This is a genomic window from Sphingomonas lutea (genome assembly GCF_014396785.1).
In the GTDB taxonomy this organism is placed as follows: domain Bacteria; phylum Pseudomonadota; class Alphaproteobacteria; order Sphingomonadales; family Sphingomonadaceae; genus Sphingomicrobium; species Sphingomicrobium luteum.
Window position 1 is genome coordinate 2,119,765 of sequence record NZ_CP060718.1, and the last position, 56,281, is coordinate 2,176,045.

Genomic DNA, 56,281 nt, shown 5'->3' on the forward strand with positions numbered 1-56,281 from the left:
ACCTCAAATGAGCGAGCCCGCCCGTCGGTCCGTCCGATCCTTGTTCACTAGGCGGATTTCGCTTGTCAATCTGTTAAATGGATGAAAAGCATAGATCTTTAATGGGTGGGTGGGGGCCCGTGTGCTCAATCTGCATTCTTTTGATGGATACCTTGCGTTCAAGGAGGATGAGAGCCGTAAGGCCGGCCGGGCGCTTGCCGACGACTATCGAAATGCCTCGCCCTTCCCCCACGTCGTAATCGACGACTTTCTGGACGCCGACGTCCTGCGCGCAGTGGCAAGCGCATACCCTTCGACCGTGGATCGGAAGCATTTCGACCGGGAACAGGAACGACTGAAGTACCAATTCCATGCTGACGAGGCGGAAAGCGGCATCGTCCGCAACCTCCTAGCTGAGTTGAATGGACGAGCTTTCCTCGGTTTTCTTGAAGAGATGACCGGCATCAGGGGCCTCATCTCTGATCCGTACCTAGTTGGCGGGGGACTTCATCTGACCCGCCGAGGCGGACACCTAGGAGTGCATGCAGACTTCAACGTCCATGAGCCGATGAAGGTGGAGCGCCGGCTTAATCTCCTCATCTACCTCAACGACGATTGGGATCAGGCGTACGGTGGCGCGCTGGAACTGTGGGATCGCGCAATGCAGCGTTGCGAAAAAAAGGTCGATCCCGTCTTAGGCAGAGCCGTCATATTCAGCACCAACCTAGACAGCTATCATGGCCATCCCGATCCCCTAGACTGTCCGCCGGAGCGCGATCGGCGTTCAATTGCAACTTACTATTATACAGCCCTCCCAGTGCAACCCGATGAGGTGCGAAAGCGGACGACCACCTTCCAAGTCCGACCTGGAACAAAGGATCGAGTTGATTGGAAGGTGAAATTCGATCATGTAATCTCCGACTGGGTACCGCCGCGGCTGCAGCGATACGGACGTAGGCTGAACCCGTTCCGATGATTTACGTCCGCGGGGTGTCACAAAAACGCTGCGCAACGCCTCACCACGCTATCGCCGCGGGGGCGGGATCGAAAGATCGTGAGACATTAAGAGCGCACATTGTGCTTCGCGGCGTGGCTTCTTTACTTGTCGTGTTCTACCACCTGAAGTTCGGCGCCAATCAAAGGCTGCACTTTGAAACCGTTACCTCCTTCTTTGATCGTGGATACCTCTGGGTGGATTTCTTTTTTATACTTAGCGGCTTTGTCATGAGTCATGTTTACGTCGTTAACGAAAGGGCGCTGACGCGAGCAGATTTGCGGTCGTATTTCGCTGCCAGAATCGCTAGGATTGTTCCACTCCATATCTTTTTACTTCTTGCGCTTCTCGTCTTCTTTATGATGAAGTCAGTGGCACAAGGCGCGGTCGACGAACATCTGCAACCGCCTGGCTTAGGTAGTTTGTTGCTAACTGTTCCGCTCTTGCATTTGTGGCCCATCGTGGACTCGATGCCAAGATGGAACATACCTAGCTGGTCTATCAGTGCAGAGATGCATGCTTACCTGCTATTTCCGGCGATCGTCTGGTGCTTGTCTAAGGCCGCAGCTTTAACCAATTTTGCAATTTTGACCGCAGCTTGTGCATTTTACCTTTTGATAGGCTTTCAGGCGGGGAGCCTGGATCTTACAAGCGGAACTGCGCTCTTGAGGTGTTTCGCGGGCTTCTTGCTTGGCATTCTATGCTTCAACTACCGGAGGTATTTAGCCGCACTAGATTCCTTACAGCTATCCTTGGTGCAAGTCGGAGCCGCGATGGCACTCTGCCTTGTACTCGCGTTCGAGGTCCCAGATGTTCTCTTTATTCCGCCGGCATTGCTTCTAGTCGCAGCAACTGCGACGGATAGGGGTGCGGTTTGTTCCTTGCTGATCGGACGTGCAGGAATGCGCTTAGGCGACCTGTCATACGGCATCTATCTCGTCCACGTGCCCATCCTTACGGTAGCTGCGCTGATCTGGCCAAAGATTCTCAATATTGCAGGGCTCTCAGATCCTTCAATTATCCGGTCATTGTGGATAACGCTGATTATCGCCGCAGTTTTGGTGACTGCCGAAGTTCTAAACCGCTACATTGAACTTCCCGCTCGGCGAGCCGTCCGTGCCCAACTATCTGGACACCACCGAGTTTTGCGAGCAGCGCCAGGTTCTTAGTCCTTGAATTCGCCTCTGCCGGATCGGCTCAGTGTCGGGTTTTTTGGTCTTGGTTGTACTTGGTGGTTAGCGAGATCAGCGCTCGATAGCGCGGCGAGTCCTTCTGATTGATATGCTCCAGCGCGGACCAACTGCCCCACTTGGACGGTTTCCCAATGATCCCAAAATTCATGAATAGGGAGCCGCCGGCGCGTCTGAAGGCTTCTGCATTCGCTAGTTCAAGATTGTAGATCTCTGGACGCCGCTGCAGTGCGATCAGGAAGTTAGTGTAATCCTCATTTTGGTGCTGGCTCGGCGGCGTTCGCTCCCCGAAACCGCTCTCGTAGGTAACGAGTTCGAGGCCATATTCTCGCGCGCGCTTAGCGTGGTATTCGTACAACGGAGCGTTGTTTTGCTCGATTGATTTTCGAAGTGCGAGAAGGGCTCTTTGAAAGCCACCGTCTGGGTCACGCTGCCATTGCAGTACTGCGGCGACCTGTTTGTCATCACTTAGGCCTGCTCCGTAATATCCGGTGACTGCATACTCGTCGAAAAAGTCGGCTCCTCGACGATGCTGGCCATTCTTGTCCAGCCAGCGCGGCGTTTCGAGACCGAGTTTTTCCAGCCCCTTGTATGCGAACTGCGTACTGTAAACGATGCGAACCCGACCCGGAGGCCCCTGACCACGGGCGGGCTCTCGGAAGACAGCGTTCCAGATCTCCCCGACCTGTGCCGAACGCTTCCCGTACCATTCCATCCAGTTCGCGTCCTTGCCATCCTCAGATTCCGCGCGGTACTTCGCGTAGTGAGCTTGCGGGAACGCCCAGTTCCAAACCTCGTTCGAGAGCTCGACGTGTATGTTCAGTTTCGGATCTAGATGTTCTCGAACGTATTTAGCGAAGTTTCTTACGTAATCGTCAGTGGCATTCACCGGCATGTTGAACCAGCCGTCTGCTTTTGTCGTATTCAATAATTGAACCATAATCTCGACCGGCACGCCGCTAGTCCAGCGCGCGTCTCCCGGGAGTGGCCGGCTGGACCAGCCCAGTTCCCCTGCGGCATTGGCATTCCAGCCTTGACCACTTGACCATTTAGCCCTGCTTCCGTCAGCACGGAAGAGTGAGTTGGTGACCATCCAATCCATGAATCGGATCGTTCGAAAGGGCGCTATCCGTTCGACAAACGCGGGATTGAAAACTGAGCCACGCTCGTATTCGGGAAAGAGATCCTCCCGTATGACCCTGATGTTCCGAAGAAAATCCCCGCGGCCGTGAGGGTCTGTCTGGGTGATCATCAACTGGACCCAGCCTTCAGCGTCGGTCTCAACGATGAGCTGACGGGGCTTTGAGCCTTTCAGGGTTCGCATACCCTGACTGTCCATGCCTTTGAGCCTGCCGCTGCCGTCATAGCCCACGACGTAGCGAGTATGCGGCGTATCAGCGCCGCCCGCCTCCCGTAGCACAACCAGGCCGATATTCCGTGACGCCCCGTCACGGCCGCGCGGTATGGTGATCGGCCACCCGGACTCGTCTAGGGCGACCTTTTCCTCAGTGTTCCATCGATAAGGAGCTTGGACGAACCAGTCGCCCGAGGACTTCATGAGGTCGACGAAGGGTAAAGCGCTGCTCCAATACGCCACTCCATCTAGGTTCGTGCCGATTCGAAACGGCGTGGACGGATTCGGCGAGTCCGGTTCACCCCCGATGGCCGCCCCCGTAAGTTTACGCCCCGGAACTGACGTCCAGGCCAGGCCCAGTGATACTGAAAGCGTCAACACTGCGGCAGCAGTAGTCCAGATCGGCACAGACTCTCGAAGGCGACCCAAAGAAGCGCTCCTAAAAACCTTGCAATCCTTATCGAAGTTGCGGCAGATTTACACGCGATTGCCGCTTAGGCAGCAAACGGCTGCTGCTGCGACATGCAGCATGTGGTGACGGGTGGCGGGCGAGGGTACTATCGGTATGAGTTTAGTTCGCCCTGTGATCCTGTCAGGTGGCGCGGGGACGCGCCTGTGGCCCATCTCTCGATTGGCTTTTCCAAAGCAGCTCCTACCCATTGCGGCTGACCAGACCATGCTGCAAGCCACAGTTTCACGGGTTGTCGGCGCCCAGTTCAGTGCCCCGATAATTGTAGCAGACGAGGAACATCGTTTCTTCGTCAAGGATCAACTGGAGGGTCTCGGTGTCGCACCGGCAGCAATTCTGCTGGAGCCCGAGGGTCGGAACACCGCGGCGGCCATTGGCTTGGCGGCCGCCTGGGTGAGAAGCCAAGCACATGACGACGACTTGCTCTTGGTTCTCCCATCGGACCACGTTATCCGTGATGTCGCATCCTTTTGGGCAGGTGTTTCTGCCGCAGTACCGGCTGCGATGACGGGAGGGCTTGTTACGTTTGGAATAAGACCCGACCGTCCACACACCGGCTACGGATACGTGGAAGCTGGGCAAGTCTCCGAACACGAGGGTGTTCAGCACGTCCGTAGATTTGTGGAGAAGCCGAGCGTCGAAGCTGCCGAGGCATACCTGGCAAGCGGCAAGTTCTATTGGAATAGTGGAATGTTCCTCTTTCGAGGTCGGTCCATCTTAGACGAGCTCAGCGAGCACGAACCTCGTGTTTGGAAAGCAGTGGACGACGCGAGTGAAGGCTTCCAAAGAGATGGTGACTTCGTGAGGCCGCTGAGTAGCCCTTTTTGTTCTTCACCTAGTACTTCCATAGACTTCGCGGTGATGGAGCGGACCGCGAATAGCTTTGTCGTGCCGGTCGACTTCGGATGGTCCGACGTTGGCTCGTGGGACTCATTGTGGGAAATCTCATCAAAGGATGGTAACGGTAATGTGGTTCACGGTACCGTTTTGCCGTTAGATAGCCGTGACTGCCTCGTGCGCTCGGAACATGGTAAACTTGTCGTGACGATTGGCCTACGGCGGATCGGTGTGGTCGCTACGAGAGACGCAATCCTCGTGACCGATTTGGATCGCTCTCAGAATGTCAAGGAAGCGGTCGACATTCTACGCGAGCGAGACGACGCGGTCGCTGTAAGCGCTTCGGAGGTATTCCGACCTTGGGGGTCCTACCAAACCATCGACTACGGCGAGCGCTTTCAGACCAAGCGGCTCGTCGTGAAGCCCGGAGCCTCGCTATCTCTGCAGAAGCATCATCACCGCTCAGAACACTGGGTCGTTGTCAAAGGTACAGCGGAGGTCACGGTCGGAGACGATGTAAGCCTTCTTCAAGAGAATGAATCGACCTACATACCGGCAGGTACGCTTCACCGCCTGGCCAACCCCGGAAAAGTGCCACTGCACCTGATCGAAGTTCAGTGCGGTCCGTATTTAGGGGAAGACGACATTATCCGCATAGATGACGCCTATGGGAGAGGCACCTCTTCGTGCACGAAGGAGGGATGACCGGTCGCTTTCGCTAACCCAGCCTTTTCGCAAAGAATAGTATGTTTCCCATGGCGAGTGTCGGTGACCTCACATGTCGGAACCAAGCGATGTTAGTTGCATGGACGAGCTTTTTCAACGATCTACTTGGCAGACGGGTATGTATTTCGGTGAGCTGACCAGCTATACGATTTTCTAGCGTCAGACCCAGCTCATTACATCTTTTTTCTAGAGCTTTCATGTCCGTTTTTCGGATGAGTAGCCGGCCGTTCGATGAGCTTTGCCACTCTTCTATGCCGAATTGCCGCCTGTTGCGGACGCGGTCTTTCTTGCCGAACAAGCGCCTGGCCAAATTTATAGCTGGCTCCACAAACATCACTTCAAGCGAGCGGTGATTGTTTTCTGCAATAACTAACTTCCCCCGGGCTTGAGAACCCGTGCAGCCTCCGAAAGTGCCGCCTCGATGTCGGGGACGTGCATAAGCACACCCCAGATCAGTACGTGATCGAAAGAAGCATTAGAAAAAGGAAGGCTGGTGGCATCACCCCTCTCCAGTGATACTCGTCCCTCAAGGCCCGCTTTGGTGATGGTTCTGCGAGCTTCGCTCAGCGCAGTTGTTGAAAAATCGACTGCCGTAATACGAAGATCGCTCTTCGCTAGACGACTCGTATGGAAGCAATAACCACAACCAAGATCTAATAAATGCTTGTCTCGGGTATCTCCCAATTGCTCCACGATATTTTGGAAAGCCTCATCGTAAAATCTGTTCAGATCTTCGCTGAGATAATCTTGGAGCCACTGATCGTGAATATCCTCTTGCTCCAGACGGCGTTTGCTTTCGGTCGATTGTTTCATCGCCCCCTCATTTGATACGGTGCCAGCGGTGAGCCGCCAGGCCGCGTAACCGATGGGTGGCAGACATCTCGTCGATCATCAACGGGAAGGAGCCGCGCCGAAGTAGTTACTCTCGCGTGTGGACACTCAGCCGGCGCAGAAAGGCCTTTATCTCACGGCACCTTCAGGACGCAGGTATACTTTCTTAGTTCATCGAAGAAGGCATCGACCTCAGTGATGGCGTTCTGCAGGTAGTCGGGTGACAGATGTTCGTAGTTTCTCGCAGTGGTCCCAATCCTAGAATGACCCGCGAATATCTGTCGTTGCTCCGACGGAACACCGCGCTCGGCAAGCCACGTTAGTATCGTGTGGCGCAGGGTCTTGGGCGTCGCCCCCGACACTCCCGCTTCGGCGCACGCCGCGTTCCAGCACCTCTTAATGGATTTAGTCTCCCTTTCGAAGAACTCCGGCTGGATATCGCCCGCGACGGCTAGTGGGACTCGATACCTAATGAGTTTGCCCTCGATGCCCAGCACCCACGGCCGCACGGACTTCGCCATAGGGACGATCACGCGGCGCTTGCGCACATGAATTCGACCTGGTCCGCTGGGGTCGATGAGATTACGTTCTAGGTCAATGTTGGTGTGATCAAGCTCAAGGACGGCCTGAGGTCGTCCGGCGGTGCCGAGCATTATCACGATAAAGCGGATCAGATGCTCACGGTCCTGCCGCCCCGCGCAGACACCCATGATCGCGGCGATTTCCTTCGGCGAAAGAACGCGATCCCGGGGTGAGGCTCGGGTGTGTGCGGGGACATCTGCTACGAAGGGCGGGGCTTTGGCGATGCGCTGGCACTTCCACGCCCAGGTTAAGGCGCCGCGCAGCGCCGCCAAGTCCCGGCTCACAGTGTGGCCGCTCGCTCCAGATGCAAACCGCCACTCGCGAAAGCGTGCCTGAAGCTCAGGTGTCAGATCTCGGATCTTGACCTTGCTACCGAGCCGGCCCGCCAAGCGCTCATCGGCAAAAAACTTGCGAAGATGATCGGCCGAGTAGTGATATCGCTCAGGCGCAGCCAAGAGCGACACATGATATTTCAGCCACTCCGATATGAGCTCCTCCACGCCGACCGCTTGAATGTTGTTGTCAGTGGCACGGTTGAACTGGAGCTCGTCAGAGAATAGCAGAAGAACCTCGTCGGGCTCTAAAGTGACCGAAAGTCCGGAGCGTGCGGCGACGCGAAGTTTGTCCAGGAGCTCGCAGAAGGGATCGATACCGCGCACCGTCAGAAGCAACGGCCTTGCCGATCGCGCCTGTGACGCACTGGCGTCGATCTTCGTGCCTCAAACGCCTGGCTGCCGCAGCAGCTAGCCTCCCTTCCGTTTCGAGTTGGCGGCGCCTTTTGTCGCAAAGTCCGCGAGGCCGCGCTGGATGAGGTATCTGAGGGCGTCGGTCCGCGTAACTTCGAGCAAGGGCGTTTGGTCCTGAAGATCCGCGGCACACTCGTCGACCGCGTCCAGGATGTGCCGCGGGAGGCGAAGCGACACTGCCTGCATGGTCTGATCTTTACGAGGACGTACCACATTGACTCCCGTTATTGTATACGATAAATGACATCGTCTGCAACAGCTACGATAACGCCTCGTAAGCGACAAAACTGTCAGAGACCGATTATCGCATGCTTAGCCCGTGTGAAGCCACGTGGAAGATGACGGTGTCGAAGCGCGACCTGATCGACGCCGTCGGTACGGCGCTCCGGCGCTCGACCCTCAGGAGAAATGGGAGGCAGGCTGAACGGGAGATCGTCTTCGCCGCGTGGGCCGGCGGATTGTCCGTGCGGTCCAGCAACGCGGCGATGGACATTGCCGCGACGGGCACTTGGAGATCGCCAATTGCAACGAGCGGTGCGGCAGTTCGCCGGCTCGCACCCGCCCTCCAGGGCGTCGAGGTCACCCTCAGCTATTGCGAAGGGCAGCTCGCGTTCAACACGACGCGACTGAGTGCCCGCGAACTCTAGCGTGACGGATCGTCCCTTGCCGGATGACCGTCCGTTGCCGGATCATCGTCCTCGGCCCAACCTTCGGCCCAATCTTCGTCCGTCGGCCGGTCGATCGACTCGTCAAACGTGCGCCTTAGCCGCGGAGGCAGTTTATTATTCCATTTCTGGATTACCTTGAGCTGCCGCCGGCGCAGCTGCCGACGCATCTCCGGTGACGCATACCAAAGGCTCTTCGGATCCTCAAAGCGCGCGATATGCGCGTCTAGAAGACGGACAAGCTCGTCCATTGCAGCTTTCTGTTCTTTGGTCGTCGGACCAACGATCTGAACATCCCCCGAGACGGGATCGATCAGGATATCGTCGGGGTGCGGCAATGGCACAGGCAAGCCCTGACGGATCAGTCGTTCATACTCGAATTCCCACTTGTCCTTGTACGCTAAAGCCGCTTCCATCAACCCTCGCTTCTCATCAGCCTCTTTCTTCTGCGCGGCGGTAACGACCTGCTGGGTCAGCTTGACGTAGAATTTGTCTCCTTTCAGTGCGCCGTCCACGATCAGACGCGCCAAGGTTTCCTGAACGGTGAGGTACATAAGGGTGTCACCCTCTCCCACAGCAACTAATCGCCTGCTTTCGGCAAGAATCTCTTCTTCGAAACTTCGCAGCACAGTGGTCTTGTGATTGATTGATCCACGCGGACGCCCTCGCGGATTGCCGGACTCCCCCTTTTTGAACTGGTGCTGCTTTGGCGGCTTGCAGTAGCCGACCTTCGGAAGCTCCTCGTTCGTATCCGCAGGCTCTGGAGGAGGCGCCGGCTCTTGCTCCGAACGAGGCAGGCCGTCGGTCACCGCTTGCTCAAGTTTTGGAAAATCGGACATATCCCTCGGACTTACGATCTAGACGGTGGCCCGAGGCTGATTGGCCGAGTCACGATTCAACATTTTTCGAGGGGTGGCACAAGCGGAACTTTCCAGCTGAGTTGTTGCCGCAGGCACAGCGTAGCGAGGGAATCCTTGAGTTCGCTCCGTGCCAATGTTTCGGGCTGTTCGAGATCCCGGCTTTCCCTGTTATGACGCTTGCGACCGGTACGCCGCCAAACGCCAAAATGGGGGCTCCTGCGCCAGTAAGCGGGTGAAGACTCCCAGCGACCCGGGCGCAGCAAATTCCCTGTAAATGATCAGCGAACTGGGAATTTGTTCCGGCGGATGTGGGGGAAACCGCGCGATTGCGCGTTGGAAATGGCCCGGCTAAGGAGCCGCTTCGCCGGTGCGGGGCTGTAGCTCAGATGGGAGAGCGCTGCAATCGCACTGCAGAGGTCAGGGGTTCGATTCCCCTCAGCTCCACCAGCCCGGCGCGCAGATTGTCCGGGGGACAATCGAGCATCGGGCTCGGCGCAGGCAGTCTGCGGGACTGCCTGTCACGGCACTCGGCTTTGCTAGCTTTCGCCTTGTCGTATCGACCCCTTTCAGGGGCGGTGCACAGGAACGGCCATTGGCGCTGTTCGTTTTGCAAACAGTACCGCCGACCCCCTTCCCGGCGGCCTGTAAGCATGGAGGACTGGCATGGCCTACGACCGTTATGATCCCCGCAACGAACGTTCCCGATGGCGCGACGATGATCGCGGTGAGCGCAATTGGCGCAGCGATCGCGAACGCAGCGATTCCGGCCGCGAGGAACGCGGCTTTTTCGAGCGCGCCGGCGATGAGATCGCCTCGTGGTTCGGCGATGACGATTCCGGCGGCCGCCGCCAGCATCGCGATGAGCGTCCGCGCGGCCGGTTCATCGGGCGCGACGACGATCATCGCAGCCGCTCGTCCTGGAGCGACAACAATTGGGACCGCGGCAATTCGGATCGTGACGACCGCAGCGAGATGCCCAGTGGCTGGGGGTCGCGCGGACGCGAAAGCAGCCGCGACTCCGCTCCGCGCAGCCGTCAGGACTATCGCCCGATCACCGGCGATTACGGGCGTTCGGAGCAATATTTCGCGGCCGGCGGAATGTCTCGCGGCGGGCAGGATCGCTGGGCAGCCAGGACCGCTCGCCCAGCCGCGGCGACTTCGATCCCCATTATGCAAGCTGGCGCGACCGCCACGTCAGCGAACTCGACCGCGACTATGAGGATTATCGCCGCGAGAACCAAAAGAGGTTCGAGGACGAGTTCACCGGCTGGCGCCAGCAGCGCCAGGCAAAGCGCGGCCTGCTGAGCCAGATCCGCGAGCATATGGAAGTGCTTGGCAACGACAATGACCATGTCGGCACCGTCGACCGCGTCGCAGGTGACCGGATCATCCTCACCAAGTCCGACCCCGAAAGCGGCGGCACGCATCATTCTCTGATGTGCACGGACGTTGAATCGATCGACGGTGACAAGGTGATGCTCGGCTGCTCGGCCGAAGATGCCAAGAAGCGCTGGCGCGACGAAAACCGCGACCGTGCATTGTTCGAACGTGAGGACCAGGGCGAAGCCGGTCCCCACATGCTCGACCGGAGTTTCGAGGGCACTTACCGCTAAGCTGCTCTTGAACCCCTAGCTCCCGACCAGCGGGAGCAACCCAGGCCCGGCTGCGTCGTCCCCTTCGCAGCCGGGCCTTTCTTGTGCGGGGAGGCGCGCCTATGCGGCGTGGAAAGGAGACGAGCATGGCCCGCGCCTGGCATCTGATGAACCGCCCCCAGGGCGTTCCGATCGACACCGACTTTGCGCTGAAGGACATCGCTCTCCCCGATCTCGCCGACGGCATGGTGCGCGTTCGCAATCAATGGCTTTCCGTCGACCCGTACATGCGCAGCCGAATGAACGACGTGAAAAGCTACGTTCCCAGCTTCCAGCTTGGCGAGCCGATGACCGGCGGCGCGATCGGCGAAGTGGTCGAGAGCCGTGACCCGACGCTTCGGGCCGGCGACACCGTGCTGCACATGGCCGGATGGCGCGATGAAGTGGTCGAGCCCGCCGCCAATTTCCACAAGCTGCCCGACATTCCAGGGATCGCGCCGCAAACCTTCCTCGGAAACCTCGGCCTGACTGGCGGGACGGCCTATTTCGGCTTGCTCGACGTGGCCGCGGCGAACGCGGGCGATATCGTGTTCGTGTCAGCTGCCGCGGGTGCGGTCGGATCGGCAGTCGTGCAAATCGCCAAGGCCAAGGACATGACCGTAATCGGCTCGGCCGGGGGCGGCGCAAAATGCGACTTCGTCCGTTCGCTCGGCGCGGATGAAGTGATCGACTACAAGGCGGGCCCGGTCGTGAAGTCCTTGATGGCTGCGGCGCCCAAGGGAATCGACGTCTATTTCGACAATGTCGGCGGCGACCATCTCGACGCCGCGCTAGCCACTGCCCGGCAGAACGCGCGCTTCGCCATCTGCGGCATGATCGAGGGCTATAACAGCAGCGAGCCGATCAGGCTTCGCTACATCATGCGGGTGATCGCCGCGCGCATCCGCCTGCAGGGCTTCATCTACACCGATTACATGGGACGGCTGGGCGAATTCTATGCCGACATGGGCGCGATGATCGCGCGCGGACAAGTGACTGGGCGGGAGACGATCGTCGACGGACTCGAAGCGATGCCCGAGGCGTTTCGTGGGCTGTTCAGCGGCGCGAACACCGGAAAAATGTTGGTCCGCCTGTAGCCGCCGAGCGCAGCGACGCAGGTGCGAAGCTCCGCCGGAGCAGCGCGGAGAGACGGCGAAGGCCGGCCAGCGGGTCGCGTGAGCGAAGCCGACTAAGGTCACGGATTTCCTCCGTGACGGCCCGGTCGAACCGAAAAACCCCTTCACCGCCTTCGAGATTCCCCTCCCCAGCAGCTGCTGGGAAGGAAAATCTAGCGTGCGAAATTACACTGCGCGGGGTCGCCGCTTTGCAGGCCACGCTGGAGCGCCGCCATCCGTTGCGCCGAGGTGCCGTGGGTGAAGCTTTCCGGGACGACGGTGCCCTGCGTTTGCTTTTGCAGCGTGTCGTCGCCGATGGCTTCGGCCGCGCGCAAAGCCTCTTCGGCATCGCCAGGCTCGACGATCGGGCCTTGTGCATCGCGCGCCCGGGCCATCCAGATGCCCGCGTAGCAATCGGCCTGAAGCTCGACGCCGACTTGGATGGCATTGCCGTCGGTCTTGCTGGCGCGGGCCTGCGCGCTTTGCGCCCGGTCGAGCGTTCCTTCGAGGTTTTGGATGTGGTGACCGACCTCATGGGCGATGACATAGGCCATGGCTGCGTCGCCCGACGCACCGAACCGGCTGGTCAATTCACTGAAGAAGGTCGGGTCGATGTAGATGCTGCGGTCGCCGGGGCAGTAAAACGGCCCCATCGCCGCCTGCCCGAAACCGCAGCCGGTCTGCGTTCCGCGGGTGTAGGCGACCATCCGCGTCGGCACATATTGCTGGCCGTTGCGCTGATAGATTTCGCCCCAAGTCTCCTCGGTCGACCCGAGAACCCGCGTCAGGAAGTCGCGCATGTTGGCGTCGAGCCGCGATTGGCCACTGGGCGCCCTGGTCGTGGTGCCGCCCGGAATGATGCTTCCGCCGCCACCCAATTGGGTAAGCGCGCAATAGCCGAGCAGCAGGATAAGGACGCCGACGATGCCGAACCGGCTCATAACCATCGGCAACAAGCACCCCAAGAGATTGCCGCCGCCGCCGAGGCCCATGCCGCCGCCGCTACTGCCTGTGCGGTCCTCGAAATTGCCGCTTGGTCCCTCGCCGCCTAGCCGCATGCACCTATCTCCCGTTTCAGGAGCGTAATGCTCGAAGCGAACCACGGTTGCAAAGCTTTGCCCTCACCGCGAAGAAGCGCGCATGATTCTTCAAGACAAGGTTGCTCTCGTCACCGGCTCCACGTCCGGCATCGGTCTTGCCATCGCGCGCGCACTCGCGGCTGAAGGGGTCAAGGTGATGCTCAACGGCTTTGGCCCGACCGATGACATCCGCAGCATCTGCGAGGAACTCGGCGCGGTGCACGACGGCGCCGACCTGTCCGACGCAAGCGCGATCGCGTCGATGATGCAGCGCTGCCAGGCGGAACTCGGCGCACCCGACATCCTCGTCAACAATGCCGGCATCCAGCATGTCTCGCCCGTCGAAAGCTTCCCGACCGACAAGTGGGACGCCGTGATCGCGATCAATCTGACGGCGGTATTCCATACCACGCGGCTCGCGCTGCCCGCGATGAAGGCGCAAGGCTGGGGCCGCATCGTCAACACCGCGTCCGCGCACAGCCTGGTCGCTTCCCCCAACAAGTCGGCCTATGTCGCGGCCAAGCATGGCGTTGCCGGCTTCACTAAAACCGTCGCGCTGGAGGCTGCCCGCGACGGGGTGACCGTCAACTGCATTTCGCCCGGCTACGTCTGGACGTCGCTGGTCGAAAACCAGATCCCCGACACGATGAAGGCGCGCGGCCTGACCCGCGAGCAGGTGATGAACGACGTGCTGCTCGCCGCCCAGCCGACCAAGCGCTTCGTCACGCCCGAAGAGGTTGCCGCGCTCGCCGTCTTCCTGTGCCGCGACGACGCGGGGTCGATCACCGGCGCCAACCTGTCGATGGACGGCGGCTGGACGGCGGCCTAGGCTGCAGCGCATGCGCTGGAAGTTCGCACTCGCCTTCGCTTCGCTCGCAGCATCCGGCTGCGCATCGATGCAGCCGCCACCGGCCACGGCGGCGCCGCCGCGCACCAACTGGCGGGTCATCGCCACGGACGACGATCGGGCGCGGCTGCGCGACTGGCGAGCGACTTTCATCGCCGCGCTGGACGCAGCGCGCCGCGCCGGCCATGAGGCGGAGATACGGCGTGAAGGCGCGCTCCTTCAGCCTGACGCCGCCCTACCCGGCGCCATTCCCAACGGCGTTTATCGCTGCCGCGTGATCAAGATCGGCGCCAAGCAGCCCGGGTTGCTCGACTATATCTCCTACCCGGCATTCCGCTGCCGCATCTCGCCTTCGGGCATGGCGCAGAGCTTTATCAAGGAAACCGGATCGCAGCGGCAGGTTGGGCTGATCTATCCGGTCGACCAGGTTCGCCAGGTTTTCCTGGGTACGCTCGTGCTGGGCGATGAGCGCGGCGCGCTCCGTTACGGACAGGATCGGACGCGCGATGTCGCGGGCTTTATCGAACGGATCGGGCCGAACCGCTGGCGCATGATCATGCCGCGGCCGCACTTTGAATCCCAACTCGACGTGCTTGAGCTGGTCCCCGCGTCCTAAGGAGTTCGTTGATGGTAAAGCGTTTCGTGCTGCTTGCGACCGCAGCCGCGGCGACCCCGGCAAGCCTTCCCGCCGCGACCCTGGCGCAATCGATCCAGGGCGACATGCCGCAGCTGATGGCGCTGTACCGCGACTTGCACGCCAACCCCGAACTGTCGATGCAGGAGGTGCGCACGCCGGCCAAGCTGGCGCCCGAAATGCGCAAGCTCGGCTTCACGGTGACCGAGAAGGTCGGCAAGACCGGCGTCGTCGCCATGCTGCGCAACGGCCCCGGCCCGGTGCTGATGCTGCGCGCAGACATGGACGCCTTGCCCGTTGTCGAGCAGACCGGGCTGCCCTTCGCGTCCAAGGTGCGCGTGACCACGGCGCAGGGCGTGGAGACCGGGGTGATGCATGCCTGCGGGCACGATACCCACGTCACCGCCTGGCTCGGCACTGCGCGCCGAATGGCGGCGATGAAGGATCAGTGGTCCGGCACCTTGATGATGATCCTTCAGCCGGGCGAGGAGACCAGCGAAGGCGCCAAGGCGATGCTTCAGGACGGGCTATTCACGCGCTTCGCCAAGCCAAGCACTGTCCTCGGTTTCCACGATGCCGCCATCCTCCCGGCGGGGCAGATCGGAATCACGCCGGGCTATGCCCTCGCCAATGTCGATAGTGTCGACATCACCGTCCGCGGTGTCGGCGGCCACGGCGCGCTGCCGGCCACGACCAAGGACCCGATTGTGCTCGCGTCGCGCATCGTCACCACGCTGCAGACCCTGGTCAGCCGCGAGAACGACCCGCTCAATCCGGCGGTGGTGACGGTGGGCAGCTTCCACGCCGGGGCGAAGCACAACATCATTTCGGACGAAGCCAAGCTCCAGCTCACCGTGCGCAGCTACAAACCCGAAGTGCGCAAGGCCTTGCTCGACGGCATCGCGCGCATCGCGCGGGGTGAAGCCATTGCCGCGGGGATGCCCGACGACCGCATGCCGGTCGTCACCGTTCGCGAGGAGCTGTCCACCCCTGCGACCTTCAACACCGACCGCCTGTCGCAACATGTACGGCGCTTGTTCACCGCGCATTTCGGCGCCGATCGCGTGGCCAGCCCGCCGCCCGCGATGGTCGGCGAGGATTTCAGCCGCTTCTACCTGACCGACCGGTCGATCGAGAGCCTGTTGTTCTGGGTTGGTGGCACGCCCAAGGCCAAGTGGGACGCGGCCGCGGGCGATCCGCAGAAACTGCCGTCGCTCCACTCGCCATTCTGGGCGCCCGACGCCGAATCGGTCATCGCCACTGCGACCGAGGCGATGACGATTGCCGCGCTGGACGTGCTGAAGGCGAACTAAGCGCTTGCCTCGCTGAGCCGATCCATCTGGTCGGGAGTGAGGGTCAGTGCCATCGCGCCCGTCAACTCCTCGAGCTGTTCGGTGCTGGTGGCGCTGGCCAGCACGCCAGCGATCCCGGGTTGCGCCATCGTCCACGCGAGCGCGACGGTGGCAAGCGGCGCGCCCGTTTCCCTCGCCACCGCATCGAGCGCATCGAGGACGGCCATACCGCGCCCCTCGAGGTAGGCAATGTTGCGCAGGCCCCGCGGGCTTTTGTCGAGATCATCCTTGCTTCGATACTTGCCGCTAAGGAAGCCATTGGCGAGCCCGTAGAAGGGAAGGATAGCGAGGCCGTGCGCGGTTGCGACGTCGTGCAATTCACCCTCCAGCTTCTCGCGTTCGACCAAGTTGTACCAGGTCTGCAGTGCACTGGGTCTGGTCAGCCCCTGCTTGTCCGCGGTGCGCAGGGCTTCGTCGAGCCGTGCGGGGGTGAACTGCGATAGCCCGATGCTGCGGACCTTGCCGGCCTTCACTAGCGCATCCATCGCGCCGAGGCTGTCGGCCAGCGGCACCTTTTCATCATCCTTGTGCTGGTAATAGAGATCGATCGTCTCGACCCCAAGGCGCAGCAGCGACGCATCGCATGCGCGCGCAATGACCTCAGGCGCCAGGCCTTCGAAGAAGCCGACCTTGGTCGCAATCTGGACGCGGTCGCGCTTTGACGGATCGCGCTTCAGCCAGCGGCCGATGACTCCTTCGCTTTCCCCGCCCTGATGGCCCGGGACCCAGGCCGAATACACGTCGGCGGTGTCGATCATCGTGCCGCCCGCAGCGACGAAGGCGTCGAGGATGGCGAAGCTCGCCGCCTCGTCAGCAGTCCAGCCGAACACATTCCCGCCCAGCACGAGGGGCGCGATTTCAATGCCGCTGCTTCCCAATGGGCGATGTTGCATAACCTGACTCCTGACCACCACTGGTTGCCGTCATTGCGAGGAGCGCAGCAACGGCGCAATCCAACATCGACGCGGCACGGCTTCACGTGGCTCGCAACGACCGCCTCACTTCGTTCACCACTTATTTGTAAAATTTAGCGACACCTATCGCCATGTCGGCGGAATTGACACTTATCGCACCCGGAGCGTGCCGGTGAACGGCCTCGTCGCGTTCTGGAGCTACGCACTGGCCGCATGCCTGTTCGTGTCGATCCTGCTGTGGCAGCTGCGCGCGCACGCGGCCGGGCCATCGCGGCTGTTGCTCGGGGCTTATTTCGCGACGGCGGTATGGGCTTCGGTCAGCGCCATTCGCGGACCCGTCGACATCCTGAGCGTTGTTTCCGAGACGATCCGCAATCTTGCCTGGATTGTCTTGCTCCACTCCATTTCCGGCGAATTGAAAAGCGATCCGCGGCGCGCCATCCGCTTGGTCTTTGGCGCGGTTGCGCTTGCTCTGGGCATCCAACTGGTACTCGACCTTCTACTTCTCGCGGTCCCAATGCCGCCGGACCTGTCGCGCGATGTCCTGTCGACCGCCTGGCTGCTACGGATCAGCCTCGCCGCGGGCGCGCTTGTCCTTCTGCACAACGTCTATGGGCAGGCGGCGCCGGAAAGCCGGGTGAACATCCGCTCGGCAATGCTCGGCCTCGCGCTCATCTGGGGCTACGACCTCAACCTTTATACCCTAGCTTATCTCGATGCGCAGGGCCTGCCCGCCTTGTTCAATTATCGCGGGCTATTCGTCGCGCTGATCGCGCCGTTGTTCGTGGCGGGACCTGCGCCGACAGGCATCCTGCGCATTCGCCTGTCGCGCGCAGCGACCTTCCAGTCGATCTCGCTGCTAACGATCTGCGTTTATTTCGCCGTCATGGCCGTGCTTGCCACGGCGCTTCGCCGCAGTGCCTGGGACTGGGGCAGCGCACTGACCGCCATCCTCCTCGCGACCATGATGATCGTGACGGCGGTCGTGGTGCTGTCGCAATGGGCGCGCGGCTGGGTCAAGGTGAAGCTGTCCAAGCATCTGTTCGAGCATCGCTACGACTATCGCAGCGAATGGCTTCGTTTCACCGAAACGCTTGGTCGCGCTGGCCCGGACGCCGCACCGCTCGGCGAGCGGATCGTGCAGGCTTTCGCCGAGATCGCCGATTCCCCCGGCGGCCTGCTCTTGGCGGGTGAGCCCGGCGGGTCGATCGAGGTCGGCGCTGAGTGGAACTGGCGCGGCGCTAATCCTTCGCCGCAACAGCTGCACGATTCCGGCGACTTCTGGAGCGATGTCGAGGCCCGCGGCCGAATCCTCGAGTTCGAAGGTATCCGGCACGGCTGGGCGAACGGCGGCGCGCCGTCGGAGCGCATGCCGCACTGGTTGATCGACGAGCCGAGCGCCTGGGCCGGCATTCCGCTGGTCCATCAGCAGCGGCTGGTCGGTGTCGTCATCCTTGCAGCGCCCGAATATCGTCGCGCGCTCGATTGGGAGGATTTCGATCTCCTGCGCACGGCGGGCGCGCAGGCGGCAAGTTCACTCGCCGAAGCGCAAGGCCAGGATGCGCTGGTGAAGGCCCAAAGGTTCGAGGAATTCAACCGGCGCTTCGCCTTCATCCTTCACGATGTGAAGAATCTGGTGAGCCAGCTGTCGCTTCTGTCCCGCAATGCGAAGCGGCACGCCGACAATCCCGATTTCCATGCCGATATGGTCGCGACGCTCCGAAGCTCGGTCGCCAAGATGAACGACCTCCTTGCGCGCCTGTCGCCGCACGCACCCGCGCGCGTGCAGAGCCTGGAGCCGCAGCCTTTGCGCCCGATCCTGTCCGCCGCCATCGCCGCCAAGCGCCGCGACCATGACATCCGCTTGCTCGGCGATTCGAGCATGTGGGCGAACGTCGATGCGTCGGCGCTCGAGCAAGCGCTCGGCCACATCCTGCAGAATGCCGTCGATGCCAGCACGACCCCAGTCGTGATGCGCGTGACCGACGCCGATCCCTTCGTCACCATCGCGATCTCCGACAAGGGATGCGGGATGGACGGAGACTTCGTCCGCAACCGCCTGTTCCAGCCGTTCGTGTCAACCAAGTCGGGTGGATTTGGCATCGGGTCGTTCGAGGCGCGTTCGCTGATCGCCGCAATGGGCGGCCACATCAGCGTCGACAGCCGGCCCGGCCAAGGGACCACCTTCTCCATCTCCGTGCCCGCCGCCGAACCGGCGCGCGAACCCCAGCCCCACCGTCAACGGAAGCGCGCATGACCCAGAAAAGCGACCTCCCCGTGCTGCTCGTCGTCGAGGATGACGAAGGCCTGCAGCGCCAGCTGAAATGGGCCTACGAAGGCTATCAGGTGGTCTGCGCCGGCGACCGCCAAAGTGCGCTCGACGCGGTGCGCATGCATGAACCTGCGGTGGTCACGCTCGACCTCGGCCTGCCGCCCGATCCCGACGGCACCGACGAGGGTTTCGCGACGCTCGAGGAGATCCTGCGGCTCCAGCCTGGGACCAAGGTCATCGTCGCCACCGGTCATGGCGCGCGCGAAAGCGCACTCAAGGCGGTCGGCATGGGCGCCTATGATTTTTACCGCAAGCCGGTCGACATCGACGATCTCGGCCTCATCGTCGCGCGCGCCTTTCACCTGCACGAGATCGAGGCGGAGAATCGTCGCCTGGAGGGTGACAGCGCCAGCGGCGGCACGGTGCTCGGGTCGATCGTCACCGGCGCGCCTGAAATGGCCAAGGTCGCCAAGACCGTCGAGCGCGTCGCCAGTGCGGACGTCGCCGTCATGCTGCTCGGCGCCAGCGGCACCGGCAAGGAGCTGCTCGCCCGCGCGGTGCATGAGAAGAGCGGCCGCAAGGGCGCCTTCATCGCCATCAACTGCGCCGCGATCCCGGAGAACCTGCTCGAGGCAGAGCTGTTCGGATACGAGCGCGGCGCGTTCACCGGCGCCGTCAAATCCAACGTCGGCAAGATCGAGCTGGCGCAGGGCGGGACATTGTTTCTCGACGAGGTCGGCGACATTCCTCTGCCGCTTCAGGTCAAGTTGCTGCGCTTCCTGCAGGAACGCGTAATCGAGCGGATTGGCGGTCGCCAGCCGATTGCGGTCGATACGCGGATCGTCTGCGCCACCCACCAGGATCTCGACACGATGCAGGCCGAGGGCCGCTTCCGCGAGGATCTCTATTACCGGCTGGCCGAGATCGTGGTGAAGATCCCGTCGCTGGCCGAGCGCGCGGGCGACGCCGTCTTGCTCGCGCGCCACTTCGTCAATCGCTTCAGCCGCGAACTCAATCCCAGCGTGCAGTCGCTGTCCGCCGACGCTCTTGCGGCGATCGACGCCTATGCATGGCCGGGCAACGTGCGCGAGCTCGAAAACCGCGTGAAGCGAGCAGTAATCATGGCCGACGGCCGGAGCGTCCTGGCAAGCGACCTTGACCTTCCCGGCGGCGAGGCCGGCCCGGCGACCGCGATCAACCTGCGTGCCGCGCGCGAAGTCGCCGACCGCACCGCGATCCGCCAGGCGATGACCCGTAGCGACAACAATATTTCTGGCGCGGCCCGCCTGCTCGGGATCAGCCGCCCGACGCTATACGACCTGATCAAGCAGTATCGTCTGCAAGCGTAGCTGCGGGATCGACGAGCGGAATTGCCCCACCGCGTGGGGCCGCTACTGTTCCCCGCAACCTGCAGGGGACTCGCATCATGGACCGTCGCACCTTCCTTTCGACCACCGGCGCGGCCGCGCTTGCAGCGCCGTTCGCTTCGCTGCCGGACTTCGGCGCCGCCTTCGCCCAAGCCACCCCGGCGCGCGGCGACGCAGCGCTCAACCGATTGTTCGAAGCGATTTTCCAGGAACAGGTGCGCAATTCCCCCGAGTTCGCAACCTCGCTGGGTCTCGACAAGGGCGCGCTCGCACCGCTCCGCTCCAGGCTCGACACGCGCCCGGTTGCCCAGGCCCGACGTGAAGAGGCCGCGCGCACCGACAAGTTCATCGCGCAGCTGGAGGCCGTGCCGACGGCGGGCCTGTCGCAAGCCGCGGCGCTCAACCGCGAAGTCGTGCTGTGGGACATGATGACGAGCAATGCCGGGCCCAAGCGCTTCGACATCTCAAATCCGCAAAGCCCGTACGAAATCAGCCAGCAGGATGGCGCCTATTTCTCGGTGCCGGACTTCCTTCACAGCGCGCACACGATCGACACTGCGAGCGACGCCGAAGCCTATCTGTCGCGCCTCGAACAGTTCGCGACGGTGCTCGACAACGAGACCGTGGAGACGCGGCGACAGGCGGCGCGCGGCTATCTCGCGCCCGGCTGGGGAATCGACCTTGCGCTCAAGCAGATGCGCGAACTGCGTGCGCCGTCGCCGGAGCAAAGCACGATGGCTGATTCGGTCGCCAGCCGCGCCGCCGCCAAGAACATCCCCGGCGACTGGCGCGGACGCGCGGCCAAGATCGTCGCCGAAAAGGTCTATCCCGCGCTCGACCGCGAGATTGCGGGCGTCATCGCGCTTCGCCCGACGACTGCGCCGGGAGACGGCGTGTGGCGCGTCCCGCGCGGTGACGAGATCTACGCCGCCGCGCTCGCAGAGGCGACGACGACCACGTACAGCGCCGACGAAATCCACCAGATCGGGCTTCAGCAAGTGGCTGAGATCAGCGCGAACCTCGACAAGATCCTGCGCTCCGCCGGCCTGACCAACGGCACCGTCGGCGAGCGGCTGACCCAGCTCAACGCCCGCCCCGACCAGCTCTACCCCAGCACCGACGCCGGCCGAGCGCAGCTGATCGCCGACCTCAACGCAAGCGCGAAGGCGATGGAAGCGAGGCTGCCGCGGGCTTTCTCCACGCTGCCCAAGCAACCGCTCGAAATCCGCCGCGTGCCGGTTGAAATCCAGGACGGCGCGTCGAATGGCTATTACCGCCAGGCGACGCTCGATGGATCGCGTCCGGCGATCTACTTCATCAACCTCAAGTCGACCGGCGACTGGCCCAAATATTCGCTGCCCGCGCTGACCTATCACGAAGGCACGCCGGGCCATCACCTTCAGCTCAGCATTGCCCAACTGGCGGGCGATTTGCCCATGCTGCGCCGCATCGCTTTCTATTCGGCCTATGGTGAAGGCTGGGCGCTTTATGCCGAAGAGGTTGCCGACGAGCTTGGCGGCTATATCGGGATTGAACGTGCCGGCTATCTCCAGTCCTTCCTGTTCCGCGCCGAGCGGCTGGTCGTCGACACCGGCCTCAACCACAAGCGCTGGACGCGCGAACAGGCGATCGACCACATGGTTGCCGCGACCGGCTTCGCCCGGCCGCGCGTGCAGCGTGAGATCGAGCGCTACTGCGCCTCGCCGGGCCAGGCGTGCAGCTACAAGATCGGGCACCTCGCCTGGACTCGCGCGCGGGCCAAGGCGCAGCAAGCGCTGGGCGACCGGTTCGACATCCGCGACTTCCACGAGATTCTGCGCGAAGGCGCGATGCCGCTGACCATCCTCGAACGCCGCGTCGACGAGCGCATACAGGCGCGACTTGCCGGCAGCAGCAACGGCATGCCTTCACCGCGCCGCGGCGAACGCGGCTAAGCCTTTTTCATCATCGTTCTTCCGGGAGTTTCATCATGGACCGTCGCGCATTCCTGACCACCGGCGCCACCGTCGCTGCCTTGCCCCTGCTCGAAGCGCCGGCGTTCGCGCAGGCCGCAGGTAGCGGCGATGCGCGCCTCAATGCCTTGTTCGAAGAGCTGTTTCAGGAAGCGGTGCGAACGTCGCCCACGCTTGCAACCTCACTCGGCCTCGACAAAGGCCCGCTCGCGGCGCTCAAGTCCAAGCTCGATACCGATCCGGTCCCCGTCCAGCGGCGCGACGACCTGGCCCGCACGCGCCGCGCGATCAGCCGATTGCAGGCGATCCCGGCCTCAAGCCTGTCGGATTCGGCAAAGCTAAACCGCGAAGTCGTCCTTTACCAGCTTGAAACGTCGATCGCCGCGCCGTCGCGCTGGAACATCGACTCCGCGCAGCGCCCCTATCCGATCTTCCAGCAGGGCGGCGCCTATTTCTCGCTGCCTGACTTCCTCAACAGCGCGCACACGATCGAGAATGCGGCCGACGCCGAAGCCTATCTGTCGCGGCTCAGCCAGTTCGCCACCGTGCTCGACCATGAAACCGCCGAGCAGCGGATGCAGGCCGCGCGCGGCTTCCTTGCCCCCGCCTGGTCGATCGACCTGACGCTTGGCCAAATGCGCAAGCTGCGCGCGTCGGCGCCCGCGCAAAGCACGATGGTCGATTCGATCGTCCGCCGCACTGCGGCCAAGAACATCCCCGGCGACTGGGGCGGCCGCGCGGCGCAGATCGTCGGCAGCGCTGTCTATCCCGCGCTCGACCGCCAGATCGCGATGATGGAGCAACTGCGCCCGACCACGCGGCCGGGCGATGGCGCGTGGCGCCTGACCAACGGCGATGCGATCTATGCCGAGGCGCTGCGCCAGGCGACGACCACCAACTTCTCTCCCGACGAAGTGCACAATATCGGCCTGCAGCAGGTCGCCGACTTGAGCGCGCAGCTCGACACCATCCTGCGCGGCGCGGGCTACACCCAGGGCAGCGTCGGGCAGCGGCTTGCCCAGCTCAACGTCGAACCGTCTCAGCTCTACGCGAACACCGACGCCGGCCGCGCCGAGTTGCTCGCCGGCCTGAACGAGGATGTCGCGACGCTCCAGGCCAAGCTGCCCCAGGCGTTCGCGACGGTGCCGACCGCACCGCTCGAAATCCGCCGTGTGCCGCCGGAAATTCAGGACGGCGCATCCAACGGTTATTACCGCCGCGCCGCGCTCGATGGGTCGCGTCCGGCCATCTACTTCATCAACCTCAAGGACACCGGCGACTGGCCGAAATACTCACTGCCGGCGCTCAGCTATCACGAGGGCGTTCCGGGCCACCATCTGCAGATCAGCATTTCGCAGGAATCGAAGGACATCCCGACCCTGCGCAAGATCGGCGGCTTTTCGGCCTACAGCGAAGGCTGGGCGCTCTATTCGGAGGAAGTCGCGAATGAGCTCAACGGCTATGACGGCCTCGAGCGAGCCGGCTATCTCCAGTCCTTCCTGTTCCGTGCCGCGCGGCTGGTGATCGACACCGGGCTTCACGCCAAGCGTTGGACTCGCGAGCAGGCGACCGATTACATGGTCAACACCACCGGCTTCGCCCGCCCGCGCTCGCAGCGCGAGATCGAGCGCTACTGCACCCAGATGGGCCAGGCGTGCAGCTACAAGATCGGCCACATCGCCTGGACCCGCGCCCGCGCGGAAGCGCAACGCACGCTCGGCGACCGCTTCGACATCCGCCAGTTCCACGAAGTCCTGCGCGAAGGCGCGATGCCGCTGTCGATCCTTGAGCGGCGGATCAAGGAACGCACCGCGGCGCAAGCCGGCGGCATGCCCGGCGGCGCTCCGCGGCGGGGCGAGCGCGGCCGGTGATGAAGCCGATCCTCTTCGTCCTTGCCGGGATTGCGATCGCGACCGGCATACTGTGGATGGGCCAGGGGCTTGGCATCATCCAGTGGCCGCAGTCGAGCTTCATGCTCGACCAGCGACCGTGGGCGGTGCGCGGCGCCCTGCTCGTCTTCATCGGCGTCGTCCTGCTGCTGGTCGCCCGCCGCCGCTGAGCGGGCGCAGTCGGCGCGCTCCGCGCAGCGCAGGACATGACGCTCAACGCGCGCGATCGCGTTAAACTCAGGACGATGATCGGTGAGGTGAAGCGCAAGCTCGCCGCCCCCTAGGCGTTCAGCGCCTCGGCCATCGCGGCGACTTCGAGCCAGCGTTCCTCCGCTGCGTCCTTCTCGGCGCGGAGTTGCTCGATGCGCTTGGTGAGGTCCGCGAAGCGTCCTGGATCGCGCAAGTACAGATCGGGATCGGTCAAAAGCTGTTCGGCGACCGCAATGTCCTGCGCGATGCGCTCGATCTCGCCCGGCAGTCGGTCGAGGTCGCGCTGGTCCTTGTAGGTGAGCTTCTTGCGATCCTCCCCGGGACGCGAAGGTGGCAGCGCGGCAGGCGCTGACGGAGGAGCGGCGGAGCCTTGTGTCGGACCCCCTCCACCCCGCCGCTTCGCGACGCGGTCCCCCTCCCCGTGCCGGGGAGGATTGCGCCGCTTCTGCCAATCCTCATATCCGCCGGCGACGACATCGACTCGCCCCGATCCATCCAGGCCCAGCGTCACCGTCACCGTCCGATCGAGGAAATCGCGGTCGTGGCTGACGATCAGCACCGTCCCCTCATAGTCCGCAATTACTTCCTGCAGCAGGTCGAGCGTTTCGAGGTCGAGGTCGTTGGTCGGCTCGTCGAGCACCAGCAGGTTCGCTTCGCGCGCAAACTCACGCGCCAAAAGCAGCCGGGACCGCTCACCGCCCGACAACGATCCGATCGGTGCGTCGACCAGCCCCGGATCGAACAGGAACTCCTTCAAATAGCCCTTGATGTGCTTCTTGACGCCGCGAACCTCGATCCAGTCGCCGCCATGCGCGAGGACATCGCGGACGCGCTTGGCTGGGTCCATCAGCTTGCGCTGCTGGTCGATGACGATGCCGCTCAGCGTCTTGGCCAGCGTGACCTTGCCGCTATCGGGCGCCATTTCCCCTGTCAGCAACTTGAGCAACGTCGTCTTGCCAGCGCCATTGGGGCCGACGACGCCAATCCGGTCGCCGCGCTGCACGCGCAGGGTGAAGTCGCGGATGATCTGGCGATCGCCGTAGGCTTTGAATACGCGATCGGCGTCGATCACGACCTTTGACTTCGTATCGTCCTTGGCCAGCGCGATCTTGGCCGCGCCCTGCCCGCCGAGCATCGCCGCGCGTTGCGCGCGAAGTTCCCCCAACTTGGCGAGACGGCCCTGGTTACGGCGGCGTCGCGCGGTCACCCCGCGCTGAAGCCAGTGCAGTTCCAGCTTGAGCCTGGCGTCGAGCTTTTCGGCGGCGCGCGCTTCCTCCTCATAGACCCGCTCGGTCCAGGCTTCGAAACCGCCGAAGCCGATTTCGGCGCGGCGCAATTGCCCGCGGTCGAGCCACAGCACGCTACGCGTCAGCCGCGTCAGGAAGGTGCGGTCGTGGCTGATGACGATGAACGCGCCCTTGAACCGCTTGAGCCAATCCTCGAGCCATTCGATGGCCCCAAGGTCGAGATGGTTGGTGGGCTCGTCGAGCAAAAGCACGTCGGGCTCTTGCGCCAACGCGCGCGTGATCGCTGCGCGGCGCCGCTCCCCGCCGCTGGCGGTACCAACCTCGCGCGATAAGTCGATCCCGAGCTGGTGCGCGATCGCCTCTGCGTCGTGCGCTTGCGGGGCATCGCGGCCCGCCAGCACCCAATCGCGCAGCGTGGCATGGCCGGTCATGACCGGATCCTGCTCCAGCAGGACCACGCTCGTCCCGGGGACGATGGTGCGCTTGCCTTCGTCGGTCTCGATCATCCCCGCGAGGCATTTGAGCAGGGTCGTCTTGCCCGCGCCGTTGCGGCCGATCAGCGCCAGCCGGTCGCGCTCGCCCACGTAAAGGTCGATGCCGCGGAACAGCCAGCCTTCACCCTGGATCAAGCCGAGGCCTTCATAAGATAGAATGGGTGCCGCCATGCGAGCTCCCCTAGCGGATCGGCCGCGTAGGGACATGTGGATTTTAGGTCACGCCTGTGACCCTGAACGCGTCCGTGCAGCCGCATTCATAGCGCATTCAATGCCGTGTGTTAGAGATGCGCCCATCGAGAATCACCAGATGAACCTGTTGCGTATCTTCCTGGCGGCCGCGGCCGTCGCCGTTTCGGCCACCAGCGCGCCTGCGCTGGCCGATAAGCCGCGCGATGCGGACAAGGCGTTCGAGGCAACGCAGCAGGGCCGGTCCATGCCCTTGCCGCAGTTGGAGCGTCGCGTGATGCCCTTCATGGGCGGTGCCGACTATCTGGGCCCCGAAATGAACGGATCGACGACGCGCATGAAGTTCATGCGCAATGGTCGGGTGATCTGGGTCGATGTCGATGGCCAGGGCCGCATCGTCCGCCGTTCGCGCGACAAGTAATTCCGTCGCTTCACGCAAGTTCGTTGCGGATAAGCAACCGATTGCCGCACCACGGGTTGACGGCGCGAATATGAACGGCTCCAGGAACCCTTGATGCGTGTCTTGATCGTCGAAGACGAACCCAACCTCGGGCGCCAGCTGCGCTCCACCCTGGAAGGCGCCGGCTATGCCGTCGACCTCGCCACCGACGGTGAGGACGGCCATTATCTCGGCTCGACCGAAAATTACGATGCGGTGATCCTCGACCTTGGCCTGCCCGAAGTCGATGGCCTGACCGTGCTCGACCGCTGGCGCAAGGAAGCGCGCAAGATGCCCGTGCTCGTGCTGACCGCGCGCGACAGCTGGTCGGACAAGGTCGCGGGCCTCGATGCCGGTGCCGACGATTATCTTGCCAAGCCCTTCCAGACGGAAGAACTGATCGCGCGTCTGCGCGCTCTCATCCGCCGCTCGTCGGGCAATGCCTCGTCCGAACTGATCGCCGGCGACATCCGGCTAGACACAAGGTCGGGCAAGGTGACCAAGGCGGGCGAACCGGTGAAGCTGACCGCGCAGGAATATAAGCTCCTGTCTTACCTCATGCACCACAAGGGCAAGGTGGTCAGCCGGACCGAGTTGATCGAGCATATCTACGACCAGGATTTCGACCGGGATTCGAATACCATCGAAGTGTTCGTGACGCGCATCCGCAAGAAACTGGGCGCGGACGTCATCACCACGATCCGCGGCCTTGGCTACAGCCTGGAAGAGCCGGCCTAGTGAATGAGGCGGCCGCCCCGGTGACGGCGGCGGCTGAGGTTCAGCCGGCCGCGCCAGCGCGCCCGCCGCGCATCGGATCGCTCACCCGCCGCATGATCGGCATTGCGGCGCTGTGGATCGGCGCGCTGCTGCTGATCGGCGGGTTCGCACTCGACCGCCTGCTCAGCCAGTCGATCGTCGACAATTTCGACAATCGCGTGATCTTCGAACTCAATTCGATGATCGCAGCGTCGGAGATCGGTCCCGACGGTGAGGTGCGCTTCAACCGGCCGCCCGCCGACCAGCGCTTCATCGAACCTTATTCCGGGCTGTATTTCCAGATCAGCGGCGTAGGGGCGGATACGTTCGCATCGCGCTCGCTGTGGGACCGGCGGCTGCGGGTGACCGATTCCCATACGGACACGGAACCCCACCTCTATGACAGCAACGAATTTTCCTCCCCCGACCATATCGAGCCGCTGCGCATTGCCGAGCGCGACGCAATCCTTCCCGGTTCGGACGTTCGCTGGCGCTTCCAGGTGGCGCACTCACGCGAGACGATCGATGAACAAATCCAGCGCCTCCGCTCAACGCTGACGTGGAGCTTTAGCGCGCTCGGCGCCGGCCTTTTGATATTGGCCGCCCTCCAGACGGTGTACGGACTGTGGCCGTTGCGCCGGGTGCGACGTGAGGTCGCCATGATCCGATCGGGTGAGAAGATGCGGATCGGCCCGGATTTTCCGACCGAGATCCGCCCGCTGACCGAAGAGATCAACCAGCTGCTCGCGCATAGCGAATCCCAGGCGGAGGAAGCGCGGCGCCACGCGGGCAATCTCGCACATGCGTTGAAAACGCCCCTGACCGTCATCACCAACGCGGCGACGGCACGTTCGCCTGACCTGTCTGACACCGTCTGTCGTGAAGCGCTCGTGATGCGCCGGCAAGTCGATCACCATCTCGCTCGTGCCCGGGCGATTGGACGGCGCGCCACGACGCAGGCGCGGGCGCGGGTGTGGGACAGCCTGGAAGCCGTACAGCGCGCGGTCGACCGGCTTTACGAGAACGTCACCGTGGATATCGCCGGGGACCACGCGGCGCAGGTCCGCGTCGAACGACAGGACCTGGACGAAATGCTTGGCAATCTGGTCGAAAACGCCGCGAAATATGGCGGAGGGCGTGTCTTCGTGACGGTGGAACCCAAGGGCGGAACGGTCGATGTCCTGGTCGAGGACGATGGACCAGGCATCCCGGAAGCCGATCGCGGCTCGCTATTCTCACGCGGCGCGAGGCTCGACACGACGGGTAAGCCGGGCACCGGGCTGGGCTTGGCCATCGTCCGCGACGTTGCCGAAATCTACGGCGGCAGAGTCGCGCTTGAAGAGAGTGAGGACCTGGGCGGCCTTCTGGCACGGCTCACGCTTCCGGCCGGCTAGGAAAACTGCCGCTTGGCCGCTAGGGCTTCGCCCGTGTCGGCAACAGTTCACCCAATCACATCGCGCCGTGACGCATCGCTTGACCCTTTGATGGCGCTCGTCGCGCGCGACATGAACGGCGTCAATTCGGTCATCCTCGAACGGATGCAGAGCAAGGTGGCGTTGATTCCCGAGCTTGCCGGGCACCTCATCGCCGGTGGCGGCAAGCGCATGCGGCCGATGCTCACTTTGGCTTGCGCCAACCTGCTCGGTTACCCCGGCACGCGCCACCACAAGCTGGCCGCCGCGGTCGAGTTCATCCACACTGCAACGTTGCTCCACGATGATGTCGTCGACGGATCGGGCATGCGCCGGGGTAAGCGGACCGCCAATCTCATCTGGGGCAATCCGGCCAGCGTCCTTGTCGGCGACTTCCTGTTTTCCCGCGCCTTTGAACTGATGGTCGAGGACGGCAGTCTCAAGGTCCTGCGCATCCTCAGCCACGCTTCGGCGGTCATTGCCGAAGGCGAAGTCGAGCAGCTTACGGCGCAACGGCAAATCGGGACTGGTGAGGAGCAATATCTGGACATCATCGGTGCCAAGACGGCGGCCCTGTTCGCCGCCGCCTGCCGCGTAGCCCCGGTGGTTGCGGAGGCCAGCGAGGACATCGAGCTTGCGCTGGAATCCTACGGCAAGAACCTTGGCATCGCCTTCCAGCTGACCGACGACGTGATCGATTATGCATCGGATTCGGCGACCATGGGCAAGGGCGTCGGCGATGACTTCCGCGACGGCAAGATGACCCTTCCGGTGATCCTTGCTTATGCCCGCGGCACTGCGGCCGACCGTCGCTTCTGGGAGGAGGCGATCGGCGGGGACCGCATCTCGGACGATGACCTTGCCCGCGCCGTGTCGCTCGTCCGCTCAACCGGCGCGCTGGCCGATGCGATCGCTCACGCGCGCCAATATGGACGGCGGGCGATCGACGCGCTGGCTGCTTTCCCCGTCAGCAAGGCAAAATCCGCCCTCACTGAGGCGGTCGAGTTCGCGGTTTCGCGCGCTTATTGAGGCGGGCGCGAACCACGCGCGGTCCGCAGCAGGCCCAGTGCCACGATGATCAGCGCCGATGCGGCCGACATTCCAAGCAGGATGGGCCGCATGTCCCCCATAGGAAGCAAGAGCGCGAGCGTCGACACGCCCCACACCGCCGCCAAGCCCGGAAGGACCCAGCCATAATCGCGCACTCGAAACGGGTGCGCGACGTGAACCGGGGCGAAGGTCAGGACGATCAAGGCGGCGACCACCCCTGCGCTCACCAGCGGATCAAAGGTCGCCGCGAAGATATAGAGGACGACCACGTTCCACAGGGCCGGGAAGCCGTGGAAGTAGCCGTCATCGCTCTTCATGTCGCGCCGCGCGAAGACGTAAAGGGCTGAGACGAGAATGCCGGCGCACAGGGGCAATGCGAGCGGCGGCGGAAGGAAATTGCCGCGCCATAAGAATATCGCGGGGATGAAGACGTAGGTTAGATAATCGATCACCAGGTCGAGCGCGTCGCCGTCGATGCGCGGGAGCCGCTCTCGCACGCGGGCGGCACGCGCCAGCGACCCGTCGACACCATCGACCACCAGCGCCGCAAAAAGCCACAGCAGCGCCTCGGTCCATGCCTGCCGCTCGACGGCAAGCAGCGCGAGAAACGCGAGCACTGCACCGCTCGCCGTGAAGGCGTGCACCGCCCAAGCAAGCGCGGACCGGCCATTTGCTTTGTCGATCATCTCATCGTCGGCAACGACAGCGCCCGCGGGGCGTTCCTCTTGACCATTGCGTGTCCGAAACTGCTAGGCGGGTCTCGCGTTATGGTTAGCGCGCAAGTTGCGGCGGAGGGACGTTCGGATGCTCAGAGCTGGTCGCAACTGCTGGCGTATCGAGCGCGCTAACCGCGCCGCGGTGGTGATCGACGCCGAAGACTATTTTCGCTTGGCGCGGCAGGCGATGCTGCGCGCCAAGTCGCAGATCCTGCTGATTGGCTGGGATTTCGATACCCGCATTTGCCTCGACTATGACGCCGACGACGGTGCCCCCAACGAGCTCGGGAAGTTCCTGACTTGGCTCCCCAAGCAGCGGCCGGGCCTGCAGATCCACATCCTCAAATGGGACATTGGGGCGATCAAGCTCGCCGGGCGCGGCACCACCATCCTGCGCCTGTTGCGCTGGGCAGCGAGCGACCAAATCCATTTCAAGCTCGACGGTGCCCATGCGGTCGGGGCGAGCCACCATCACAAGATCGCGGTCATCGACGACGCCCTCGCCTTTTGCGGGGGGATCGACATGGCAGGCTCTCGCTGGGACACCCGCGAGCATCTTGATTGCGACGAGCATCGCCGCCGGCCGACGACGCGGCGGCGCTACCAGCCGTGGCACGACGCGACGATGGCGGTCGACGGGCCGGCCGCAGCGGGACTTGGCGAACTTGCCCGCAACCGCTGGAAGGCGGCCGGTGGAACCCCGATCAGCGCGCCCCGGGCAAGGAGCGACCCATGGCCGGAGGCGCTAGCACCGCAATTCGAGAACATCGATGTGGCCATCGCCCGGACGCGCGCCGCTTATGACGACGAGGATTGCATCCGGGAAATCGAGGCACTTTACATCGACATGGTCAGGCGCGCTCGGCGTTTCATCTACGCCGAGAATCAATATTTCGCGTCGCGCGCGATTGCTGAGGCGATTGAGAAGCGGCTGGGCGAGCCAGACGGGCCGGAGTTCGTCATCGTCAATCCAAAATCAGGCCAGGGATGGCTCGACGAAACGGCCATGAGCCCGGCGCGCGCCGAACTCTTCCGGAGGCTGCAGAAGGCCGACGTGCACGATCGCTTCCGCATCTTCACACCCGTGACGGCGCAGGGCGAAGACATTTACGTTCATTCCAAGATCACCATCGTCGACGACGAAATGCTCCGCGTCGGCTCGGCCAATCTGAATAACCGCTCGATGGGCCTCGACAGCGAATGCGACCTGATGCTCGATGCGACGCGCAAGCGGAATGCCGCGGCGGCGCCGGCGATTGCCGAGCTGCGCGCCGACTTGCTGGCCGAACATCTGGGCGTTTCAGTGGATCGCATTGAGGCGAAAATGGCCAAGACCGGATCGCTGGTGCGAACGATCGACTCCTTCGCTCGCGGAAAGGGCCGCTCGCTCATTCCGTTCGTTCCGGAGAAGCCGCTGGCGATCGAGCGCAATATTGCGCGCAACGAGGCGCTCGACCCGGAGAGTGCCGGCACCGATTTCGAACCGATGGCGCGTCCAGGACTGCTCGCCCGCCTGGGGCGCTAACCCGGCAACGCCCATGAAGCCGCTCAGCGAACGCCAGGCCAAGATCGCCAGGGCCTTGGCCGTCGATGGCCCTCTTCGCCTTTTTGCCAAGCCGCTCTTCCGGGCCGCTCTGGCGGGCCAGGTGCAGTGGTTTGCGGCGCGGATGGGCGCGCCCCGCACCCTTCCCGAGGGAAAAGTCACGGCGGTCATCAAGACCTTTGAGCGGCCGCGGCGCTGCAAAGCGCTCGTCGCGAGCATCCGCCGCGGCTGGCCCGACCTGCCGATCATCGTCGTCGATGATTCGCGCGCGCCTGGCGATTATCCGGGATGCCGGGTCATCAGGCTGCCGTTCAATGTCGGCCTGAGCGCGGGGCGCAACGCGGGCCTGGCGGCGGTCGAAACCGAATATGTCCTCAATCTCGACGACGATTTCCTCTTCGAGCGGGGGACTGCAGTCGACGGTGCGCTGGCCCTGCTTGAACAACACCCGCAGGTCGACCTTCTCGCGGGGCTAGTCATCGACCTGCCGCTGCTGATCCGGCACGACAGCAGCCATGCGCGGCTGTTCGGCGCCCCGCCTGCGCCGATCATCGCCGCCGGGACGATGGTCGGCCCGGTACGGGTGATGGACAAAGTCCCGAACTTCTTCCTCGCCCGAACAGCGGCGGTAAAGGCCATCGGCTGGGATCCGGAGCTCAAGCTTCTTGAACATGCCGACTTCTTTTCGCGGGCCCGGGGCAGGATCGTGTCCGCGCAGTGGGACGGCTGGCGAATCCTGCACCAGCGCGACCCGTTCGATCGTCACTATCGCATCTTTCGCGACAATGCGGCGGAATCGCTCGCCCACTTGAAGCGAAAATATGGCCTCGGCTCACCGCCATCTGCAGCTTGATTTGCGCTGCTGCTCTTGGCATCGCCCACCCATGCCCATCGCCCGCATTTCCGAGACTGAGCGCAAGACGACCCAATCGGGGAAGGCGAAAGCCGGGGCTTGGCTGCTCGAATTTGAGCGGGAGATGCCGTTGCGGCCCGACCCGCTCACCGGTTGGAACGGTTCAGGCGACACTCGCACGCAGGTCCGCCTGCGGTTCGAAACCCAGGACGCGGCCATTGCCTATTGTGACCGCCACGGCCTGGCCCACCATGTGGTCGATGCGCAACCGGTGAAGCTGCGCCTCCAAGCCTATGCAGACAATTTCCGCTGAGTAAGCGAGACGGCTTGCACTAAGACATTGCCGAAGGCAGATTGACCCCGCCGAGTAAGGGGGAAGGCTGCGTTTCTCAGATATCAGGCTAGTCGTCGGCACCAGGCCTGAAGCCATCAAATTGCTGCCTGTCGCGGACGCCCTCGCCGAGCGCGGGCTGCTGCCGACGCTCGTCCTCACCGGCCAGCATCATTTGGGCAAAGAGCTTGGGCTGGATCGCTATCCCACCCACGATCTCGGCTGCCTAGGATTGCCCAATCCGGATGACCATGTGCGCCTCGTCCGCAACGCCACGGCGCCGCTGTTGATCGGCGCGGACCTTGTCATCGTCCAGGGTGATACCTCCAGCGCGCTGGGCGGCGCCCTGGCGGCGCGCGACGCTTGCGTACCCGTCGCTCATGTCGAAGCTGGGCTTCGAACGCACGATCCACGCCAACCCTGGCCTGAGGAGCAGTATCGGGTCGCGATCGACGAATTCGCATCGCTGCTGTTTGCCCCGACCGCCGGAGCGATGGAGAACTTGCGGCAGGAAGGGACGACCGGATCGGCGATCCTGACGGGCAATACGGCCATCGACGCACTTGTCGAAGCCGAGCGCAACCTGCCGCCCGGTCGCCCGCAGAAAGGCAGGCGCCCGACAATCCTGGTGACTTGCCACCGCAGGGAAAGCTGGGGCGAAGGGTTGGAAAGCATCGCCGCCGCCGTCACTCGCCTTGCCGAGGATGGCGTGGCGCTCATCCGCTTCGTTCTCCACCCCAATCCGCGCGTCGCGCAAGCCATGCGGCGAGCGCTCCAGGCGCGCGCGAACGTGGAGCTTCTCGACCCGTGCCCGCATGGCGACCTCATTGCATTGCTGCGCGAATCCGACTTGGTCCTGAGCGATTCGGGCGGAATTCAGGAGGAAGCACCCGCGTTGGGAATTCCCCTGCTGGTCCTGCGTGAGAAGACCGAGCGGCCCGAGGCGATCGCATGCGGGAACGCGCGGCTCGTCGGCACGGATACCGCGCGGATCGTTGCCGATGCGCGCGCGATCCTGTCCGATCCGCTTGTGCACGCTGCGATGTCGCGCCGCGCCTTTCCATTCGGAGATGGCCGCGCTGCGCCGCGAATTGCCGATGCGATCATGGACTGGCCGGATCGCGCCCAGCCTGCCGCGGCGACCGGCTAGCCCTTTATTCCGCGGCCGCGATCAGGGGCGCGTCGGCATATAGCGGGGCAGCGGCGCGATGCTGCTCCGCCTGGAACCAGGCAACAGTCGCGTCCAGGCCGTGGTCGAGCGTAACTTGCGGGGTCCAGTCGAGAAACTCTTGCGCGCGCGAAATGTCGGGCCGGCGGCGCCGCGGATCGTCTTCGGGAAGGTCCTTGAACGTTATGCGCGACGTTGTTGAGGTCTTGTCGACAACCAGGTCTACCAACTGCCTGACGCTCAATTCGTTGGGATTGCCAAGGTTGACGGGCATTCCCGCCGCGCGGTCGCTCTCCATCAGACGTGTCAAACCTTCGATCAGATCGTCGACGAAGCAGAAGCTGCGCGTTTGCGACCCATCGCCGTAAATCGTGATGTCCTGACCCGAAAGGGCTTGGCACACGATGTTCGAGACGACGCGCCCATCGTCGCTTCGCATCTTGGGCCCATAGGTGTTGAAAATCCGCGCGACCCGCACATCTGCCCGGCGGGCGCGATAGAAATCGAAGGCCAGCGTCTCGGCGCTTCGCTTGCCTTCGTCATAACAGGCGCGGGGGCCGGTGCAGTTCACCGAGCCGCGATAATCTTCGTGCTGCGGATGCACTTCGGGATCGCCATAGACTTCGCTGGTTGAAGCCAGAAAGAAGCGAGCTCCGCTCTGTTCGCTCAGGCTCAGCATGTTTCGCGTCCCGAGGACCGCGGTGAGAAGTGTGTGCTCGGGATCCGCCTGATAGTGCGGGGGCGATGCGGCCCCGGCGAGATGATAAACGCGGCAGATTCGCGAACGCGCGGGAAGGCGCAGGCGCGGCAACGGGTCGATCACGTCATGCTGGATGAATTCGAACCGGTCATGATGTGCGAAATCCCGCAGATTCTCGAGGCGACCGGTCTGGAGATTGTCGATGCAGATCACTTGCGCACCGCCGTCCAGCAGCCTCGCGCACAGATTGGCGCCGATGAACCCCGCGCCACCGGTCACGACAACGGTCTGATCATTCCACTTCGTCACCAGGCGCTCCTAACGGGGAACAGCTTCGGCGCAAGTCTGCAGCCATATGCCGCCGCCTAAACCTCCGAATCCCGAAATCGATGCGAAGGCGTCATCCCCCGACGAATGACGCCCAGGGATCAGCCGCCCTTTGATCGCCCCAGGTCAAGGAGGACTCGGTCAATCCATTGCAGGCGCGATCGGAGGGCGCTGACGGCATTATCGTGGACCCATTCCTGAAACGGCACCTCGACTTCTTCCCCATAAGCCTCGAGGTCATCCAGCTTCTTCGACAGTTGCGCCTTTGCCTCCAAAAGCCATTCTATCTGCTCGATCCGCGACAGCAGCTCGAACGATTGAATTTTGGTCCGAAGGGGATCCTCCAGGAGCAAATGCTCGGGGCGGAACTCCTGCAGCCACACCTTGAGTGCGCTTTCCCCCTCGCGGGTGCAGGTCAGGAATTCGACGTGCCTCGACCCGCGCGGCACACGTTTGCTGGTCAGCAAACCGCCGTCCCGAAGGCGGGAGATCATCGGATAGATCTTCCCCTTGCTCGTCCCGAAATTGCTGACCGGCGAGGCTTCGTAAATCTTCGATAATTGGTACGCGCTGGCCGGCTGAACCCTCAGAAGGAGGGCGAGGAAAGTGCCCTCGTCGTCTGTCAGCCCTCGCGCAGCGCCAGCCAATTGTGCCCCTCGCTTCCAACCGTCGGTTGTGCCCCTTTAGCATCACCTCGCCAGATGAGAAGTGGAACCGCGCAATCGGCGCTCAACCAGGCGTGACTGCGGTGGCGCCGCCAAAAGGAAAGGGCGAGTCGCAAGACCCGCCCTTCCCCTTTTAACCAATTTCCGTTCGGCGTTCTAAAACTTGATCCGGGCCGCAGCACCGAAGCGACGTCCGAGGGAGTCGTAGGTTGCCGGGTAGGTGTTGCCCGAGTTGAACGCCGTGGTGCCGACCGAGTTACCGACGTCCGGCGGATCCTTGTCGAACAGGTTCTGGATGCTGAACGTGAAGTCAAAATTCTCGCTCACATTATACCGGGTCGACAGGTCGAAGTAGTGGTAGGTGGGGATCCGCGTATATTGTGCGTCGGTCACGCAGGCAGCCGCGTCGAAGCCGTCGAAGTCGGGACAACCCTGCTGCGCCACCGGCAAGGGATTGCCCGCTGCGTCGGTATTGGCCGCGATGGCGTCAGCGATCTCGGTCTCCAACTGGAGCGGCTCGTACTGCAGCTTGTGGATGTAACGCCACAGTAGCGAGATATCGACCTTGCCGAGCGACAGCGTGCTGCGCTGGCTGAAGGTGAATTCCGGGTTCGGAGAACCGCCACCAAAGCCGCAGTTCGCGCTGTAATAGCCAACGCACTCGCGATTGATCGAGGTCGGCGTTGCCTGGAACTTGCTGCTGCGCGTCCAGTTGCCAGCGAAGCTGAGGTTGATGCGCGCGGGCGAACCGATCAGCGTGCCGAGGCTGCGCCGATAGTTGGCCACAAGATCGACACCGTCGGTCTCGATCTTGCCGAGGTTCGACAACACACCGAACAGGCCCGGGGTGGTCGTCGGATCACCCGACAGCGAGCCCGTCGCCGGGTTGCGCTGAATGACCGTACACGCCGGGCTGGACGGATCCAGCGTGTCGAAGCACGCATCGAGCAGGTCGCCCGTGGTCGGCGTCGTAACCGCCTCGTTCACCCGAATGTTGTAATAGTCGATGGTCGCATCGAAGCCCGGCAGGAAGCTGGGGCGAACGACCGCGCCCAACGTCCAGGTCTTGGCGGTCTCCGGACGGAGGAACGGATTGCCGCCGCCGGTGATGTTGACCTGGCCAGCCGCTGGCGGCGGGATCGACCCGATGAACGACGGATCGGCGCCCTGCGCAATACAGACCGCGGCAAGTGCCGGGTTGGTCAGAGGCGCCGCACCCTGACACGGGTCGGTCGCGAGGTTCGTCAGCACCGTGTTCACCGGCGAGAAGAGCTCGTTGATGTTGGGAGCACGAACCGCGCGATTGAAGTTACCGCGGATCTTGAGATCGCGAACCGGCGCCCAGCTGCCAGCCACTTTCCAAGTGGTCGTGTTGAACTTCGGCGCGCCCGCGATGTCGATCGTGTAGTGCGACCGGCGGATACCTGCTTCCAGCTGGAGTTCCTGGATGAACGGACGGTCGGAGACGAGCGGCGCGATGACTTCGGCGAAGCCTTCGTACACGTCGAACTGACCGGTGATGTCCGGCGATGCGCCGCCCGAACCGCCAAGGTCACCGGCGCGAGCCAGGGCATCGGCGCGGGTGTTGGCGTAATCCTTGCGATACTCACCGCCGACGGCGAATGAGATCGGCTGGTCGGACCACAATTGCACCGGCGTGTCGCCATTGATCGTGGCGCGCGCCTGCGTGCGCTTGTTGTTGTTCGCGGTCTGCGATTCATCCGAGATGTAATCGAAGCCTTCGGGAGTCAGCGTGCCGGGGCCACCGAAGAAGTTGACCGGAACGCAGCCCGCCTGCGAGCTGGTGCCCGTGCCCGTGGTCACGTTGAAATTGGCATTCGGCGCCAGACAGGTGTCGGGGTTCGAGGCAAACACTGCGGCGCGGATGCGAGAGTTGAGCGCATAGCCTTGGATTGTCTGCGTGCGCTTGCTGAACCCGCGCGAAGCCCAGACGTCCCAGCCGATCTCATTAGTGATGTCGCCGCGGGCGCCGACGCGGAAGTCGAACACTTGCGTGTTGTAGCTGCTGACGCGCGGTCCAAGTTCGGTCGCACGACGCGACAGGTTGACACGTGCCACCGCAAAGTTCGGATCCGTCGGCGTCAGAGCCGCGGTCGCAGCGGCGCAAGTGATGCCGAGCGACTCCAGGGTCTGGATGCCTGCCGCCGCACCGAAGTCGGCGCGGGTGCAGAGAATGGCGCGTTGATCCGCGCTCAGGAACGGATTGCTGAGTGGAACCGCGACGGCGATGTTGAACGCACCCGACGGCGCGATGATCGTGTCGACCGTGTTGTTCGAATAGAGGCCGCGGGCATAGACCGTGATCGCTTCCGACACGTCATAGTGGCCGGCCGAATAGAGGTTGTAGCGCTTGAACGGCGTCTGGAACGCGTTGTACGGGGCGAAGTTGAACGGACGGTCGGCGGCCGCAAACGACGTGCCGTCGTCGGTGACCTGGACATTGGTGGTGGCCCCGGCGGTGCCGACGGGTACGCACACGCCCTCATTCGGCGCGACGGCCGGACACAGGCCGAAGATGGTGGACGGGGTCGCGGTCGGCGAACCGAGCAGGGCCGGGTTGGGCGACTGCGAGTTGAACGCAAACTGCGACAGCGGGCGATCGCCACCCTGATAGACGGGGTCCGATTCCTGGTAACCAATGCCGATCACCGCATTGCCGCGGCCATCGTCGAAGTTGGCGCCGATGGTCAGATCGCCGCGCAGATAGTGGCCGTCACCGCGCTCGGTGATCTGGTTGGAAACACCCAGCTCCATGCCCGCGAAGTCGCTGCGGGTGATGAAGTTGACGACACCCGACACGGCATCGGCGCCGTAGGTGGTCGACGCACCGCCGGTCAGCGAGTCGACCCGGTCGACCAGCGCCAGCGGGATGTTGTTCAAGTCGGTCGTGCCCGCAAGGTTGGTCGGGACAAGCCGGACGCCGTCGAGCAGGACCAGGTTACGGTTGACGCCGATGCCGCGCAGGTTGACGAACGACGCACCAGCGTTGCCGTTGTTGACGTTCGAGCCGATGCTCGAGGCCGCGCCCGGAATGGTACGCAGAACTTCTTCGGCGACGTTCGTCTGCCGAAGCTGCATTTCTTCCTGGCCAATGACGTTGACCGGGGCCGAGGCAACAAGGTTTGGGTTACGAATGAGCGTACCGGTGACGACGATCTCTTCCGCGCTGGTCGGCTCGGCCGGTGCGGCGGTCTCGTTGGTCTGGACACCAGCTTCCGGATTTTCGTCCGAAGCGGGCGCAGCGCCCTCAGCCGGGTTCGCTTGCGCATAGGCCGGCGCAGCCAGCACCATGCCCGCAATCACGGTGGTCGCCAGCAGCGATCCCTTGAAATTCACCAGTCCCATTTTGTTCCCCTTAGTGGATCGACTCGAACCAAGTGCGGCCTGTGCAGATTCGCGGAATCCGCAGCCTGCCCATGCCGCTACACGACCCGTGGATTAGTTCGATTCGCACGCATTGACCACCCGGGGGAGAACGGAAGATGATGTGCGTGGCATTTTGGTCACAGATTGGTGACAGGGAGGGGATGGGCCTGGTTTAGGCGCTGCTTGATGACGGTCGCTGCGCGATCCGCATAGCCGCGATCAAGGCGTTCTCGGCCGAACCGGCGAAGTCGCCATCGATCATGCTCATCAGCGCGGCGGTGCGGACCTGCGGGGTCAGGATCGCAGGAAGATAAGTGATCTCGGCATGGCGGCCGCTTCGGCGCCGCCTGATCAAGCCCTTGCGCACCATTCGCGAGAGCAGTGTTCGGATTCCGTAAATTGTCACATCGTCGTCGATCGTCTCGTGGATTTCTCGCAGTGTCACGGCCCCCCGTTCGTACACGATCTCCGCAATCTGACGCATCCGCGGGGCGAGCGCGCGAATTTCCAGAGGCCATCGCGTCGCATCATCACGACGGTCGAACCGCCCGTCTTCGCCAGGATCAACTTCTTGCATGCGGCCCGTTTTAGTACTGTTCGAACTCTGTGTCTAATGGGTGCCGGCCACACATGCGGTTGCCCCGCACCATAAAACTGATTATCACTTGTTAGTACGTTTCGTACCTATTGGAGTGAACATGGGCAGTCTTGGCAGACTCGTTCCCGCCGACCAGGCGCCGTTCGACATCGATCAGCTGTTCCCGCGGGAGCGCGAAATCGCCCTGTTCGTTTACGCGCATGGCTGCGTGACGGCGAAGGATGTCGAAGCGGCGGTCGGCAGCCTGACCAACGCGGCCGTCCGATCGATGCTGAACCGCCTCGTCCGGAAAGGCTTGATTACCCGTCAGGAACTGAAAGCTCCGAACCCCTTCGTCTACGGTCCAGCCTTGACCGAAGTCAGCGCGCAAGAACGCGCGATTCGTCAATGTGCCGACGATTTTTTCGACGGCTCGGTGGATGCCGTCGCGGCTGCCCTTGCCGATGTCTACGCGTCCCGAAGCAGCAGGCCCAAGGCTGCCACGACGCTGAAGCCTCCCGTGCCTTTTCCAAGAAAAGCGAATCAGGCCCGGCCGCTCGGCGATCCGGCCTTCCCTCTCGCCGCCGGATTTTGAGCGCTCGCAGGCGCCCACCCACTGCTCAATATAGTCCCGGTTTCCGCTTCTTCAGCTTGGCCGCGTAACTCTTTGACCCGCAGCCGCAGGAGCCGGACATTGGCGAGCGCTCGTCGGGATCATGATCGCGCACATCGGCGCCGAAGTCCGCGCCGCGATCACCTTTCTGCGGATTACACTCCGACAGCTCACCCTCCCGTTTACATCGCCGCCAACCATCGCTGGCCGGGGCGTGTCACACGGGATTTTAAACAGTCGAGCGAGCTACAACCGTAACGCCAATTTCGACAAAAGTTACCATGCGCGCTACGAACGGTTGGTGACCCCTACGGGACTCGAACCCGTGTTTTCGCCGTGAGAGGGCGACGTCCTAGACCGCTAGACGAAGGGGCCGCTCAGGCGGCGGCGCGCCATATGTGGCCTGACCGCCGCCTAGTCAATCAAGCGAACAGGTAAGGCTCAACCTTCGCGCTCGCGTTCGCTGAGGAAGCGCATCAGTTCGGCGAGCGTGCTTTCCATCTGGTCCTGCATCTGCGTGACCAGTTCGTTCTCGCGCATCCCGACATGATCGAGCGGCTTCGAGTAACTGTCGGAAAAGGCTTGCAGGTCGGCGCGGTCGAACACCCCGCGCGCGACGAGCTTTGCGAGGATCACCAATAGCCCATTGGTGTTCGCGATCGTGCCGGCAACCAGCGCCTCGTCGATCATCGACAGGCTTTTGTCGCCGTCATCCTGATCGGTTTCATCTTCGGTTTCACGCATCGCTGCGATCATTCCCAGCTACGGGCTTTTCGCGCAAGGTTACGTCGCCCGCAAAGTGAATTCGCCTAGCCTGGACCAGGCTGCAGCTTTTTCATCGAAAGGGCGGGTGTTGGCAGCGCTTGAAGATGGCAGATCGAGGAGCGTCACGCCGGGTCGCGGCGCGCCGATGATCTTCCTGCCGACGCGGGCCGCGGTGGCACCGTTGAATGCAATCGCGCAAATGTCCGGGTAGTCGGTCGTCAAATGCGCAAATTGGTTATGCTCGGCTTCCTGGATTGCCTGATCCAGGCTTCCGCTACGCCGTGCGGAAGCAATCACATCCCACAAGCCGACGCCGTGCTGTTTGAGCCGCTCAATACGCGCAGGATATTCCAGCGCGTGCAGGGGCTCGCTCAGCGCATGTTCCAGCAGCCGCCAGAACTGGTTGGTTGGGTGCGCATAATATTGCCGGGCGGCTAGCGACGCGTCCCCGGGGAGGCTGCCGAGGATGAACAGGCGCGCATCCCGGCGAGCGACTGGCGGAAGACCATATTTGACGCTCACCGCGAAACCCCTACAGCGCAGCGCCGTGCAGCCCAGCGACCTCCGCATCGCCCTCTTTTCGGGCAATTACAACTACGTGCTCGACGGGGCCAACCTGTCGCTGAACCGGCTTGTCGGCTACCTCCTCAGCCAGGGCGCGCAGGTCCGGGTCTATTCTCCGACCGTCGACGAGCCTGCGTTCGAACCGACCGGAGATCTGGTGAGCATCCCGTCGGCGCCGATCCCGCTGCGACCCGAATATCGCTTCCCGCTGGCGCTGACATCGCGCGTGCGCCGCGACCTCGAAGCTTTCCGCCCAACGTCCTACACGTTTCCAGCCCCGACGTCGTTTCGCACCGCGCGATCAGTTGGGCGCGCAATCGCAAGATCGCTGCCGTGGCCAGCGTCCATACACGGTTCGATACCTATCTCGCTTATTATCACCTGCAATGGCTGGAGCCGGTGGCGCGCGCCATCATGCGCCGCTTCTACCGCCGGTGCGATGCCATCATGGCCCCCGCCGAATCGACTGCCGCCGTGCTTCGCGCGCAGCGCATGAATCGCGACATCACCATCTGGGCCCGCGGCATCGACCGCGACCGCTTCAATCCGGAACGCCGCGACCTGGGGTGGCGCCGGGACCTTGGCATTGCCGATGATGAAATGGTCGTCGCCTTCCTTGGTCGGACGGTGATGGAAAAAGGGCTCGATGTTTTCGCTGATGCAATCCACGAGCTCGAGGCTCGCAAGGTAGCGCATCGCGTGCTGGTCATCGGCGACGGCCCAGCGCGTCCTTGGTTCCAGCAACAATTGCCGGACGCGATTTTCCTTGGCCAACGCACCGGCGAGGAGCTGGCGGTTGCACTCGCGAGCGCCGACGTTCTTCTCAATCCGTCCATCACCGAGTCCTTCGGCAACGTCACGCTGGAGGCGCTGGCCTGCGCCCGGCCAGTGGTTGCTGCCGACTCCACGGGCGCGTCGAACCTCGTGCGCGACGGAGAGAGCGGCATTCTGGTCGAGCCGACCGATATTGAAGGCTTCGCCGACGCCCTTGAAGCTTATGCCCGCAACGCCGAGCTGCGCGCCCGCCACGGTGCCGCCGGCCTCGCCTTCGCGCAGACCATGGACTGGGACCGCATAAACGCGGCGGTCATCCGCACCTATTTGCGCGCGATTGCCAAGCGCGAGCGGCTGGCGCGAATGACGGGCCGATAGTCCCTATTTGATGCGCTCGATCCGCTGGGCGGCTTCATCGAGGATCGTCGCTATTTCGTGCAGCAGGTCCTCGTCCAGCCCGTCGCGGCTGATGCGGTGGGAAAGCGCGGTCATGACATTCTTGACTGCACGGCCGAGTACGGGACCCGCACTTTGCGACTGGGTCGGCGCCAGCTCTTCCAGCCGCTCGATCAACCCCTCGACTTCCGCCTCGCGCTCTTCCAGGTGCGTGCGGCCCTCGGTGGTGACCTGGAAGGGTTTTCTTGCGCCCTCCCCGCGGCTTCCTCGATCAAGCCCATGTCCTGGAGCAGGGTCAACGTCGGATAGACGACGCCGGGGCTCGGCGCATATTCGCCACCGGTCATTTCCTCGATCGCACGAATGAGGTCGTAGCCGTGGCGCGGCTCGTCGGCGACAAGCTTGAGCAGGACGAGGCGCAGCTCGCCGGAATCGAACATCCGGCCGCGCCGTCGCCCGCCGCCACCGCGTCCGCGGCGGCTGCCGAACATATCGTAGTCACCGAAATCGAAGTGGAATGGCCCCCAGTTCCGGCTCCAGCGACCGCTGGCGAACAGGCGCCGCAGATCTTCGAAGTTGAATGATCGCGCGCCGCGGCTGTCGATCGGCGGGATGGGCGGGATCGGGGGAATGGGCGGAACGAAGGAATGGTCGTGATGACGACGGCGGTGCGACATGAAGCCCTCCTTTTTCGATGTGTCTAAGATATATCTTAGTTGCATCTTGCGCAAGTGAGGCGATGGAAAGTCTTGCGGCACGTTTCTATGATGATGACGATGTCCGATCTTTTCGCCGACCAGGAACTGCCCGATCTGCCGCGCGAGGAGACGAATGCCGCCGCGCCGCTTGCCGAGAAGCTGCGGCCGCAATCCTTGGGCGATGTCGTCGGGCAGGACCATCTAACCGGTTCCGAAGGGGCGATCGGTCGCATGGTCGCGGCCGGGAAACTCGCCTCAATGATCCTGTGGGGGCCGCCTGGCACGGGCAAGACCAGCATCGCTCGCTTGCTCGCCGATGCGGTCGGCCTGCGCTTCGTCGCCATCTCCGCCGTCTTCTCGGGCGTCGCCGATCTTAAGAAGCTCTTTGCCGAAGCCCGGACCGCCGCCCGCGCCGGACAACAGACCTTGCTGTTCGTGGATGAGATCCATCGCTTCAACCGTGCCCAGCAGGACGGCTTCCTGCCCTTTGTCGAGGACGGGACGGTGACATTGGTCGGCGCGACGACCGAAAATCCGAGCTTCGAGCTCAACGCCGCCTTGTTGTCGCGTTGCCAGGTGCTCATCCTCCGCCGCCTCGACCATTCCGCACTGGAGGAGCTGGTGCAGCGCGCGGAGCGCATCGAAGCGCGTGGGCTTCCCGTCACCGCCGAAGCTCGCGAGGCCCTTATCGCCAGCGCCGACGGCGACGGGCGCTTCCTTCTTAACCAGGTCGAGACCTTGTTCTCGGTCGAGATCACGACGCCACTTGCCCCAGCCGAGCTAACCGAGCTGCTGCACCGGCGCGTTCCCGTCTACGACAAGGACCGCGAAGGCCATTACAACCTCATTTCCGCGCTCCACAAAAGCATTCGCGGCTCCGACCCGCAGGCGGCGCTTTACTATCTGGCACGGATGCTCGTTGCGGGCGAAGAGCCGCTGTACCTGCTGCGCCGGCTGACCCGCGCGGCCGTCGAGGACGTCGGCATGGCAGACCCCAATGCCCTTACTCAATGCCTCGCGGCCAAGGACATGTACGATTTCCTCGGCTCGCCCGAGGGCGAGATCGGGATCGCGCAAGCCTGCATCTATCTTGCCACCGCGCCCAAATCGAACGCCACCTACAAGGCGCAAAAGGCGGCGTGGCGAAGCGCACGCGAGACCGGGTCACTGGCCCCGCCGGCGCACATCCTCAATGCTCCGACACGCCTTATGAAGGACATCGGTTACGGCAAGGGCTATGCTTATGATCACGACGCCGACGAAGGATTTTCAGGCCAGGATTATTGGCCGGAGGACATGACGCCGCAGCTTTTCTACCAGCCGACCGAGCGCGGGCTAGAGGCGCGAATCCGCGAGCGGCTGAATTATTGGGACCAGCTCCGACAGCAATTGCAACAATCCCCTGGGGACGCGGGTTTGGAGCGCAGGGACGAGTAAAGGGGAACGAAAATGTATCAGATCGATCAGAGCGCCTATTGGCAGGCGCAGGCGATGAATTGGGGCCCGCGCATCCTCATCGCTATCCTTATCCTGATCGCGACTTGGGCAGTGGCCCGCGCCGTCAAATGGGCGCTTCAGAAGGCCATCGCCCGCACGCCCGCGCTGCAGAAGCATACGCCCGGCAATCAGCATGAGACGGTCGGCCACCAGCTCGGCACGATTGCCAAGCTGATCGTTTGGCTCGTCGGCATCATGGCCGCACTCAGCTTCCTCGGCATTGGTCAGATCCTCGCGCCCATCAACGCGCTGACGCTCGACATCTTCAATTTCCTGCCGCGGCTGATCGGCGCCGGGCTGATTTTCTTCATCGGCCTGATCGTTGCGCGGATTGTTCGCCAGCTGGTGGAAACACTGATTGGCGCTGCCAATGTCGAGGGCTTTTTGGCGCGGACCGGCGTTGTTGGAAACTCGGCTGCCACGGCGACCGAGGCGGGCGCAACCGGCAAGACGGTCCCGACCTCCTATCGGGCAAGCATCGCCAAGGCCGTGGGCATTGTCGTTTTCGCCTTGATCATCATCCCCGTATCGATCGCGGCGCTGCAGGTGTTGGGCATCGAGGCCATTTCCGGCCCTGCAATCAACATGCTCAATCAGATTCTTGCAGCCATCCCGCGGATCATCAGCGCCGCACTTTGGATCGGCATTGCCTTCGTCCTTGCCCGCTTCGTCAAGAGCATCATCGAGGCGGTATTGCCCGCGACGGGATTCGACGACGCCATTCGCTCGACGGGCGTCGTCCCGGGTACCGCCAATCCGTCGCGCATCGTCGGCACGGTGGCACTGATTGCCATCATCCTGGCCGCATCGATCGAGGCGGCCAAGCAGCTCGGTGGCGGGACGATCGCGATGTTCCTGGCCCAGGTCACGGAGCTTGGCGGCAAGGTCATCTTCGGCACGCTGATCATCGTCGTCGGAGTTTTCCTTGCGCGGATCGTCGCCAATCTGGTCGGCAGCGGCACGGGCGAAGGCGGCTACGCCCAGACCATTGTCCGCTACGCGATCGTCGCCTTGTTCACAGCCATCGGCCTGACTTTCATGGGCTTGGCGGATGCCATCGTGATGATGGCCTTCGGGCTGATCCTGGGCTCGGCCGCGGTCGCGACGGCGCTCGCGTTCGGCCTTGGCGGGCGCGATGCCGCGGCACGCTTCCTCGAACGGAAGGCGGACAAGGCCGGGACGATCCCGCCGCCCGCCCCGCCCGCCCCTCCCCGCTCGCGCGCCGCGAGCAACGCGGCCACCGGCGGCACTGAGAATAGCCAGCCCCCGCTCGTGTGAGCGACCGCTTCGCGGCCTTCGTCGCGATCGACTGGTCGGGCGCAAAGGGCCGCCGGCATAAGGGCATCGCCATCGCCGAGGCGCGTGGCGATGCCGCGCCGCGCCTGGTTCGCCCCGGCCACGTCTGGTCGCGCGAGGAGGTTGCGGACTGGCTGATAAGGCGTGCCGCGCGCGAGCCGACCTTGTTCGGCTTCGACTTCAGCTTCGCCCCGCCGATCGTCGAGCATGGCGAATATCTTCTCGGCGAGCCCGATGTGCCAAGGACGGCGCGCGAATTCTGGGCCTATGTCGATGCGGTCGCGCCCGACGAAGACCTCGGCGCGGCGAGCTTTCTCGAGCAGGTCCATCGCAAGCATTTCTATTTCGGCATCGCCGACGGCGTGAAGGCGGATTTCGTCCGCTTCCGGCAATGCGACGCCCGTCTCAATGCGCAGGGTGGGCGAAAAACCGCGAGCGCCTACGACGCCATCGGCGCCGCGCAGGTTGCCAAGGCGAGCTTCTCGGGCATGCGCCTGCTGCATCGGATCGACGGCAAGGTCGCGATCTTTCCGATGGACCCGCTTCCGGAGGCGGGGAGCGCCGTGGTCGAAATCTACACCCGCATCTATCTTCGCCGCGCGGGCATGAGCGGCGCAAAGCTGCGCACCCGCGGCGACCTCAACCGCGCTCTTGAGGGGCTGGACAGCCCGCCGACCCGTCTGCGCTTCGAGCCCAACGACCATCAGACCGACGCGCTCGTTACCGCGGCCGGGATGCGGGCGCTGACTCGGGCGGAGGCGAAGGCCTTCGCCCCCGACGGGCTGACGCCCGAGATTGCGCGGACCGAGGGCTGGACGTTCGGGGTGCTTTGACCCAAATGCGGTGCGGCACGGGCCGGATTAGCTCAGTTGGTAGAGCAGCGGTTTTGTAAACCGAAGGTCGCGGGTTCGAATCCTGCATCCGGCACCATCCGCGCAATCGATGGCGACCGCGTTCCCACATCGTGAAATAACCGTAACAAATTCGCGACTTGCGGCGTCTCGCACTCTGCGGCAAAGTAGTAGTAGCAGTCCATGCTCGGGGGCGGCTGCTAACTCGTTTGCAAGCCAGGGGGTGGCTTATGCTTATTCTATTCAGCGCGGTGGCGATGGCTGCCCAGGCGCCGGCGGCCGTCGTGGATGAGCCGATCTGGCAAATGCCGTCGGGCGAAATCATGTTTCGCGACTATCCGGTGCAAGCGATGGGCAAGACCGGGAACGTGGCTTTCCGCATGACCACCAGTGCCGAGGGCGATCCCCAGGCATGCGAAGTGACCAGGGGTAGTGGCAATGCCGTGCTGGATCGAGAAGCATGCCGGTCGCTGATGATGTATGCGAAGTTCAAGCCGATCAAGGTCAAGAACGGCATCCAGGTGGTCAAGGGCTTGGTGAGGTGGTCGCCTTCCGAAGCTGCCGCGGCGCTCGCCGCGATGCGCAATCCAAGGCAGGTCGTCGCCGCTTCCGCACCTCAACCGCGCAAGTTGCCGACGCCGCGCTGGGGCTGGAAGCGCCAGCCGAAGCTCGATCGCAATCTCGCCAACGAGAAAGTTGTCTGCAAGCGGGTGCCACGCGCGGGAACGCTGAGCGGATCCGAATATCGCTGCCGCGCGCCGGAAGCTTGGGCACGCTCAGAAGAGTCGGACGGTTTCTGGGGCGAGCTTCAGGGCCGCAAGGGCGCAGGCACCAACGCCGTTCGCTAAGGACGGCCTATCAGTCGGCGCCAACCCGCCGGCGCGTAAGCGTTAGGGAGTTCGTCACGTGAAAATGTTCGTCCTAGCACCGGTCGCCGGGGTCTTTCTGGCGAGCGCTGCTTCAGCGCAGTTTAGCCTGGAAGCCACGCCGGCGATCACCCAATCGACGTCGGGCGAGATCGTGTTTCGCGATTATCCCGGTCGCGCGCTGGCCGCGAACGAGCAGGGCAAGGTCGGCTTCGCGGTGAAGAGCGATGCCAAGGGCTTCCCGATGAGCTGCCAAATCACGAGCAGCAGCGGCTATCCGCTCCTGGACAGCGACACCTGCCGCCTTCTCATGGTCCATGCGACCTTCAAGCCGCTCGATGGCGCCGCGACCGAATTCGTCAACACCGGCGTCGTTAACTGGAAAATCGACCCTTGGCTGGTCGAGGCGCGCCAGCAGACGGCGACCAAGAAGAAACCCACCCCGCGCTGGGGCTGGTCGCGCAAGACCAAGGCGCCGAAGAATGTCGAATTGACGAGCGCTTCGGGCGAAACGCAGATTTGCAAGAAGGTGCCGCGCACCGGTAACCTCGCCGCGTTCGACCGCATCTGCCGGACCAAGGCCGACTGGGCGAAGACGAGCGAGCAGAACGGCTTCTGGGCCGACCAGCAAGGGCGCCGCGGCAGCAGCGTCACGCCCTAGGGCGCAAGCTCGACCCATGTTGGTGCGTGGTCGCTGGTCCGTTCCCATCCACGCGGGTCGCGGTCCACGCCGGCCTTCTTGAGCCTGGCCGCCAGAGGCGCGCTGAGCAGTGCGTGATCGATGCGGATGCCGGCGTCGCGCTCGAATGACTGCCGCCAGTAAGGCCAGAAGGTATAGATCCGCTCGTCCGGGTGGCGATCGCGTAACGCATCGGTCCAACCCTGGCCGACCAGCTTGGCGAATGCCGCCTTCGCCTGGGGCGCGAAGAGCGCGTCCTTTTTCCAGCGTTCGGGCTTGTATACGTCCATGTCGGTGGGAATGACGTTGAAATCGCCGATGAGCATCGTCGGCAGGCCGCTGGCGAGAAGATCGGCGGCGTGGGCCGAAAGCCGGTCGAGCCAGGCGAGCTTGTAATCGAACTTGGGTCCAGGCCACGGGTTGCCGTTAGGCGCGTAGAGATTGCCGATGATGAGTCCGCACACTGCCGCTTCGATGTAGCGGCTTTGGCTTGGGTCGGGATCGTCAGGAAGCGCCCGGCGCGTCTCGATGGGCTCGCCCACGCGCGAGAGGATAGCAACGCCGTTCCAGCGCGACTGGCCGTGCCAGATCGCGGCATAGCCGAGCTCGGCGATCGTCGCCGCCGGGAAAACTTCATCGGTGCACTTGAGTTCCTGCAGCGCGACGATGTCGGGTTGCGCCTCGGTCAGCCAGCGAATCAACACCGGCAAGCGCGTGTTGACGCCGTTGATGTTGTAGCTCGCGACCCGCAATGTCTTCGCTTTTGCCATCGCCGCACCAACCCGCGGAGCCCCAAATCGTTCGCCCGCTCCGAGTCGCGCGCTCGCCCACAGGCTTATCCACCGATTCGCCCCCCGTTTAGTGCGGGAGCTCTGCATTTAGCGCTGGACGCCCGGCCGATTCGCGCTAGGTTGCTCATGTGCTTCGGAGACTTCGGTCAAAGAAGCATGGAACCCCGGCAGCTTCGGTTGCCGGGGTTTACGCGTTTATGGGCCTGGAAATTTCTGGTGCCGGCCCCTCCTCCACATCGTCGCGCAGCCTTCGACATCCTCGCGCAAACCTCGTTCGTCCTGAGCGAAGCGCGCAGCGCGTAGTCGAAGGGCGCCTCGCGCAAACGTCCGAGGATCGCCCTCCGACTTCGCTCACCACGAACGGAGCTAGATACTCGCCAACTGAGAGTTAGAGCGCCCCCACCTCGGCTTCCGCCAGCGTCAGACGCTTTGACCGATCGGGAAGCGGATATTTGTTGCCGTTGGCGCAATTGAACAGAACGACTCGCTCATCGCTGCGGACCAGGCCTTGGTCGCGCGCCTGCCGCCATGCCGCGACCACCGCGCCACCCTCCGGACAGAGCAGAAAGCCGTCATCGCGCGCGACATCCTCGACCGACTGAAGGATTGCGTCTTCCGGCACGGCAATGGCCGCGCCCCCGCTGTCGCGCACTGCACGCAGGATGAGGAAATCGCCAACCGCCTTCGGCACGCGGATCCCGGTCGCGACCGTTGCGGCACCTTCCCAGCGCTCGGCAAACTCCTCGCCTCGCTCGAAAGCGCGGACGATGGGCGCGCAGCCTTCAGCCTGGACCGCATACATGCGCGGCCGCTCGGCACCGATCAGGCCCAGCGCTTCCAGCTCGTCAAACGCCTTCCACATGCCAATCAGGCCGGTGCCGCCGCCCGTAGGGTAGAAAATCGCATCGGGCAGCGTCCAGCCGAGCTGCTCCGCAAGCTCGAGGCCCATCACCTTCTTGCCCTCCAGGCGATAGGGTTCCTTGAGCGTCGAGCAGTCGAACCACAGGCCTTGCGCCGCGCCCTTCCCCACGAGCGCGCCGCACTCGTCGATCTGGCCATCGGCGACATAGACTCGCGCGCCGAAAGCCGCGGTTTCGGTAACGTTGATCGCGGGCGTTTCGGCCGGGCAGATGACGATCGTCTCGATCCCTGCCCTCGCGCCATAAGCGGCGAGCGCCGCCCCCGCATTGCCGTTGGTCGGCATCGCGATCCGCGCGATCCCGAACTGCCTGGCCATGGTCACCGCCATCGCCAGCCCGCGTGCCTTGAAGGAGCCGGTGGGCAACCGTCCCTCGTCCTTGACCAGCAAATTCGCCCCGCCGGTTCGCGGAAGCGCGATGAGCGGCGTCTCGCCTTCGCCCAGGCTAACCGGATCGCCGTCATGCGGCAGGATTTCGCGCCATTTCCACATGCCGGCGGGGCGCTGTCCGATGGCGTCGCGGGTGAGCTTCTCGCGCGCCCGGTCGAGATCGTAGCGGACGATCAGCGGCTTGCCGGCCCGCGACAGATTATGGATCTCGCCGGCGGCATAATGCTCATTGGTCAACGAACATTCGAGGTGCGTGACGTTCATCGGCAGTGGCTATCTTCCAAATGGGCGCGTTCGACCTGGATCGTGCAATGATCGATGTGAAAGCGGTCGTGGAGCATGCGCCGCGCGTTGGCGAGCAAGGCGTCCGTCGACGCCACCTCTGGCGCAACGAGGTGCGCGGTCAGGGCGGTCTCGGTGGTGCTCAACGGCCAGACGTGCAGGTCGTGCACGGTCTCGACGCCTTCGAGCCGTCCGAGCTCCAGCTCGACCTCGTCGAGGTCAATGCCCGCCGGAACCCCCATCAGAGACATCCCCACCGATTCACGCATCAAGCCGATGCTGCCCCACAGGATCACCGCCGCAACCGCGAGGCTCATCACTGGATCGACCCATGCCTGTCCGGTCCACAGGATGACGATGCCGGCGAAGACCACCGCGGCCGACACCGCGGCGTCGGCCGCCATATGCTGATAGGCGGCGCGGACATTGATGTCGCGCTTGCGGCCCCGCGCGAAAAGCAAGGCGGTGAGCAGGTTGCCGACAATCGCCAATGCAGCGATCCAGATCATCGTCGGTGCGTGCGCCGGCGCCGGATCGAACAGCCGCCGGATTGCTTCGGCGGCAATCGCGCCCACGGCGACCAGCAGCAGCAAGGCGTTGATCAACGCGGCGAGGATCGACGCTTTCTTGAGTCCATAGGTGAAGCGCGGCGAGGGCGACCGCCGCGCCATCCTTGCGCCCGCCCAGGCGACCACCAGGCTGAGGACGTCCGAAAGGTTGTGCCCGGCGTCGGCGAGCAGCGCCATCGAGCCGGAAATGAAGCCGAACACCGCCTCGACGACGACGATGGCGATATTGATCGCAATGCCGATCGCGAACGCACGGCTATAATCGTCGCCGGTATTATGATGATGGTTATGGCCTGCACCCATGGGGCGCGGGACCTAGCCCGTGCCGGACGGCGACTCAATCAATCCGTCAGAAGCTGAACCGCGCGCTCAAGCGGATATCGCGGCCGGCAAGCGGCACGAAGTCTTTGGTGAAAGAGGCATGGCGTCGCGCTTCGACATCGAAAATGTTGTTGGCGGACAGCATGATCGCGGTTTCCCGGTTCTTGCCCCACGGGCGCCAGGCGATCGAGGCGTTGACCATTGTGAAGCCTTCGGTCGGCAGTTCGAACGCGGCGGTTCGATCCTGCCCGGCGACCCTCTCCACTTCCACGCGCCCGTCCCAATTGGTCGACTGCGCTTCAAGACCGGCCAGCAAACGAAACGGCGGGATGCGCGGCACCGGGCCGACGCCCTTGATCGTCGCGCGGACATAATCGGCGACGGCATCGCCGACGATGGTGAAGCCGCCGATGCGGGTCAGCGTGGCGGACGCCTGCGCTTCGACCCCGTAATAGGTCGCGTCGCGCTGGAAATATTGGAAGACGGGCAGGCCATCCTCTTCCGCGCCGGTTGCGTCGTCATAGATGAAATCGTCGAACCAGTTGGCGAAGCCGGTCAGGCTCAGCTTCCAGTCGCGGCGGTCGAGGCGGACATAGGCCTCGGCGCCAACGCTTCTCTCCTTGCGCAGATCGGGATCACCGACCTCGAACGCCTGGGTGGCGATGTGCGGGCCGTTGGACAGCAGCTCTTCCGCCGAGGGTGCGCGGGTCGTCCGCGACAGGTTGATTCCCAGCTTGGCCTGCGGCGCGATGGCATAGGATGCGCCCGCCGCGCCGGAAATGGCGCTAAAGCTGCGGTCGAAATCCAGGATGTCGGATTCGACCTGCGTTGAGTCGTAGCGGAGCGATCCTTCCAGCCCGACCTTGCCGAGGGTGAATTCCTGCAACGTGAACAAGCCGAAGCTGTTCGTCTTGTTGGCGGGCAGGAACGCCTCCGCGCCGACCGCTTGGAAATTGCGGCGGAAATACTGGGCACCGCTTGCGCCGCGCCAGCCATTGCGGTCGCGCTGGACCAGTTCGAAGCGGGCCTCGAGACCCTTGTTGCGGAAAACGGTCCCGACCTCGTCGCCTTCGAATTCGGTGTGCCGGTACTTGGCGGTTGCTCCACGGAAACGGATCTTTTCGAGGAAGCCGGCGTCCGGCGAATATTCGGCGCGCAGGTCGTAGCGGGTTTGCTTGAGGTCGATCGACACCGGCGCCTCTTCCGCGCCCTCTTCCGCGTCCTCGCCCTCGCCCTCCCCATGATGATGTTCGGCCCCGGGGCGCGCAGGCACCCCATATACGCTTTCGAACCGGCCGACCGAGCCGCCGATTTCGAACGTGTCGCGGATGAACGACAGTCCGGCGCCAAAGCCCTTCTGTTCGGTCTGGCTGTTGGGTATGCGGCCACGCTGATCGGCGAGGGCAAGCGCTTCCACCGCTTCTTCGGGATGCCCCTCGGCCAGTTCCTCCTCGGCAATTTCGAGTTGCTCGGCGCGAAGCTGCGGCGACAGCAAATAGCCGCCGGTGCGCAGGTCGTCGCTCTTGCGCCAGCTGCCGTCGAGATGCGCGACAAAGCCGCTTTGCCCCAAGGCGATGTCGGCGCCCGCGCCCACCGAACGCTCATCGGCCGCGCTGCTCAGCGAACCCAGAACATCGACGTGGTAGCCCCCTTCAGGCACGACATGAGGGATGCGGCGATCGATCACGTTGACCGCACCGCCGATCGCCTGGCCGCCGAACAGCAGGACGGCGGGACCGTGTAGCACTTCGATCCGTTCTGCCGTCAGCGGATCAATGGTCACGGCATGATCGGCCGAAGTGTTCGACACATCGATCGATCCGATGCCGTCGGTGAGGACGCGAATGCGTTCGCCCTGGAAGCCGCGCAGGACTGGACGCGAGGCACCGGGGGAAAAGGACGTGGCGGACACGCCGGGCAGCTTCGCCAGCGTATCGCCCAACTGCCCGCGGATGTCGCGCTGCAGGTCGGCGCCGTCCAGGACTGACGTCCCCGCCAACAAGTCGAGATTCTGCACGTAGCGGCCAGTGACGACGATCTCGTCCTCATGGCCCGCATGCGTCGAATGCGCATCCGCCGCGGCCGGCGTCGTCGTCGGGCGCTGGGGCGGCGGCTGCGAAGCGGGGGATTGGGCGAGCGCTGGAGTGGTAAGGCCCGCCGCGGAGGCGAGCAGAATCGCTAACAACTTCAATGGTAACTCCCTTGAGGACTCCGGGTATCGGAGACATTATAACAATACAAGCCGCATCGTGCTTAGTAGGCTCGTGTCGTCGATTGCGTGCAGGCGCTCGTCGATCTTCCAAGAGCGGGAAACGAAAGAGGCGGCCCGGCGAAGGGAAGCCGAACCGCCTCTTGGCAAGCGCGCACCTGGGGAGCGGAGTGCGCGGGGAAATTACAGGTCGATTCCGGCGGCGATCGCCTCGAGCTTTCGGATCCGTTCCTTGAGGTCGGCCATTTCGATCCGCCCGCTTGCCGGGGGAAGGGTCCGGTCGCCGCTGTTCTGCTGCAGTTCCATGCGTTTGAGGTCTAGCCAGCCGTTCCAGGCCTTGAGCCCTGCCCACGCCGCCGCCGACAATCCGGCGATGACGCTCGCGGCCAGAACTGCCATCGTGATCGGGTCCATCACTTTTCCTCCTGCCGGAGCGCCTCGATCTCGCGCGCCAGTTCGTCATTCTGGGTGTTGATGTGATGATCGATCGCCATCAGGCGGCGGTCGGTCTCATCGAGCTCGGTGCGCATGGCATGCACCGTAGGCTTGCGCTGCGACACCTGTTCCATACGATCGAAGTCGCTCACGCGGCGGCTGCTATCGACCTCACGCTTGCGCTGGATCGCCAGGTAAATGCCGATGATGGCGTAAGCGATGATCGCGGTCGTGAGATCGATCGGTGTGAGCAGCGGCACGGCAACGAACGCGATCCTGATGAAAGTGGGATCGATCCCAAACCGAGTGCCGAGCGTCGAGCAGACGCCAGCGATCTTCGCGTCGTGGCGATCGAGCGAGTATGGATAAATTTTGCGAGCCATGTCCATCGTCCCCTTTTCCACTTCTTAGTTCGCGCGCGCCTTCAGCGCGGCCTTCATCGCTTCGAGCTCGCGGTCGACCGCTTCGGCCGCCTGGAGCTCGTGAATTTCGTCTTCGAGCGAACCGATGCCGAGCGCATCCGCGCGGCCCTCGGCAAAGTCGGCACGGCGTTCGAGCAGCTCGAACTTGGCGAACGCCTCGGCAGTGCGACCCCCGTGCATCATCTCGCGCGCCTTGGCGCGGGTGACCGCGCTTTCGATCCGCGCCGCAATTGCGTTCTGGCGGGCGCGGGCCTCGCGCAGCTTCGTCTGAAGCTTGGCGATGTCCGCCTCGTAGCCGCGCAGTACCTGCTGCAGCTGGTCGAGCTCACTCGTCAGTCCGGCGGCCATATCCGCGGCTTTCTGGCGCTCAGTCAGAGCAGCCTTGGCCAGGTCCTCGCGGTCCTTCGACAGCGCCAGCTCGGCCTTGGCAGTCCAGTCCGCCTGAATTTCCTCAAGCCGGGTGCAGGCGCGCCGCAGCTCCTTGATGTCGGCGATCGAGCGGGCCGCGGTGGCGCGGACGTCGACCAAAGTTTCTTCCATTTCGAGGATGATCATGCGGATCATCCGCGCCGGGTCTTCCGCCCGGTCGAGAAGC

The 56,281-nt window shown here is 63.5% G+C and carries 53 protein-coding genes, 3 tRNA genes and 1 pseudogene (1 of these 57 cut by a window edge); 32 read left to right on the top strand and 25 right to left on the bottom strand.

Annotation, left to right across the window (positions count from 1 at the left end):
• The first annotated feature begins 121 nt into the window (after positions 1 to 121).
• Together H9L13_RS10970 and H9L13_RS10975 are read left to right on the top strand one after the other, a co-directional pair.
• Positions 122 to 955, top strand: coding sequence for a 2OG-Fe(II) oxygenase (locus H9L13_RS10970; protein WP_187537728.1), 834 nt, complete (start codon positions 122 to 124; stop codon positions 953 to 955).
• A gap of 101 nt (positions 956 to 1,056) precedes the next feature.
• On the top strand, positions 1,057 to 2,142 hold the full coding sequence (locus tag H9L13_RS10975; RefSeq protein WP_187537729.1) for an acyltransferase family protein: 1,086 nt from the start codon (positions 1,057 to 1,059) through the stop codon (positions 2,140 to 2,142).
• 28 nt (positions 2,143 to 2,170) lie between these two features.
• Here H9L13_RS10975 and H9L13_RS10980 read toward each other — a convergent pair whose 3' ends face one another.
• The gene (locus tag H9L13_RS10980; protein WP_187537730.1) at positions 2,171 to 3,925 is read right to left on the bottom strand and encodes a hypothetical protein; all 1,755 of its coding nucleotides are present in this window, start codon (positions 3,923 to 3,925) and stop codon (positions 2,171 to 2,173) included.
• Between the two features lie 157 nt (positions 3,926 to 4,082).
• Here H9L13_RS10980 and H9L13_RS10985 point away from each other — a divergent pair, with 157 nt between their 5' ends.
• Complete coding sequence (locus H9L13_RS10985; protein ID WP_187537731.1) at positions 4,083 to 5,528, top strand: mannose-1-phosphate guanylyltransferase/mannose-6-phosphate isomerase; 1,446 nt, start codon at positions 4,083 to 4,085, stop codon at positions 5,526 to 5,528.
• 390 nt (positions 5,529 to 5,918) lie between these two features.
• Here the strand turns inward: H9L13_RS10985 and H9L13_RS10990 are convergent, their stop codons facing one another.
• Together H9L13_RS10990 and H9L13_RS10995 are read right to left on the bottom strand one after the other, a co-directional pair.
• Complete coding sequence (locus H9L13_RS10990; RefSeq protein WP_187537732.1) at positions 5,919 to 6,362, bottom strand: class I SAM-dependent methyltransferase; 444 nt, start codon at positions 6,360 to 6,362, stop codon at positions 5,919 to 5,921.
• A gap of 152 nt (positions 6,363 to 6,514) precedes the next feature.
• Positions 6,515 to 7,633, bottom strand: coding sequence for a tyrosine-type recombinase/integrase (locus H9L13_RS10995; protein ID WP_187537733.1), 1,119 nt, complete (start codon positions 7,631 to 7,633; stop codon positions 6,515 to 6,517).
• A 419-nt stretch (positions 7,634 to 8,052) separates the two neighbouring features.
• Between H9L13_RS10995 and H9L13_RS11000 the strand changes: the two genes are divergently transcribed.
• A complete protein-coding gene (locus tag H9L13_RS11000) occupies positions 8,053 to 8,355 on the top strand; it encodes a hypothetical protein (RefSeq protein ID WP_187537734.1) in 303 nt (100 codons plus the stop codon).
• Here H9L13_RS11000 and H9L13_RS11005 read toward each other — a convergent pair.
• A complete protein-coding gene (locus H9L13_RS11005) occupies positions 8,352 to 9,212 on the bottom strand; it encodes a DUF5681 domain-containing protein (RefSeq protein ID WP_187537735.1) in 861 nt (286 codons plus the stop codon). The two genes, H9L13_RS11000 and H9L13_RS11005, sit on opposite strands and share 4 nt — an antisense overlap.
• A gap of 392 nt (positions 9,213 to 9,604) precedes the next feature.
• Between H9L13_RS11005 and H9L13_RS11010 the strand changes: the two genes are divergently transcribed.
• Positions 9,605 to 9,680 (top strand) — tRNA-Ala (locus tag H9L13_RS11010).
• Here H9L13_RS11010 and H9L13_RS12840 read toward each other — a convergent pair.
• Positions 9,669 to 10,136: a hypothetical protein gene (locus H9L13_RS12840; RefSeq protein WP_244954845.1), complete on the bottom strand. Its 468-nt coding sequence runs from the start codon at positions 10,134 to 10,136 to the stop codon at positions 9,669 to 9,671. The two genes, H9L13_RS11010 and H9L13_RS12840, sit on opposite strands and share 12 nt — an antisense overlap.
• On the opposite strand from H9L13_RS12840, the gene H9L13_RS11015 reads away from it, so the two are divergent.
• The 3 genes from H9L13_RS11015 to H9L13_RS11025 all read left to right on the top strand — a co-directional run bounded on the left by H9L13_RS11015 (position 10,041) and on the right by H9L13_RS11025 (position 11,961).
• Positions 10,041 to 10,538, top strand: coding sequence for a hypothetical protein (locus H9L13_RS11015; protein WP_244954841.1), 498 nt, complete (start codon positions 10,041 to 10,043; stop codon positions 10,536 to 10,538). The genes H9L13_RS12840 and H9L13_RS11015 overlap by 96 nt on opposite strands.
• A gap of 17 nt (positions 10,539 to 10,555) precedes the next feature.
• Entirely contained in the window at positions 10,556 to 10,846 is a 291-nt protein-coding gene (locus H9L13_RS11020; RefSeq protein ID WP_187537737.1) for a DUF2171 domain-containing protein, read from the top strand.
• A 125-nt stretch (positions 10,847 to 10,971) separates the two neighbouring features.
• Positions 10,972 to 11,961, top strand: a complete 990-nt coding sequence (locus H9L13_RS11025) for an NADP-dependent oxidoreductase (protein WP_187537738.1) — start codon at positions 10,972 to 10,974, stop codon at positions 11,959 to 11,961.
• A gap of 191 nt (positions 11,962 to 12,152) precedes the next feature.
• Here the strand turns inward: H9L13_RS11025 and ypfJ are convergent, their stop codons facing one another.
• Positions 12,153 to 13,037, bottom strand: a complete 885-nt coding sequence (gene ypfJ, locus H9L13_RS11030) for a KPN_02809 family neutral zinc metallopeptidase (RefSeq protein WP_187537739.1) — start codon at positions 13,035 to 13,037, stop codon at positions 12,153 to 12,155.
• Positions 13,038 to 13,119: 82 nt separating this feature from the next.
• Between ypfJ and H9L13_RS11035 the strand changes: the two genes are divergently transcribed.
• Genes H9L13_RS11035 through H9L13_RS11045 form a run of 3 tightly spaced genes read left to right on the top strand, consistent with a single transcriptional unit; the run spans position 13,120 to position 15,852 of the window.
• Positions 13,120 to 13,887, top strand: coding sequence for a 3-hydroxybutyrate dehydrogenase (locus tag H9L13_RS11035; protein WP_187537740.1), 768 nt, complete (start codon positions 13,120 to 13,122; stop codon positions 13,885 to 13,887).
• A 10-nt stretch (positions 13,888 to 13,897) separates the two neighbouring features.
• Positions 13,898 to 14,521: a DUF4893 domain-containing protein gene (locus tag H9L13_RS11040; protein WP_187537741.1), complete on the top strand. Its 624-nt coding sequence runs from the start codon at positions 13,898 to 13,900 to the stop codon at positions 14,519 to 14,521.
• 11 nt (positions 14,522 to 14,532) lie between these two features.
• Positions 14,533 to 15,852 carry an amidohydrolase gene (locus H9L13_RS11045; protein ID WP_187537742.1) on the top strand — a complete coding sequence of 440 codons (1,320 nt, stop codon included), beginning with the start codon at positions 14,533 to 14,535 and terminating at the stop codon, positions 15,850 to 15,852.
• Here the strand turns inward: H9L13_RS11045 and H9L13_RS11050 are convergent.
• The gene (locus tag H9L13_RS11050) at positions 15,849 to 16,784 is read right to left on the bottom strand and encodes an aldo/keto reductase (protein ID WP_187537743.1); all 936 of its coding nucleotides are present in this window, start codon (positions 16,782 to 16,784) and stop codon (positions 15,849 to 15,851) included. The two genes, H9L13_RS11045 and H9L13_RS11050, sit on opposite strands and share 4 nt — an antisense overlap.
• A 193-nt stretch (positions 16,785 to 16,977) precedes the next feature.
• Here H9L13_RS11050 and prsK point away from each other — a divergent pair, with 193 nt between their 5' ends.
• The 5 genes from prsK (at position 16,978) to H9L13_RS11075 (ending at position 24,455) form a co-directional block, all read left to right on the top strand.
• The gene (gene prsK / locus H9L13_RS11055; protein ID WP_187537744.1) at positions 16,978 to 19,062 is read left to right on the top strand and encodes an XrtA/PEP-CTERM system histidine kinase PrsK; all 2,085 of its coding nucleotides are present in this window, start codon (positions 16,978 to 16,980) and stop codon (positions 19,060 to 19,062) included.
• Entirely contained in the window at positions 19,059 to 20,426 is a 1,368-nt protein-coding gene (gene prsR / locus H9L13_RS11060; RefSeq protein ID WP_187537745.1) for a PEP-CTERM-box response regulator transcription factor, read from the top strand. The genes prsK and prsR overlap by 4 nt, the downstream gene beginning before the upstream one ends.
• Before the next feature lie 77 nt (positions 20,427 to 20,503).
• Positions 20,504 to 22,378, top strand: a complete 1,875-nt coding sequence (locus H9L13_RS11065) for a DUF885 domain-containing protein (RefSeq protein WP_187537746.1) — start codon at positions 20,504 to 20,506, stop codon at positions 22,376 to 22,378.
• Between the two features lie 35 nt (positions 22,379 to 22,413).
• Positions 22,414 to 24,267: a DUF885 domain-containing protein gene (locus H9L13_RS11070; RefSeq protein ID WP_187537747.1), complete on the top strand. Its 1,854-nt coding sequence runs from the start codon at positions 22,414 to 22,416 to the stop codon at positions 24,265 to 24,267.
• Complete coding sequence (locus H9L13_RS11075; RefSeq protein ID WP_187537748.1) at positions 24,267 to 24,455, top strand: hypothetical protein; 189 nt, start codon at positions 24,267 to 24,269, stop codon at positions 24,453 to 24,455. The genes H9L13_RS11070 and H9L13_RS11075 overlap by 1 nt, the downstream gene beginning before the upstream one ends.
• Before the next feature lie 110 nt (positions 24,456 to 24,565).
• Here H9L13_RS11075 and H9L13_RS11080 read toward each other — a convergent pair whose 3' ends face one another.
• The gene (locus tag H9L13_RS11080) at positions 24,566 to 26,407 is read right to left on the bottom strand and encodes an ABC-F family ATP-binding cassette domain-containing protein (protein ID WP_187537749.1); all 1,842 of its coding nucleotides are present in this window, start codon (positions 26,405 to 26,407) and stop codon (positions 24,566 to 24,568) included.
• 139 nt (positions 26,408 to 26,546) lie between these two features.
• Between H9L13_RS11080 and H9L13_RS11085 the strand changes: the two genes are divergently transcribed.
• The 4 genes from H9L13_RS11085 (at position 26,547) to H9L13_RS11100 (ending at position 30,061) form a co-directional block, all read left to right on the top strand.
• A complete protein-coding gene (locus H9L13_RS11085) occupies positions 26,547 to 26,846 on the top strand; it encodes a hypothetical protein (RefSeq protein ID WP_187537750.1) in 300 nt (99 codons plus the stop codon).
• Positions 26,847 to 26,939: 93 nt separating this feature from the next.
• Positions 26,940 to 27,602 (top strand): response regulator transcription factor, encoded by a 663-nt coding sequence (locus tag H9L13_RS11090; protein ID WP_187537751.1) that lies wholly within the window; start codon positions 26,940 to 26,942, stop codon positions 27,600 to 27,602.
• A gap of 92 nt (positions 27,603 to 27,694) precedes the next feature.
• Positions 27,695 to 29,014 carry a sensor histidine kinase gene (locus tag H9L13_RS11095; protein ID WP_187540375.1) on the top strand — a complete coding sequence of 440 codons (1,320 nt, stop codon included), beginning with the start codon at positions 27,695 to 27,697 and terminating at the stop codon, positions 29,012 to 29,014.
• Positions 29,015 to 29,104: 90 nt separating this feature from the next.
• Positions 29,105 to 30,061: a polyprenyl synthetase family protein gene (locus H9L13_RS11100; protein WP_187537752.1), complete on the top strand. Its 957-nt coding sequence runs from the start codon at positions 29,105 to 29,107 to the stop codon at positions 30,059 to 30,061.
• On the opposite strand, the gene H9L13_RS11105 is transcribed toward H9L13_RS11100, so the two are convergent.
• Positions 30,055 to 30,768: a CDP-alcohol phosphatidyltransferase family protein gene (locus tag H9L13_RS11105; RefSeq protein WP_187537753.1), complete on the bottom strand. Its 714-nt coding sequence runs from the start codon at positions 30,766 to 30,768 to the stop codon at positions 30,055 to 30,057. The two genes, H9L13_RS11100 and H9L13_RS11105, sit on opposite strands and share 7 nt — an antisense overlap.
• A gap of 118 nt (positions 30,769 to 30,886) precedes the next feature.
• Here H9L13_RS11105 and H9L13_RS11110 point away from each other — a divergent pair, with 118 nt between their 5' ends.
• From H9L13_RS11110 to wecB, 4 genes are all read left to right on the top strand, one after another.
• Positions 30,887 to 32,323, top strand: a complete 1,437-nt coding sequence (locus H9L13_RS11110) for a phospholipase D-like domain-containing protein (RefSeq protein ID WP_187537754.1) — start codon at positions 30,887 to 30,889, stop codon at positions 32,321 to 32,323.
• Positions 32,324 to 32,336: 13 nt separating this feature from the next.
• Positions 32,337 to 33,194 (top strand): glycosyltransferase family 2 protein, encoded by an 858-nt coding sequence (locus tag H9L13_RS11115; protein WP_187537755.1) that lies wholly within the window; start codon positions 32,337 to 32,339, stop codon positions 33,192 to 33,194.
• Positions 33,195 to 33,225: 31 nt separating this feature from the next.
• Positions 33,226 to 33,507 (top strand): NADH dehydrogenase ubiquinone Fe-S protein 4, encoded by a 282-nt coding sequence (locus H9L13_RS11120; protein WP_187537756.1) that lies wholly within the window; start codon positions 33,226 to 33,228, stop codon positions 33,505 to 33,507.
• Positions 33,508 to 33,628: 121 nt separating this feature from the next.
• On the top strand, positions 33,629 to 34,675 hold the full coding sequence (gene wecB / locus H9L13_RS11125; RefSeq protein WP_235090950.1) for a non-hydrolyzing UDP-N-acetylglucosamine 2-epimerase: 1,047 nt from the start codon (positions 33,629 to 33,631) through the stop codon (positions 34,673 to 34,675).
• A 4-nt stretch (positions 34,676 to 34,679) separates the two neighbouring features.
• On the opposite strand, the gene H9L13_RS11130 is transcribed toward wecB, so the two are convergent.
• The 4 genes from H9L13_RS11130 to H9L13_RS11145 form a co-directional block, all read right to left on the bottom strand.
• Positions 34,680 to 35,702 (bottom strand): UDP-glucuronic acid decarboxylase family protein, encoded by a 1,023-nt coding sequence (locus H9L13_RS11130; protein ID WP_187537757.1) that lies wholly within the window; start codon positions 35,700 to 35,702, stop codon positions 34,680 to 34,682.
• A gap of 119 nt (positions 35,703 to 35,821) precedes the next feature.
• Positions 35,822 to 36,367, bottom strand: a complete 546-nt coding sequence (locus H9L13_RS11135) for a PadR family transcriptional regulator (protein WP_187537758.1) — start codon at positions 36,365 to 36,367, stop codon at positions 35,822 to 35,824.
• Between the two features lie 174 nt (positions 36,368 to 36,541).
• On the bottom strand, positions 36,542 to 39,751 hold the full coding sequence (locus H9L13_RS11140) for a TonB-dependent receptor domain-containing protein (RefSeq protein ID WP_187537759.1): 3,210 nt from the start codon (positions 39,749 to 39,751) through the stop codon (positions 36,542 to 36,544).
• A 193-nt stretch (positions 39,752 to 39,944) separates the two neighbouring features.
• A complete protein-coding gene (locus tag H9L13_RS11145; protein WP_187537760.1) occupies positions 39,945 to 40,349 on the bottom strand; it encodes a BlaI/MecI/CopY family transcriptional regulator in 405 nt (134 codons plus the stop codon).
• 121 nt (positions 40,350 to 40,470) lie between these two features.
• Between H9L13_RS11145 and H9L13_RS11150 the strand changes: the two genes are divergently transcribed.
• Positions 40,471 to 40,944, top strand: coding sequence for a BlaI/MecI/CopY family transcriptional regulator (locus H9L13_RS11150; protein ID WP_187537761.1), 474 nt, complete (start codon positions 40,471 to 40,473; stop codon positions 40,942 to 40,944).
• Positions 40,945 to 41,261: 317 nt separating this feature from the next.
• On the opposite strand, the gene H9L13_RS11155 is transcribed toward H9L13_RS11150, so the two are convergent.
• The 3 genes from H9L13_RS11155 to H9L13_RS11165 form a co-directional block, all read right to left on the bottom strand.
• Positions 41,262 to 41,337: transfer RNA gene (locus H9L13_RS11155), tRNA-Glu, on the bottom strand.
• A gap of 66 nt (positions 41,338 to 41,403) precedes the next feature.
• Positions 41,404 to 41,706 (bottom strand): hypothetical protein, encoded by a 303-nt coding sequence (locus tag H9L13_RS11160; RefSeq protein ID WP_187537762.1) that lies wholly within the window; start codon positions 41,704 to 41,706, stop codon positions 41,404 to 41,406.
• Between the two features lie 39 nt (positions 41,707 to 41,745).
• A complete protein-coding gene (locus H9L13_RS11165) occupies positions 41,746 to 42,249 on the bottom strand; it encodes a DNA-deoxyinosine glycosylase (protein ID WP_235090951.1) in 504 nt (167 codons plus the stop codon).
• Positions 42,250 to 42,274: 25 nt separating this feature from the next.
• Here H9L13_RS11165 and H9L13_RS11170 point away from each other — a divergent pair.
• Positions 42,275 to 43,443 (top strand): annotated as a pseudogene (locus H9L13_RS11170) (glycosyltransferase family 4 protein).
• 3 nt (positions 43,444 to 43,446) lie between these two features.
• Here the strand turns inward: H9L13_RS11170 and H9L13_RS12845 are convergent.
• Positions 43,447 to 43,638, bottom strand: coding sequence for a hypothetical protein (locus H9L13_RS12845; protein WP_244954809.1), 192 nt, complete (start codon positions 43,636 to 43,638; stop codon positions 43,447 to 43,449).
• Entirely contained in the window at positions 43,635 to 44,138 is a 504-nt protein-coding gene (locus H9L13_RS12850) for a PadR family transcriptional regulator (RefSeq protein ID WP_244954810.1), read from the bottom strand. Before H9L13_RS12850 ends, H9L13_RS12845 begins: the two co-directional genes overlap by 4 nt.
• Before the next feature lie 99 nt (positions 44,139 to 44,237).
• On the opposite strand from H9L13_RS12850, the gene H9L13_RS11180 reads away from it, so the two are divergent.
• From H9L13_RS11180 to H9L13_RS11205, 6 genes are all read left to right on the top strand, one after another.
• Positions 44,238 to 45,596, top strand: coding sequence for a replication-associated recombination protein A (locus tag H9L13_RS11180; RefSeq protein WP_187537764.1), 1,359 nt, complete (start codon positions 44,238 to 44,240; stop codon positions 45,594 to 45,596).
• Positions 45,597 to 45,608: 12 nt separating this feature from the next.
• The gene (locus H9L13_RS11185; RefSeq protein WP_187537765.1) at positions 45,609 to 46,934 is read left to right on the top strand and encodes a mechanosensitive ion channel; all 1,326 of its coding nucleotides are present in this window, start codon (positions 45,609 to 45,611) and stop codon (positions 46,932 to 46,934) included.
• Positions 46,931 to 47,785: a hypothetical protein gene (locus tag H9L13_RS11190; RefSeq protein ID WP_187537766.1), complete on the top strand. Its 855-nt coding sequence runs from the start codon at positions 46,931 to 46,933 to the stop codon at positions 47,783 to 47,785. The genes H9L13_RS11185 and H9L13_RS11190 overlap by 4 nt, the downstream gene beginning before the upstream one ends.
• Positions 47,786 to 47,806: 21 nt before the next feature.
• Positions 47,807 to 47,882 (top strand) — tRNA-Thr (locus tag H9L13_RS11195).
• Between the two features lie 151 nt (positions 47,883 to 48,033).
• Positions 48,034 to 48,651: a TonB family protein gene (locus H9L13_RS11200; RefSeq protein ID WP_187537767.1), complete on the top strand. Its 618-nt coding sequence runs from the start codon at positions 48,034 to 48,036 to the stop codon at positions 48,649 to 48,651.
• Between the two features lie 64 nt (positions 48,652 to 48,715).
• Complete coding sequence (locus H9L13_RS11205; protein ID WP_235091337.1) at positions 48,716 to 49,330, top strand: energy transducer TonB; 615 nt, start codon at positions 48,716 to 48,718, stop codon at positions 49,328 to 49,330.
• On the opposite strand, the gene xth is transcribed toward H9L13_RS11205, so the two are convergent.
• The 7 genes from xth to H9L13_RS11240 form a co-directional block, all read right to left on the bottom strand.
• Entirely contained in the window at positions 49,327 to 50,100 is a 774-nt protein-coding gene (gene xth / locus H9L13_RS11210) for an exodeoxyribonuclease III (RefSeq protein ID WP_187540379.1), read from the bottom strand. The genes H9L13_RS11205 and xth overlap by 4 nt on opposite strands.
• Before the next feature lie 427 nt (positions 50,101 to 50,527).
• On the bottom strand, positions 50,528 to 51,712 hold the full coding sequence (locus H9L13_RS11215; RefSeq protein WP_187537769.1) for a threonine synthase: 1,185 nt from the start codon (positions 51,710 to 51,712) through the stop codon (positions 50,528 to 50,530).
• Positions 51,709 to 52,602, bottom strand: a complete 894-nt coding sequence (locus H9L13_RS11220) for a cation diffusion facilitator family transporter (protein ID WP_187537770.1) — start codon at positions 52,600 to 52,602, stop codon at positions 51,709 to 51,711. The genes H9L13_RS11215 and H9L13_RS11220 overlap by 4 nt, the downstream gene beginning before the upstream one ends.
• A 46-nt stretch (positions 52,603 to 52,648) precedes the next feature.
• Positions 52,649 to 54,811, bottom strand: a complete 2,163-nt coding sequence (locus H9L13_RS11225) for a TonB-dependent receptor (protein ID WP_235090955.1) — start codon at positions 54,809 to 54,811, stop codon at positions 52,649 to 52,651.
• 201 nt (positions 54,812 to 55,012) lie between these two features.
• Positions 55,013 to 55,246 carry a hypothetical protein gene (locus H9L13_RS11230; protein WP_408022112.1) on the bottom strand — a complete coding sequence of 78 codons (234 nt, stop codon included), beginning with the start codon at positions 55,244 to 55,246 and terminating at the stop codon, positions 55,013 to 55,015.
• Complete coding sequence (locus H9L13_RS11235; protein WP_187537772.1) at positions 55,243 to 55,647, bottom strand: PspC domain-containing protein; 405 nt, start codon at positions 55,645 to 55,647, stop codon at positions 55,243 to 55,245. The genes H9L13_RS11230 and H9L13_RS11235 overlap by 4 nt, the downstream gene beginning before the upstream one ends.
• A gap of 24 nt (positions 55,648 to 55,671) precedes the next feature.
• A protein-coding gene (locus tag H9L13_RS11240; protein WP_235091339.1) for a PspA/IM30 family protein crosses the window boundary here: on the bottom strand, positions 55,672 to 56,281 show its 3' portion. Its footprint extends 8 nt past the window's final position; the window shows 610 of its 618 coding nt (coding positions 9-618); the start codon falls outside the window, past its right edge; its stop codon occupies positions 55,672 to 55,674.

Bases quoted from the DNA above. Each gene is read 5' to 3' on its own strand.
- H9L13_RS10985 (WP_187537731.1), top strand. From the start codon at position 4,083: ATGAGTTTAGTTCGCCCTGTGATCCTGTCAGGTGGCGCGGGGACGCGC.
- H9L13_RS10990 (WP_187537732.1), bottom strand. From the start codon at position 6,362: ATGAAACAATCGACCGAAAGCAAACGCCGTCTGGAGCAAGAGGATATT.
- H9L13_RS11005 (WP_187537735.1), bottom strand. From the start codon at position 9,212: ATGTCCGATTTTCCAAAACTTGAGCAAGCGGTGACCGACGGCCTGCCT.
- H9L13_RS12840 (WP_244954845.1), bottom strand. From the start codon at position 10,136: ATGATCGTCGTCGCGCCCGATGAACCGGCCGCGCGGACGCTCATCGCG.
- H9L13_RS11020 (WP_187537737.1), top strand. From the start codon at position 10,556: ATGGAAGTGCTTGGCAACGACAATGACCATGTCGGCACCGTCGACCGC.
- H9L13_RS11025 (WP_187537738.1), top strand. From the start codon at position 10,972: ATGGCCCGCGCCTGGCATCTGATGAACCGCCCCCAGGGCGTTCCGATC.
- ypfJ (WP_187537739.1), bottom strand. From the start codon at position 13,037: ATGCGGCTAGGCGGCGAGGGACCAAGCGGCAATTTCGAGGACCGCACA.
- H9L13_RS11035 (WP_187537740.1), top strand. From the start codon at position 13,120: ATGATTCTTCAAGACAAGGTTGCTCTCGTCACCGGCTCCACGTCCGGC.
- H9L13_RS11040 (WP_187537741.1), top strand. From the start codon at position 13,898: ATGCGCTGGAAGTTCGCACTCGCCTTCGCTTCGCTCGCAGCATCCGGC.
- H9L13_RS11045 (WP_187537742.1), top strand. From the start codon at position 14,533: ATGGTAAAGCGTTTCGTGCTGCTTGCGACCGCAGCCGCGGCGACCCCG.
- H9L13_RS11050 (WP_187537743.1), bottom strand. From the start codon at position 16,784: ATGCAACATCGCCCATTGGGAAGCAGCGGCATTGAAATCGCGCCCCTC.
- prsR (WP_187537745.1), top strand. From the start codon at position 19,059: ATGACCCAGAAAAGCGACCTCCCCGTGCTGCTCGTCGTCGAGGATGAC.
- H9L13_RS11065 (WP_187537746.1), top strand. From the start codon at position 20,504: ATGGACCGTCGCACCTTCCTTTCGACCACCGGCGCGGCCGCGCTTGCA.
- H9L13_RS11070 (WP_187537747.1), top strand. From the start codon at position 22,414: ATGGACCGTCGCGCATTCCTGACCACCGGCGCCACCGTCGCTGCCTTG.
- H9L13_RS11075 (WP_187537748.1), top strand. From the start codon at position 24,267: ATGAAGCCGATCCTCTTCGTCCTTGCCGGGATTGCGATCGCGACCGGC.
- H9L13_RS11080 (WP_187537749.1), bottom strand. From the start codon at position 26,407: ATGGCGGCACCCATTCTATCTTATGAAGGCCTCGGCTTGATCCAGGGT.
- H9L13_RS11085 (WP_187537750.1), top strand. From the start codon at position 26,547: ATGAACCTGTTGCGTATCTTCCTGGCGGCCGCGGCCGTCGCCGTTTCG.
- H9L13_RS11090 (WP_187537751.1), top strand. From the start codon at position 26,940: ATGCGTGTCTTGATCGTCGAAGACGAACCCAACCTCGGGCGCCAGCTG.
- H9L13_RS11095 (WP_187540375.1), top strand. From the start codon at position 27,695: ATGATCGGCATTGCGGCGCTGTGGATCGGCGCGCTGCTGCTGATCGGC.
- H9L13_RS11100 (WP_187537752.1), top strand. From the start codon at position 29,105: ATGGCGCTCGTCGCGCGCGACATGAACGGCGTCAATTCGGTCATCCTC.
- H9L13_RS11105 (WP_187537753.1), bottom strand. From the start codon at position 30,768: ATGATCGACAAAGCAAATGGCCGGTCCGCGCTTGCTTGGGCGGTGCAC.
- H9L13_RS11110 (WP_187537754.1), top strand. From the start codon at position 30,887: ATGCTCAGAGCTGGTCGCAACTGCTGGCGTATCGAGCGCGCTAACCGC.
- H9L13_RS11115 (WP_187537755.1), top strand. From the start codon at position 32,337: ATGAAGCCGCTCAGCGAACGCCAGGCCAAGATCGCCAGGGCCTTGGCC.
- H9L13_RS11120 (WP_187537756.1), top strand. From the start codon at position 33,226: ATGCCCATCGCCCGCATTTCCGAGACTGAGCGCAAGACGACCCAATCG.
- H9L13_RS11140 (WP_187537759.1), bottom strand. From the start codon at position 39,751: ATGGGACTGGTGAATTTCAAGGGATCGCTGCTGGCGACCACCGTGATT.
- H9L13_RS11145 (WP_187537760.1), bottom strand. From the start codon at position 40,349: ATGCAAGAAGTTGATCCTGGCGAAGACGGGCGGTTCGACCGTCGTGAT.
- H9L13_RS11150 (WP_187537761.1), top strand. From the start codon at position 40,471: ATGGGCAGTCTTGGCAGACTCGTTCCCGCCGACCAGGCGCCGTTCGAC.
- H9L13_RS11160 (WP_187537762.1), bottom strand. From the start codon at position 41,706: ATGCGTGAAACCGAAGATGAAACCGATCAGGATGACGGCGACAAAAGC.
- H9L13_RS12850 (WP_244954810.1), bottom strand. From the start codon at position 44,138: ATGTCGCACCGCCGTCGTCATCACGACCATTCCTTCGTTCCGCCCATT.
- H9L13_RS11180 (WP_187537764.1), top strand. From the start codon at position 44,238: ATGTCCGATCTTTTCGCCGACCAGGAACTGCCCGATCTGCCGCGCGAG.
- H9L13_RS11185 (WP_187537765.1), top strand. From the start codon at position 45,609: ATGTATCAGATCGATCAGAGCGCCTATTGGCAGGCGCAGGCGATGAAT.
- H9L13_RS11200 (WP_187537767.1), top strand. From the start codon at position 48,034: ATGCTTATTCTATTCAGCGCGGTGGCGATGGCTGCCCAGGCGCCGGCG.
- H9L13_RS11205 (WP_235091337.1), top strand. From the start codon at position 48,716: ATGTTCGTCCTAGCACCGGTCGCCGGGGTCTTTCTGGCGAGCGCTGCT.
- H9L13_RS11215 (WP_187537769.1), bottom strand. From the start codon at position 51,712: ATGAACGTCACGCACCTCGAATGTTCGTTGACCAATGAGCATTATGCC.
- H9L13_RS11220 (WP_187537770.1), bottom strand. From the start codon at position 52,602: ATGGGTGCAGGCCATAACCATCATCATAATACCGGCGACGATTATAGC.
- H9L13_RS11235 (WP_187537772.1), bottom strand. From the start codon at position 55,647: ATGGCTCGCAAAATTTATCCATACTCGCTCGATCGCCACGACGCGAAG.